The following is a 57,671-nucleotide window of genomic DNA, read 5'->3' on the forward strand; positions in this document are numbered from 1 at the left end:
CCCCTCGTACGGGACATACACGCAGGCGAAGACCGTGTAACTCCACGCGGACGGGTTGTACGGCAGGGACAGGATGGCCAGCATCGCCATCCCCGCGACATAGATGTTCACCTCGCGCTGCGGACGCACATGGACCAGCGCGAACAGCAGCACGAACAAGGGATAGCCAATGGCCACCGACCACCAGAAACTGGCATGCACTGTGCTGACCAGCGGTGTCACGAAGACCCACAGCGACCACAGCAGGTTCAGCGCATGCAGCCGCGGATTGCCGCCGCAGCGGCGAAACTGCAGTGCCATGGAATCCGGCGCCGGACGCAGAAAAGCTGGCAGCATGATCGGTTCCTCTCTCCACTCCATGGACATGCTACTTCAGCCGTGGCGGCGCAGGCGGCGCGAGGCCAGCCACAACAACCCGACAGCCACGCCCAGCAGGATCCATACGTGCGCCAGCACCGGCGCATCCGAGAGACCCACCACGCGCTGGGCGATGATGTTGAGATGATAGCTCGGCCAGACCGGCGCGATGGCGGCCAGCCACGATGGCATGGCGCTGAGCGGGAACCACAGGCCGGACAGAAAGGCCATCGGCAAGTACACCAGATTCAGCAGTCCCGGCGCGCCCTGCCCCTTGATCAGCGTGCCCACGAACATGCCCAGCGCGCAGAACGGCAGCACGCCGAACACGCCGAGCGCCAGCAGCCCCAGGATCTGCGCGCCGCTCAGCGGCACATGCGCCGCGAACACGCCCAGCAGCAGCATCAGAACCATCACCAGACCGCTGACCACCATGGCCATCGCCATCTTGCCCAGCAGATAGGCGCCGGGCGGCATCGGCAGCGCGCGCTTGAGCGTCAACAAACCGCCATCGCGCTCCAGCGCCAGCGACGCGCCGAAACCGAACAATCCCGGCCCCATCACGCCGAACACACCGTAACTGGCCAACAGATACCGAGCTGCGTCCGCATGGCCGTGGTTCATCAGCACGCCGAACATGAGGTAGAACACCGCTGGGAACAGCATCAGCGGCAGCATGAAGCCGGGGTTGCGCAGATAACGCAGGCATTCGCTGCGGATCTCGGCCAGATAGGCACCGGCCACGCGGCGCGGCGTCATGACGCCGTCCGTCTGCGGAAACGTGGATGTCGTCGACATGTTCATGCTCAGGCCACCTCGCGTTCGGTCTCGGCGTGCGCCGCCTCGGCGTCACGGGTCAGTTCAGTGAAGGCTTCGGCCAACCCGGCGCGCTGCACTTCCAGCTGTGCCAGATCGGCGTCGGCCGAGAGCAGCCGACGCACCACGTCCTCGGCATCGACCGTGGCGATCTGCAGACGCCCCTCGTGCAACTGCGCATCGCTCACCTGCGGCCATGCCCGCACCTGCTCACACGTCAGCGCGGTGACACAGCGGATGCGGCGCACATCGACCCGTGCGCGCAAGTCGTCGACCGTGCCTTCGTGGATCACGCGCCCCCGCGCCATCACGCTGACGCGATCGGCCAGCGCCTCGGCTTCCTCCAGGTAGTGCGTGGTCAGCACGACGGCGCACCCCTCGTCGACCAGGGCGCGCATGGCCGACCACAACCGCTGCCGGGCTTCGATATCCATGCCCACAGTCGGCTCGTCCAGAAACAGCAGCCGCGGCCGTCCGCACAACGCCAGCGCGAACTGCACGCGGCGCTGCTGGCCGCCGGACAGCTTGCCGTACGGGCGTTCCAGCAGATCCTCGATGCCGGCCAGCGTGGCGCTGTCGGCCAGACTTCGCGGATTCGCGTAGTAGCTGGCCGTCAAACGCAGCAATTCGCGCACACGCAGCGTCGGCGGCAGCACCGCCGACTGCAGCATCACACCGATACGCCGACGTGCCTCGATGCGCTGCGGATCCATGCCGAACAGCTCGACCCGTCCCGCATCGGGCCGGATCAGCCCCAGCAGCAATGCGATGGACGTGCTCTTGCCGGCACCGTTCGGCCCCAGCGCGGCCAGCAGCTCGCCGGGCCGGACGTCCAGATCGATGCCGCGCAGGGCCTCGACGCGGCCGTAACGTTTGCAGACGCCGCGCAACGCGGCCACGCAGGATGCGGATGTATTCATGGGATTGCCCTCCTTGGTCGCCATGATGGCGATCCGTGCCCCGGACTGGCAGTCGCCGCCATCATCCGCCGCGCATGACAGGCGTCATACCGCCTGGCGGGGGTGTCGCCGAACCCGCCTCCGTGCTATGCTCTTGGGATATTTTTCTTTATCAATAGGCACTTAGCGCCGCATAAAGCACGACGCCGCGCTGCCCACCACTGGAGGAGAGACAGGTATGGGTCCGATCGAAATGTTGCGTGAGATGCGCGATTTCGGCGGTGCACAACGCACCACGGGGCTGGACGACGCCACCATCGAGCGATTCGCCGCCAACGATCCGGCGCTGGCCGGCGCCATCGAGGACGCGCTGGCGCGTCATCGCGAACTGCGCGCCGATTTCGAGGACTTCCTGAAGCTGGACGAGAACGACCAGCTGCAGCAGGCCCAGGCCGGCTTCATCAACTTCTACCCGGACGACGCCGTCAATCCGTACGTGCCGGCCGCTGCGCGCGGTCCGTGGATCGTCACGCTGAAGGGCGCGGTGGTTCACGACAACGGCGGCTACGGCATGCTCGGCTTCGGCCACAACAACGGAGCCGTGCATGCTGCGCTGAGCAAGCCGCAGGTCATGGCCAACGTGATGACGCCGAGCATCGCGCAGATGCGCATGGCGGAAGCCCTGAACAAGGAAATCGGCCGCAGCCGCCAGGGCGGCAACCCGTACGCCAAGTTCCTGTGCCTGAACTCCGGTTCCGAAGCCGTCGGCCTGGCCGGCCGCTTCGCCGACATCAACAGCAAGGAAATGACCGCTGAGGGCGGCAAGCACGCCGGCCGCAAGATCAAGCGCCTGGCCGTGCGCGGCGCCTTTCACGGCCGCACCAGCCTGCCGGCGAAGTATTCCGACTCGACCCGCGCCACCTACCTGAAGTATCTGGCCAGCTTCGCCGTGGCCGACCAGGAGCTGATCATCGTCGAACCGTACGACGTGCAGCAGCTCAAGGACGCCTTCGCCGAGGCGGACAAGCAGGGCTGGCACATCGAGGCCATGTTCCTGGAGCCGGTGATGGGCGAAGGCGATCCGGGCCGCGCCGTGACGCCGGAGTTCTACGCCGCCGCGCGCGAACTGACCAAGACCCACGGCACGCTGCTGCTGATCGATTCCATCCAGGCCGGCCTGCGCACGCAGGGCGTGCTGTCGTTCGTCGACTATCCGGGCTTCGAGCATCTGGAAGCGCCGGACATGGAGACCTACTCCAAGGCGCTGAACGCCGGCCAGTACCCGCTGTCCGTGCTGGCCGTGAACGAGCGCACCGCCAAGCTGTACCGCAAGGGTGTGTACGGCAACACCATGACCGCCAACCCGCGCGCGCTGGACGTAGCCTGCGCCACGCTGGGCCAGCTCGACGACAGCGTCCGCCACAACATCCGCGAGCGTGGCCAGCAGTTCGTCGACCGCCTGAATCAGCTCAAGGACGAACTCGACGGCCTCATCACCAAGGTGCAGGGCACCGGCCTGCTGTTCTCGTGCGAGTTGAACCCGAGCTTCAAGTGCTACGGCGCCGATTCCACCGAGGAATACCTGCGCGAGCACGGTCTGGGCGTGATCCACGGCGGCACCAACTCGCTGCGCTTCACCCCGCACTTCAACGTGACCGAGGCCGAGATCGACCTGATCGTCGACCGCGTGCGTCACGCCCTGCTGGAAGGTCCGCGCAAGCAGAACGCCGAAGCGGCCTGATCGCAGCGCCAACGCGAAGCAAGACCTGGGGCGCGCCGGTTCGACCGGCGCGCCCTTTCCATGCATGCCGTTCGCTCCATCACGCGCACGGCTGGCACTATGCTGTGTCGAGAACACCACGACCCTACGGAACGAGACACCCATGAAGATCGTCGAAGTCGACCATCCGCTAGTCCGCCACAAACTCGGCCTGATGCGCCAGGCGGATCTCAGCACCAAGCATTTCCGCGAACTCAGCGGCGAGATCGCCTCGCTGCTGACCTACGAGGCCACCCGCGACCTGGAAACCGAGGACACCGAGGTCGAAGGCTGGGCCGGACCGGTCACCGTGCAGCGCATCAAGGGCCGCAAGATCACCGTGGTGCCGATTCTGCGCGCGGGTCTGGGCATGCTGCCGGGCGTGCTGGACATGATTCCCGCCGCAAAGGTCAGCGTGGTCGGCCTGCAGCGCGACGAGACCACGCATCAGCCGACGACCTACTACGAGAAACTCACCGGCCGCATGGACGAGCGCACGGCCATGATCGTCGACCCGATGCTGGCCACCGCCGGCACCCTGATCGCCACCGTCGACATGCTCAAGGCCGCCGGCTGCAAGCGCATCAAGGGCCTGTTCCTGGTCGCCGCGCCGGAAGGCCTGGATCGAGTCATCGCCACGCACCCGGACATCGAGATCTACACCGCGTCCATCGACGAGCGGCTCAACGAGAATCGCTATATCCTGCCGGGACTGGGCGATGCCGGCGACCGTATCTTCGGCACGCGGCAGGACACCGCCGCATCCGCCTGACCCGTCGGTCCGGGGCCTGCACGCTGAAGGACGCAGCGTCACACCGACGTAAGATCGTCGGCCTATCTTGGGGGGAAGGTAGGTCTTTTCGACATGGAAATGGGGAGGTTGAACATGAGACTCAATGGACGTTGCGCCCTGTTCGGCGCAGCTTTGGCGATGCTGTTGGCGGCGATGCCCGCCATGGCCTCGGATCTGACCATCAGCCAGTTCCGCGTGCGCGGACCGCAGGGCGGCAATGACGAATTCGTCGAACTGCACAACGGCGGCGCATCCGCCGTGGACGTGGGCGGCTACAAATTCCAGGCGTCCAACGCCTCGGGCACCGTAGGCACCCGCGCTACGCTGCCCTCCGGCACCACCATCGCGCCGGGCTGCTTCCTGCTGCTGACCAACACCGCCAGCAACGGCTACTCCGGCAGCGTCGCCGGCGACATCCACTACAAGACCGGCGTGACCGACACCGGCGGCCTGGCACTGACCGACGCCAGCGGCAACGTCATCGACCAGATCGGCCTGAGCGCCGGCTCGGCCTTCGGCGAAGGCACCCGCCTGAGCTCGCTGGGCTCGACCAACGCCGACCGCAGCTACGCGCGCAAGGCCGACGCCAACGGCGCCATCCAGGACACGGATGACAACGCGACCGACTTCGCGCTGCAGCAGCCTTCCGATCCGCACGACGCGGCCAGCACCTGCACCGCTGTGGGCTTCAGCGTCTCGGTGGCCGATGCCTCCGTGACCGAGGGCAACAGCGGCGATCGCAGCCTGCAGTTCACCCTGACCCTGAGCGAGCCCGCTCCGGCGACGGGCGCCAGCGTGCGCGTGACCACAGCCGACGACACCGCCACCGTGGCTGACCACGACTACGACGCGCTCGACCAGGTCGTCAGCTTCGCGCCGGGCGCGACCACGGCAACCGTCGACGTCACCGTGCACGGCGACACCAAGGTCGAGTCCGACGAGGACTTCTTCCTGCGCCTCAGCGATGCCTCGACCGGCCTGTCCATCGGCAACGGCCAGGCCATCGGCGCGATCCTCAACGACGACATCGCCACGGTCGAGATCTTCGACATCCAGGGCAGCGGCAGCACCTCGCCATATGTCGGCCAGAAGGTGCGCACGCTGGACAACATCGTCACCGCGATCGGTCCGAACGGCTTCTTCATCCAGACGCCCGACGCGCGCGACGATCACAACCGCCTGACCTCCAATGGCGTCTACGTCTACACCGGCAGCGCGCCGACCGTCGCCGTCGGCGATGCGGTCGACGTGCTCGCCCGCGTCTCGGAGTACTACGACCTGACCGAGCTGAGCAGCGCCACGGTCACCGTCGACAGCCACGACAACGCCCTGCCCGCCGCCGTCGTGTTCGACAAGAACACGCCGTCCAGCGACCCGGCGCACCTGTCCTGCGGCACCACCAACTTCGAGTGCTTCGAAGGCATGCGCGTGACCGTCGCCCACGGCATCGTCGACCGCGGCAACCAGAGCTACAGCGGCGACCGTTACGCCGAGTTCTTCGCCAGCGCCGGCGGCGTGCGCTCGCTGCGCAGCCAGGGCGTGCCCTACGGCGACCAGCCGTCGGACGTGAACTCCGGCGTGTGGGACGGCAACCCGGAAGTGTTCGAGGTCGATGCCGACGCGCTCGGCGCCGTACCCAACGGCACCGGCTACAACGGCGGCTCGCGCTTCACCGCGACCGGCGTGATGAGCTACGACTACGGCGACTACGAGCTGTGGCCGTCGTCGATCCAGGTCACCCACGACAACCCGATGCCGCGCCCGGTACACGACCGCGTCGGCATGGGCACGCTGCGCCTGGGCAACTTCAACCTGCTGCGCCTGTGCGACACCGTGGCCGGCAACACCACCTATACCTGCGGCGACCGTGGCGAGCCGAGCGAGGCGCAGCTGGCGATCAAGCTGCAGCGCCTGTCGCAGTACATCGGCGGCGTGCTGAAGAAGCCGGACGTGCTGTCGGTGGAGGAAGTGGAGAACATCAACGTTCTGCAGCAGCTGGCCGATCAGCTCAACAGCGACTGGGGCACGAACTACACGCCGTACCTGATCGAAGGCCATGACCCGAGTGGCATCGACGTCGGCTTCCTGGTGCGCAGCGAGCGCGTCATGGTCACCGGTATCCAGCAGCTGGGCGGTGACACCACCTGGAACGACCCGTCCAAGGGCGGCCAGACGGCTTTCCTGCAGGATCGTCCGCCGCTGCTGCTGGAAGGCCGCCTGCGCGGTCCGGGCAGCTTCGCCTTCCACGTGCTAGCGGTGCATCCGAAGTCGCGTATCGGCGTGGACAGCGGCAGCAGCGCCGACCGCAACCGCGAGAAACGCTTCCTGCAGGCCAAGGAGACCGCGCAGTTCGTGCAGGCCCTGCAGTCCGATCCGCGCTACCGCAACATGCCGCTGATCGTGATGGGCGACTTCAACGCCTACCAGTTCACCGATGGCTGGGTCGATGTAGTCGGCGCCATCGCCGGCACCTACGACGACAGCGCCAACCTGCTGGACCTGGGCGGCAACATCGTCCATCCGGCGCTGTGGAACGCGGTGCGTTCGCTGCCGAAGAACCAGCGCTACTCGTTCCTCTACACCGAACAGCTGGGTTCGATCCAGGGCTACGCCACGCGTGACGTGCCGGTGATGCAGGTGCTCGATCAGGCGCTGCTGAACACTGTCGCGCAGCGTTACTTCCAGCGCTTCGAGTACGGCCGCGGCGACCTCGACGCACCGGACGAGACCGAGTACCAGGCCTATAACGCCACCGGTCTGGAGAAAGCCGTGGGCGTATCCGATCACGACGGCTTCGTGCTCGACCTGTCGCGCCCGCACGGCCCGCATGGTCACGGCTGGTGGGGGCATCAGCACGGCCACCACCATGGTCACGACCACGACCACGGCCATCACGGCCACTGAGTCCGCAAACGGGCATCGCCCGATCCAAGGACCCGCCACTCGGCGGGTCCTTTTTTGTGCGCGGGAACCTGCGCCAGCCCCGACCTACATCAGCCTCGATGAACGAAGACTAAAAAGTTTTCGCGGGGGGATGTTCGGAGAATCTCCTCAGGCGTAGGATTTCTCTCGCCGGCAATTCCGCCGGTTTCTTTTCGGGGATTCCTCGATGTCGATCCACACCAAGATGACGGCCGTCGCCGCCGCTGCCCTGTTCTGCACCGCGTTCATGGCCCAACCGGTCCTGGCCGCCACCACGCAAGCCAAGCCGGCCGCGACCGCCACCAAGAAAGCCGTGCATCACAAGAAGGCGCACCACCATCATCACAAGATGGCCAAGCACCACGCCAAGCACGCGAAGAAGGCTGTTGCCAAGGCGACGACCGCCAAGAAGTGATCCCGGCCGCGCCTCGCGCGCGCCGGTGCGACGCCATCCACGCGTCGCATTCGACTGAACGCCCGGTTCTGCCGGGCGTTCAGCGTTTCAAGGGTAGCCAAGAGCGCGACCGTCGACACCGCACCGACTCTGCACTGGCACCACGCCGACACGGCACTGCATCACACCGGCACCGCATCGCATGGCAGCGGCACTGACCTGCGAGGAAGCTCCATCCTGCCGTCATTACCTGCGAAAGCAGGAACCCAGTGACTGCTGGATCACGCTGAAAAAGCCAGGTCACGCGATCCCGGCTTCCACTGGGATGAAGACTGCTGGAACACCCCGCTGCGCGTAACCTCCGCCACAAGGATCTGCGAACAAGCTCCATCCTTCGTCATTCCTGCGAAAACAGGAACCCAGCGACTTCGCGTGCACTGAAAAGCTAAAGGCACGCGATCCCGGCGTTCGCCGGGATGATGGCCGAAAAAAGCATCCCCGCGACGCAGAGCCTCCGCCGCTCAGCGAAAACGATCCGTCGCCTCGATCAGCTCGTGCAGAATGCCCGGCTCGAAGCTGGAATGCCCCGCATCCTGCACGATGCGCAGATCCGCCTGCGGCCACGCGCGATGCAGATCCCAGGCACTGCGGATCGGGCACACCACGTCGTAGCGCCCCTGCACGATCACCGCCGGAATGCCCGCCAGCCGATCCGCGTTGCGCAGCAACTGATCGTCATGCTCGAAAAAGCCGCCGTGCACGAAGTAGTGACACTCGATGCGCGCGAAGGCGGTGGCGAAGGCATCGCCGCCCGCCGTGTCGATGTAGTCCTGGTTCGGCTGTAGGAAACTGCCGCCCGCCTCCCACACCGACCACGCCTTGGCCGCGGCCAACTGCGTGGCGCGGTCGTCGCTGGTCAGGCGGCGGTAGTAGGCGCTCATCATGTCGCCACGCTCGGCCTCGGGAATGGCCGCCTCATAGGTTTCCCACGCATCCGGATAGATCGCGTCGGCGCCCTTCTGGTAGAACCACTCCAACTCCCAGCGCCGCAGCATGAAGATCCCGCGCAGCACCAGCTCGCTGACCTTGTCCGGATGCGTCTCCGCATACGCCAGCGCCAGCGTCGAACCCCACGACCCGCCGAACACCTGCCAGCGGTCCACGCCCAGATGCTCGCGCAGCCGCTCGATATCGGCGACCAGATGCCAAGTAGTGTTCTCGGTGAGCTCCGCATGCGGCGTCGAACGCCCGCAACCGCGCTGATCGAACAGGATGATGCGATACGCCTCCGGATCGAAGAACCGCCGACAATCCGCATTGCAGCCACCACCCGGTCCGCCGTGCAGAAACACCACCGGCTTGCCATCCGGGTTGCCGCACTGCTCGTAGTACAGCGTGTGCAGACCCGACACCGGCAGCATGCCGCTGTCGTAGGGTTCGATTTCCGGATACAGGGTGCGGCGGTCGCTGGGCATGGATGGCTCCATTGTCGGGTACGAAAGGGCCAAGGATACCGCGCTTGTCGCTTGGCTTTGAAACCTCGCATGACCCGAAGTCTTATCCAACCGTTTTGATCAGCCGAGCGATATCGACAGACTGTTGCGTCGATCGTTAAATCCAAGACCCGAAGCGGCCGTTGGCTTGGCCGGCTCACCCCGTTACACCGACATCCTGTCCTGCGTAACTCATACACCCTCCTGCTGTCGCATAACGTCGTCAGCCTAATCGCTGCGAAGGTGTCGTAGAAGCAGACAAGCCTTTGACAGAAAGTAGGATTTACCTGATTGCCGCCAGCGGATGCATATCCCATACTGGGGCGCAACGCGTCTCTACGACGCCGAATAAGCGTTAGAGTCCATAAGGGGGGTGTTTCTGTGAGTTGGGTAACCGTACTAAAGGCATCGTTTCCATACGTCAGGGATATTGCAACCGTTGCAATACCGGCATTCACGTCTCGACCCGAAAAGAGCAAGCCTGATGCTCCAGAGGCATCGGAGCCACTCGCCGTCGCTCAAACGCAAATTAAGGAGCTCCAAGGTGCTGCTGTTGCAAATGCAGAATCCATCAAAGGACTTGCGCGGCAGCTTGAAGAGATCATTCAGGGACTTGAGCATTCTGCCACTCAACTACAACGTAAAATGGCCAAACTGATAAGCCTCCTGTATGTGTCGAGTGGCGTTGCCGTTGTCGCCCTTGGTTGTGCACTTTGGGCGCTTGCGCGGTGAACTCTAACAAGTTAGCCAAGCCGACGCGGGAAAGCCCCGCGCGGCTTACTTCCGGCGTTAGCCCTATGAAAGACATGTGGTCCTTCGTCGCAATGCAGTATTACGGGTTAATACTCAACCGTACGTACCTGGTTTCTGTTGCTGCAGACAATATTCGCGGGCAAGTCTGCCGAGGCCTGACGTCCGTCGAGGGCGGCATTGGGTTAGCTAGCTCGATCACCCACTCTCTCGCAGTTCAGGGCGACCTGGATGATCCGCGCTCGTATGTCTCAGATCGCCAATTGCTCCGCGAAAACGGAGCGAACTTCATATTTAGTCTCTCCGAGATCACATCAGTGACCTACAACCCCCGCAAGAAATGGGGAATGGGCTACTACCCCCATGACGGACGAGTAATTGTTCAAACGCTTGAACGGCGTCTGGAGTTCATCATCCTGGGCAACCAATCCGGCGAGCAGATCGCACGTCGCCTGCGCGAGTGCGTCGCACAGGCTAACAGATCGTTCGAGGCGGACGGCTCCGCCGCCGCTCAACTCCAGCGTTAGACCTTGTTTGCCTTATGACCGAACCTTCAGTGTGGTCAATTGCCGGTGCAATTCTAGCTTCGCTTGGGGGCGGAGCCGTCAAAGGATAAAAGGTGTCAGGGACAATTTCTTGCAGCAGGCTGATTCTGACCCGAAGCGGTCGTTCAAAAAGTGTACTCTGAACTGGGCTTTACAACCTACAAGACCCCGCAAAAATTTGTTATACATAAAACAAAGTACAAAAACCGATGGGTTACATGCAGGCTAACCTAGTTGATAGAAGTGGCCGTAAAGGCCACACTCGGTACAACCCCGAAGAGGGGTAGATTCAAGTTTGCTCTGACAGGGGGATAGAACTGTGACCGATGAACATATCAAGGCAATCTGCGGCATCGTCATGCCCATATCTGAGATCGACGGCTGCACCGAGTCGCACTGGGCAGATGTTCTTGAGATCATTACCGAGGCCGTTGAAGACGCCAATTTCTCGGCAAATTTGGTAAGCAACGCCGATGACGTCGGAATCATCCACAAAAGAATAATTCAGAACTTATACGATAACCCTATTGTTGTATGTGATGTCAGCGGCAAAAACCCAAATGTGATGTTTGAATTAGGCCTGCGCTTAGCATTTGATAAACCAACCATAATCGTTAAAGATGATAAAACATCATACTCTTTCGATACATCTGCGATAGAACATATCGAGTACCCGAGAGACCTTCGTTTTTCTAAAATCGTTGAGTTCAAAGAAAAACTTTCCGCCAAAATTTCAGCTACACATGAAAAGGCCACACAAGATAAGAATTTCACGACATTCCTCAAGCATTTCGGAGAATTCACTGTAGCTAAATTGCAAAAAAAGGAAGTTTCAGGACAAGAATTTATACTCGAAGAGCTAAAAGGCATGCGATATGCCATACAACGGCTGGAACATAGGAAGTATCTTGACAGCCGCAAAGATTTCCTCAGAAGAACAATTCCGAGCAGGGACATTGATATCTGCTTGGGCGGTCGATCCGAGGCCGCTATTGAAAAAGCTTTTTCGTCAGCAAAACAAATTCCGGAATTATGCGACGTGGAGATATTCCACCGAAGCCCTGATCATGCACATATTTTAGCTTCGATTATTGATGGCGAGAATATCAATATCGAGCAGATTGAAGAGCGTATCGGTGGTCGTGTACGACTACGTAGACTGCGTAATCGCTCAGCAAATAAGACAAGTAATTAAAATACTGCGCACGCACCGCAGTAGAACGAAAAGGGGACGGAGGGAATTAAGCCAATGCCTGAAACCTTCTAAGGTGCCTCAGGCATCGAACAACTTCCCCGGATTGAGAATCCCGTGCGGGTCGAACACCCGCTTCACCTGTCGCATCAGCTCGATCTCGGAGGGCGTGCGGATCGTGTCCAGATAGGGTTTCTTCAGCAGCCCCACGCCATGCTCGGCGGAGATGCTGCCGCCGTGGCGTTGCAGCACCTCGCACAGCATGCCGGTGACGCGGCCGCATTCGGTGACGAAGTCCTGCATCGCCATCGCCTCGGGGCGCAGCACGCTGATGTGCAGGTTGCCGTCGCCGATGTGGCCGTACCAGACCACCTCGAAATCCGGATACTCGCGGGCGAACAGGGCCTGCATGTCGGCAAGGAAGGCCGGCACACGCGACACGCGCACGGAGACGTCGTTCTTGTACGGCGTGCGCGCGGCCAGCGATTCGGTGATGCCTTCGCGCAGGTGCCACAGTTCCGCCGCCTGCGTTTCGCTCTGCGCCATCACGCCGTCGATCAACCAGCCCTGCTCGGCGCCGTGCTCGAACGCGGCCAGGGCGGCCTCGCCCGTGGCGTCGTCCGGCGTTTCGTATTCGACCAGCACGTAGTACGGCGCTTCGCTGTCGAACGGCCGCTTGCCGCCGTGCGCCAGCACGTGCGCCAGCGCCTTGTCGGTAAAGAACTCGAACGCGGTCAGCGGCAGGCGTTCGCGGAACATGGCGAAGGCCTGCATCAGGCTGTCCATGTCGGGCACCGCCATCACCATCACCTGCGGCGCGCGCGGCGGGTCGGTCAGGCGCATCGTGGCTTCGACGATCAGGCCCAGCGTGCCTTCGGAGCCGGCGAACAGATGGCGCAGATCGTAGCCGGTGGCATTCTTGACCAATCCTCGGTTGCATTCCAGCACCTCGCCGGTGCCGGTGACGACCTTCACGCCGGCCAGCCAGTCGCGGGTCAGGCCGTAGCGGATCACCTTGATGCCACCGGCGTTGGTCGCTATGTTGCCGCCAATCTGGCTGGAGCCGCGGCTGCCGAAATCGACCGGGTAGTACAGCCCCTTCTCGCGCGCCTCCTGTTGCAGCGTCTCGGTGACTACGCCGGCTTCGACGGTCATGGTGCGGTCGATGGGATCGAAGTCGAGGATGCGGTGCATGCGCTGCATCGACACCACCACCTCGCCGTGCATCGCCACCGCGCCGCCAGAGAGGCCGGTGCGGCCGCCTGAAGGCACCAGCGCCACGTTCTGTTCGACCGCCCAGCGCACCAGCGCCTGCACCTCCTCGATGCTTTCCGGCAGCGCCACGGCCAGCGGCGCGGGCGGGTACTGGCGGGTCCAGTCGCGACCGTAGTGTTCCAGATCGGAAGGCTCGGTCAGCACGCGTTCGGGCGGGAGCAGCTGGCGCAGGGAAGCGAGGACGTCGGACATGGCGGTGACAGGCGCGGCATCGAAACCCCGAGTGTACGGCACGCGACACGCGTCACCCGCGACGAATCGTCATTTCCGCCGCCACCGGTGCTTCTGGCATAGTCGAGACTTCACCCTGCACGTAGCCGCTCACGCCATGCCCAAGACCTCGTTTCCGCGCGAAGACCTGAAGATCCTGCTGCTGGAGGGCGTCAGTCCGACCGCAGTCGAGGCCTTCCAGGCCGCCGGGTACACGCGCATCGAGTACCACGACAAGGCGCTGCCGCACGACGAACTGCTGGCGGCGATCGAGGACGCACACATGGTCGGTCTGCGCTCGCGCACGCAGCTGACCGACGAGGTCATCGGCCAAGCGCGGCGGCTGTTCGCGGTCGGCTGCTTCTGCATCGGTACCAACCAGGTGCAGCTGGACACCGCGCGCCTGCGCGGCATTCCGGTGTTCAACGCGCCCTACTCCAACACCCGCAGCGTGGCTGAACTGGTGCTGGCCGAAGCCATTCTGCTGATGCGGCGCATCCCCGAGCGCAACGCTGCCGCCCACCGCGGCGACTGGCTGAAGTCGGCCGACGGCAGCTACGAGGTGCGCGGCAAGACGCTCGGCATCGTCGGCTACGGCCACATCGGCACCCAGGTCGGCGTGCTGGCCGAGTCGCTGGGCATGCGCGTGCTGTACCACGACATCGAATCCAAGCTGATGCTGGGCAACGCGCAGTGCGCGGACAGTCTGAACGCGTTGCTGTCCGCGTCCGACGTGGTGACGCTGCACGTGCCGCAGACGCCGGAGACCGCCAACATGATCGGCGCGGCCGAGATCGCGGCGATGCGTCCGGGCAGCATGCTCATCAATGCCTCGCGCGGCAACGTGGTCGATATCGACGCGCTGGCCGCGGCCCTGCGCAGCGGTCATCTGGCCGGCGCCGCCGTGGACGTGTTCCCGCGCGAACCCAAGAGCAAGGGCGAGGAGTTCGTCTCGCCGCTGCGCGATCTCGACAACGTGCTGCTGACTCCACACGTCGGCGGCAGCACGCAGGAGGCGCAGGCCAATATCGGTCAGGAGGTCGCCGCCAAGCTGATCCGCTACAGCGACAACGGCTCGACCCTGTCAGCGGTGAACTTCCCCGAAGTGGCGCTGCCCGGGCACCCGGACAGCCGCCGTCTGCTGCACATTCACCGCAACGTCCCGGGCATGCTGTCGCGGGTCAACGAGGTGTGCTCGCGCGATGACATCAACATCGACGGCCAGTACCTGCAGACCGACGGCGAGATCGGCTACGTGGTCATCGACATCAGCGCCACCGAAGCGGCGGCCGAGAGCATCAAGGAGCAGCTGGCCGCCATCGATGGCACGCTGCGCACGCGCCTGCTGTACTGAAGCACGCGCACTGCCACCGAGCAGGAGATCTGGACATGAACGATGTCGTCAACCTGGCCGAGAAGCTGGCACAGTTCAGCGAGCACTGGTCGCCGCGCGTCGTCGCCGAGCTCAACGACTACCAGCTCAAGGTGGTGAAGCTGCAGAACAGCTTCGTCTGGCACAAGCACGACGACACCGACGAACTGTTCCTGGTGCTGCAGGGCGCGATGTCGATCCGCCTGCGGGACGGCGACGTGTCCCTGCAAGCCGGTGAACTCTACGTCGTGCCGCGTGGCGTCGAGCATCAGCCTTACGCCGAGGATGAATGCCACGTCCTGCTGATCGAGCCGCGCGGCGTGGTCAACACCGGCGACGCCAAGGACTCCCGTCTGCGCGCCGACAACGACCGCTGGATCTGAAGGCCGTTGCGCGCCGCACGGCGCAGGCCCCCTCCCCGGAATCGCATGCCATCGGCGTGCACTTCGCGCCCGGCCGGCCGCGCGCCAAACCCCGTTCGCCCTCTTTGAATTCGGGCACAAAAGAAAACCGGCGCCCTCTCGGACGCCGGTTTCTGGAATCTGTTGCCGCATTGGTCGGGGCGGCGAGATTCGAACTCGCGACCCCTACAACCCCATTGTAGTGCGCTACCAGGCTGCGCTACGCCCCGACGGGCGGCAAACAAGAGGCGCGATTCTAGCTGATCGCGACCGATTACGATAGCCGTCCGCGATCAGTGACGAAGAATATCGAGGACTTCTTCCAGCTCCATGCGCACCTGATGCACGATCTGCTGCGACATGCTGGACTCGACCTGGGCCTCGCCGCCTTCCAGTCGCGCGCGCGCGCCGGTGATGGTGAAACCCTGCTCGTACAGCAGCGAACGGATCTGACGGATCATCAGCACGTCGTGACGCTGGTAGTAGCGTCGGTTGCCGCGCCGCTTGACCGGCTTCAGGGCCGGAAACTCCTGCTCCCAGTAGCGCAGCACGTGCGGCTTGACGGCGCACAGCTCGCTCACCTCGCCAATCGTGAAGTAGCGCTTGGCGGGGATGACAGGAAGTTCTGCGTTACTGCCTGGGTCCAGCATAGCCTTCGACTCGCACCTTGAGCTTCTGGCCCGGACGGAACGTCACCACGCGACGGGCAGAGATGGGAATTTCCTCGCCGGTCTTCGGGTTGCGCCCGGGGCGCTGATTCTTCTGGCGCAGGTCGAAATTGCCGAAACCCGACAGTTTGACCTGCTCCCCCTTTTCGAGCGCTTCGCGAACAGCCTCGAAGAACGCATCCACGAATTCCTTCGCTTCGCGTTTGTTCAAGCCAACGTCCAGAAACAGTCGCTCGGCCATGTCTGCCTTGGTCAGCGCCATTTCAACCTCGCAGTCGCGCCATGCAATCACGTTCCAGTGCAGCCAACGCATCGGCTACACACTGGTCCGCGTCCTCGTCTGTAAGAGTGCGTGAAGCGTCCTGTAAAATCAAGCCCATAGCGAGACTTTTGCGTCCATCACCCAAACCTTTGCCGCTATAACGGTCAAACACCAGCAATTGCGCCAATCGTGCGCCCAACGCGCCGCGAACGCAGGCATCGACGGCGCCCCAGGACACGGTTTCCGGCAGCTCGACCGCAAGGTCGCGGCGCACCGACGGATAGCGCGAAACCGGCTGTGCGTGCGGCAGCGTTCGCGGCAGCACGGTCTCCAGCTGCAGCTGCGCGACCAGCACGTCGGTCTCCAGGTCCAGCGCCGCCGCCAGGCGCGGATGCAGCACGCCGACGTAACCGGCGACTTCGCCGTCACGCAGCACGCGGGCACCGCGGCCCGGATGCAGCCAGTGCGGCAGCGCCTCGGCATCGAACGACCAGGCCCTCGGCGCGGCGCACAGCGCCAGCACGGACTCCACGTCGCCCTTGATGTCGTGGAAATCGACGTCGCGTGCCGCTTGCCCCCACTGCTCGGCATGCGCCGATCCGCAGGCGACCATGGCCAGTTCCATGGTCTGCACCGGCGCATCAGCCCCGGCGCGGAAGGTGTTGCCCAGCTCGAACAGGCGCACCCGCGCCTGCTGCCGCGCGCGATTGCGGCGCAGCGCCTCGATCAGCCCGGGAAGCAGCGAGGGGCGCATTACCGCCAGATCCGCCGACAGCGGATTGGCGAGCGCCACCGTATCGGTGCCCAGTCCCCAGTCCTGCAGCAGCTCGGCGTTGACGAAGGCCATGCACAGGGCCTCCTGATAATCGCGCGAGGCCAGCTGACGCCCCAGGTCGAGCGGCTTCAGGCGCTCTTCGGGATCGGCCTTCAGCGCCAGCTCGCCGCTGGGCGCGTGGGTCGGGATGTGCTCGTAACCGTGGATGCGGATGACTTCCTCGATCAGGTCCTCTTCGCGCTCGATATCGAAGCGGTGGCTGGGCGGCAGTGCGCGCCATCCGTCCTCGGTGTCCTCCACCGTGCACTGCAACGCCTCGAGGATGCGGCGCACGGCGGCGTCCTCGATCTGCAAGCCCAGCACGCGCGTCAGCCGCGCGCGACGCAGCGCGACGGCCTCGCGTTTGGGCAGGTCCTCCAGCCGCTCGGCGCCGAGCCGCGGACCGGCGCGACCGCCCGCCAGTTCGCACAGCAGCGCGCTGGCGCGCTCCAGGGCCTGCAGCGGCAACTCGGGATCGACGCCGCGCTCGAAGCGGTGCGAGGCATCGGTATGCAGACCCAGCTTGCGCGCGCGACCGCTGATCGCCGTGGGCGCGAAATGCGCGCTTTCCAGGAAAACGTTGCGGGTGGCGTCCGTAACACTGGATGCCTGCCCGCCCATGATGCCGGCCACGGCCAGCGGCGCGGATGCATCGGCGATCATCAGAAATTCGGGCGTCAGCGCGACCTCGTTGCCGTCCAGCAGCGTGAGTTTCTCGCCTTCGGCAGCACGGCGCACGGTGATCGCGCCCTGCAGCCGGTCGTTGTCGAAGGCGTGCAGCGGCTGACCGGTTTCCAGCATGACGTAGTTGGTGACGTCGACCACCACACTGATCGGTCGCAGACCCGCACGACGCAGGCGCTCGGCCATCCACAGCGGCGTCGGTGCAGACGGATCGATGCCCTCGACGATGCGACCCAGGTAGCGCGGACAGTCGGCGCCGGCGTCGAGACGCACATCGCGCGAAGCCTCGCTGTCCACCGCCACCGCCGGCGGCGGCTCGATCTTCAGTGCGCTGTCGAACTGCGCGGCGACATCGCGCGCCAGCCCCCACATGCCCAGGCAGTCGGAACGGTTCGGCGTCAGGCCGATCTCGATGGCCGCGTCCGGCAGCCCCAGCGCTTCGGTAAGCGGCGCACCAGCGCGCACCTCGGCCGGCAGCTCCATCAGCCCGGAGGCGTCGCTGTCCACGCCCAGTTCCTTCGCCGAGCACAGCATGCCGAACGATTCCACGCCGCGCAGTTTGGCTTTCTTGATCTGGATGCCGCCCGGCAGCGTCGCGCCGACCGTGGCCAGCGGCGCCTTCAGACCGACGCGGGCATTGGGCGCGCCGCAGACGATCTGCAACGGCGCATCCAGCCCCGCTTCCACCGAACAGACCTGCAGGCGGTCGGCGTCCGGATGCGGTGCGGCGGCGACGATCTCGCCCACCACCACGCCATCCAGCGATGCGCCCAGCAACTCGACGTCCTCGACTTCGAGGCCGGCCATGGTCAGCCGTCGCAGCAGCGCCTCCCGGTCCGCCGGGATGTCCACCAGTTCACGCAGCCATTTCTCGGAAAATTTCATGTGTAGCGCCGGAATTCTGTATCAGGGTCGGACGTGCGCGCGGGGTGGCGCGCCGTGGTTGCGCGCGGGGCATCCCCGCGCGGCCGTTCACGCAAACTGCCGCAGAAAACGCAGGTCGTTCTCGAAGAAGGCACGCAGATCGGTCACGCCGTAGCGCAGCATGGCGAAACGCTCGACGCCAATGCCGAACGCAAAGCCCGTGTAGCGTTCCGGATCGATGCCGCAATTGCGCAGCACGTTCGGATGCACCATGCCGCAGCCGAGCACCTCCATCCAGCGCTCGCTGCCGTCGCCCGTCTCCCAGCGGATGTCCAGCTCGGCCGACGGCTCGGTGAACGGGAAGAAGCTGGGCCGGAAGCGCATCTCGAAGTCGCGTTCGAAGAAGGCGCGCACGAAGGTCACCAGCGTGCCCTTCAGATCGGCGAAACTGGAGGTCTCGTCGACCAGCAGGCCCTCGATCTGGTGGAACATCGGCGAGTGCGTCTGATCCGAATCGCTGCGGTAGACCTTGCCCGGCGCGATGATGCGCACCGGCGGCTGGCGGTCCTTGAGCGCGCGGACCTGCACCGGCGAGGTGTGCGTGCGCAGCAGGCGACCGTCGGGAAAATAGAAGGTGTCGTGCATGGTCCGCGCCGGATGGTTCGGCGGGAAATTGAGCGCTTCGAAGTTGTGCCAGTCGTCCTCGATTTCGGGGCCGTCGGCACGTTGGTAGCCGAGGCGCTCGAAGATGTCGGCAATGCGTTCCAGCGCGCGCGTGACCGGATGCAGACCGGCGCGCCCGCCATCACGACCGGGCAGCGTGACGTCGATGCGCTCGGAAGCCAGCCGCTGTTCCAGCGCGGCTTCCTGCAGGGCGTCACGACGCGCGTCCAGCGCCTGCGCGACACGCCCCTTGGCCTGGTTGATCGCCGCGCCCGCCGCCTTGCGCTCTTCCGGCGCCAGCTTGCCCAGCGTCTTCAGCTGCGCGGTGATGCTGCCGGACTTGCCCAGCAAGGCAACGCGCAGCGCCTGCAGCGCGTCCAGCGTGTCGGTTCGTTCGATGTCCGCGAGGGCGTCGCGGACCTGGGATTCGATATCGCTCATCGATCTGGGACCTGTCGGGGTTCCTGGCGAGCGGGCCGTCCGCCCCCTCCAAACGCATGCGGGGAAGGACTCGCGCCCTTCCCCGCATGAGGATACTGCTTCGATCGCCGCGCGTGGCGGCAATGCACTGGCTCAGGCGACGCGACCGCCCTTGAGCTCTTCCTGCAGCGCTTTCAGCTCGTCAAACTTGCCCGCGGCGGCCAGCTCGGCCTGCTGCGGCCAAGTGCCCGGATCGTGCGAGGCGTAGCGGCTGCCGGCCTCGTGCAGGATCTCGCTGAGCTTCTCGACGCTGGTCTCGGCCAGCTTGGCGAAGCTGTCCACGCCCTGGCCGGCCAGAACCTCACCGATCTTCGGGCCGATGCCCTCGATCTTGGTCAGGTCGTCGCCCTTGGCGGAGCTCTTCTTCGGCGCAGCGGCCTTCTTCGCGGCGGGCTTGGCAGCCGATTTCGGCGCAGCCTTGCCGTCCAGCGCGGCCTTGGCCTGCGCGGCAATGGCGCCAAAGGCCTTGATGTCGTGCACGGCGATGTCGGCCAGGACCTTGCGGTCGACCTCGATGCCGGCCTTGTTCAGGCCGTTGATCAGGCGGCTGTAGGACAGATCGAACATGCGCGCGGCGGCGTTGATACGCACGATCCACAGCGAACGGAACTGGCGCTTCTTCTGCTTGCGGCCGATGTAGGCGTACTGGCCGGCCTTGATGACGGCCTGATTGGCTACGCGATAAACCTTGCGGCGGGCGTTGTAATAGCCCTTCGCGCGACCGATAACTTTCTTGTGACGACGACGGGCGATAACGCCCCGCTTGACTCGTGCCATGGTGGTCTACTCCTGATCCTTACGCGTAGGGCAGCATGCGGGCGACGGACTTGCTGTCGCAGTCGCGCACGTGGTTGGGAGCGCGGAGGCCGCGCTTACGCTTGGTCGACTTCTTGGTCAGGATGTGCGACTTGAAGGCATGGCCGGCCTTGAACTTGCCGGTCGCGGTCTTGCGGAACCGCTTGGCCGCGGCCCGATTGGTCTTGATCTTGGGCATGATGATTCCCTTGAGTTGTTTCTTCGACTGACCCCGGCGGCCACTGGGTGGCGCTTTCCGTCCTGCCCGGATCGGCTTGTCATGGCCCGTCCAAATCGGGCCGAATCACGAATAATACTATGAACCCCGCGCGGGAGGGAAGTCTCGCGCGGTACCGCTTCCGTGGCGCGCCACGGAAGCGGAAGGTCCGTCATCGCTGCGGCGCGGAACGCCTCAGGCGTTGTTCTTCGGCGGCGCCAGCATCATCACCATCAAGCGGCCTTCCTGACGCGGGAACTGCTCGACCACGCCCAGCTCGCCGACGTCCTGCTGCACGCGCGAAGCCAGTTCGCGACCGAGCTCCTGGTGCGCCATTTCCCGTCCGCGGAAACGAATGGTGACCTTGACCTTGTCGCCATCCTCGAGAAAACGGAGGATGTTGCGCAACTTGATCTGGTAGTCGCCCACGTCCGTATTGGGACGGAACTTGACTTCCTTGATCTCGATCTTCTTGGTCTTCTTGCGGGCCGCGTTGGCCTTCTTCTGCTGCTCGAACTTGTGCTTGCCGAAGTCCATGATGCGGCAGACCGGCGGGTCGGCATTGGGCTGAATCTCGACCAGATCGAGACCGGCCTCCTCGGCCAGATTCAACGCCTCGTCGCGGGACACGATGCCGACCTGCTCGCCGTCTGCGTCGATAACGCGGACGTTGGGCACACGGATCTCGTGATTGCGACGATTACGCTTGTTGTCGGGGATGGCGATACCTCGTCCTCCAAATGATGCCTAAGAATGACCGGAGCCGATCAACGTCGGCTCTCGGCCTCCAGCCGCGCAGCGAAATCCGCCAGCGGCATGCTGCCCAGGTCCTCGCCCGAGCGGCTACGCACGGAGACGGCGCCGGCTTCCTTCTCGCGGTCGCCCACGACCAGGAGGTACGGCACCTTCGACAGCGTATGTTCGCGGATTTTATAGCCGACTTTTTCGTTGCGCAAATCCGCTTCCACGCGGAAACCTTTCTCGACAAGGACTTGCGCCACCTCGGCAGCGAAATCCGCCTGTGCATCGGTGATGTTCATCACCACCGCCTGCACCGGCGCCAGCCAGGCCGGGAACTGGCCTGCATGGTGCTCGATCAGGATGCCGATGAAGCGCTCCATCGAACCGACAATGGCGCGATGCAGCATCACCGGATGCCTGCGCTGACTGTGCTCGTCGACGTATTCGGCGCCCAGACGTTCGGGCATGGAGAAGTCGACTTGCATGGTGCCGACCTGCCAACCGCGGCCGATCGAATCACGCATATGGTACTCGATCTTCGGGCCGTAGAACGCGCCCTCGCCCGGCAGCTCGTCCCATTCGACGCCGGCGGCGCGCAGGGCGCTGCGCAGCGCCTCTTCCGAAGCGTCCCACACTTCGTCCGAGCCGATGCGGTCGTCCGGGCGCAGCGCGATCTTCATTTCGATGCGCTCGAAACCGAAGTCGGCGTAGACCTTCATCGCCTGGGCGTGGAAGGCGGTCACTTCGGCCTCGACCTGCTCGGGCGTGCAGAACACGTGGCCGTCGTCCTGGGTGAAGGCGCGCACGCGCATCAGGCCGTGCAGCGCGCCGGACGGCTCGTTGCGATGGCAGCCACCGAATTCGCCGTAGCGGATCGGCAGATCGCGGTAGCTGTGCAGGCCGGCGTTGTAGATCTGCACGTGGCCCGGACAGTTCATCGGCTTGACCGCGTAGGTGCGCTTCTCCGACTCGGTGAAGAACATGTTGTCCTGGTAGTTGTCCCAGTGGCCGGATTTTTTCCACAGCGACACGTCCAGGATCTGCGGGCCGCGCACCTCCTTGTAGCCGGAGTCGCGGTAAACCTTGCGCATGTACTGCTCGACCTGCTGCCACAGCGCCCAACCCTTGGGGTGCCAGAACACCATGCCCGGACCTTCCTCCTGCTGGTGGAACAGATCCATGGCCTTGCCGATCTTGCGGTGATCGCGCTTCTCGGCCTCTTCCAGCTGGTGCAGGTAGGCCTTGAGCTGCTTGTCGTTGATCCAGGCGGTGCCGTAGATGCGCGTCAGCATCGCGTTGTCGGAATCGCCGCGCCAGTAGGCGCCGGCCACCTTCATCAGCTTGAAGGAGCGCAGCTTGCCGGTGTCGGGCACGTGCGGGCCGCGGCACAGATCGGTGAACTCGCCCTGCGTGTACAGCGACAGTTCCTCGTCGGCGGGGATCGACTCGATGATCTCGGCCTTGTACTCCTCGCCCATGTCGCGGAAGAACGTCACGGCGTCGTCGCGCGACTTCACGCTGCGCGTCACCGGCAGCTTCTCGCCGACGATCTTTTTCATCTCCGCCTCGATCTTCTCCAGATCTTCCGGCGTGAAAGGCCGTTCGTAGGCGAAGTCGTAGTAGAAACCGTTGTCGATCACCGGACCGATGGTCACCTGCGCGCCCGGATACAGGCGCTGCACGGCCTGGGCCAGCAGATGCGCGGTGGAGTGGCGCAGGATCTCCAGCGCCTCGGGACTCTTGTCGGTGACGATTTCCAGTCCGGCGTCGTGATCGATGGTGTAGCTGGCGTCCACCAGCTGACCATCGACCTTGCCTGCGAGGGTCGCCTTGGCCAGGCCGGCGCCGATGGAGGCGGCCACGTCCTGCACGGAGACGGGATGTTCGAACGGCTTCTTGCTGCCGTCGGGAAGCGTGATCTGGATCATGACGAAAACTTTCTTGCGAACAATAAAAAAGGGCGCGCAGCGCCCCATGGTGGAAGCCCGGCGCGAGAAATCAGTGTCGGAAGTTCGTAGTGTCCATGTCGCACACTCGACCGGCAGTTACCTGCGGGCCACCTTGTTCGTGTTTCGGGTCATGTGAAAGCTAGCCCGGCGCCCACACGGTGTCAACGACACGCATGGCGCCGGCGCTCGCGATGGCCGGGAAAACAGGCCGCCCGAAGACGACATGCCACGCCCGGCCGAGCATTCCGGGGAGCGGTCCCGCGCTCGCCACCTGCGTGACGGACGCGAGGCCCGACTCTCCGGTCCCGGCGTTCCTAGAAGTAGAAGCCGAAGTTGATGTTGAAGCGATGCTCCACCTTGCCGTCGCCGGCCATGCTTCCGCCGATGAACGGCTGGTTGCGCGCGGTGACGAAGTCGAAGTAGGTGTACAGATCGCCCGCCGACACGCCCACGCCCAGGATGTTCATGAAGGTGCTGGGCAACTGACCGGACTTGTTGGTGATCAACGAGTAGTCGTTGTAGAAATCCAGACCATGGACCGGTCCCCACTGCACCGGCTGGTGGTACTTCACGTTGAAGGTGTAGGAATCGGCCTTGGCGGCGATGGTGTCGTAGAACGCATAGGCGCCCACGGCCAGACGGTCGGCGCCGCCGTCGACATTGTAGTCGTAGCGAGAGGCCTGCGCCTGCACGTTCAAGCGCTTGTAGTCGGCGTTCATGTGCAGCGCGTAGGCCGAATAGTTGCCGATGCTGGACGACGGCCCCTCGAGTCCGCCATGCAGACCGGAAGCGCCCAACTCGATCTTGAGATCGTCGTTGGGCTTGAACGTGTAGGCCACGCGCGCGGCGGCGGTGTTGATGCTGGCCGCCGGATGCTGCGGATCGGCGTAGATGCCCTCGCCCGGCGAACGCACGCCGACCACGTTGTACGAATAGCTGTTGGAGCGGTTGCTGACGTAGCCGTCGATGCCGCCCATGCCGTCGTTCTTGAAGAAGGCCAACTGCACGTTCCACGGATCGCCCGAGTACACGTACTCGACGCCCATGTGGTAGGTGTCCTCCAGCCCCAGGTAGTAATTCGAGCTGAAGAAGTAGTTGTGCGAGTTGTACGGCTGGTTGCCGAACGGAATGCGCGTCAGGCCCACCTGCAACTGCTGGTTCTTGCTGAAGTCGTAGCCCAGCCACGCGTACTTCACGGCGCTCATGTACTGGAACCAGCGCCATTCGGCCTGCAGCTCGATGTCATCGACCCGGCCGCGGAAATTCAGGCGGAAGATGTCGAAATCGGCGTCGCCGGTACGGTGGACGTTGTTCTTGTTGTAGTCCTCGTAGCTGTACTGGAAGCGCATGGCGCCGCCGACGGTGATGCCGTTCTTCTGCTTCTTCTCGACCTTGGCGACTTTCGCCTTGGTCTTCTTGTTGTCCTTGGCCAGCGTGTCCAGCTTCTTGCGCGTGTCCGACGATTGCTGCTGCGACGCCGTCTGCTGCGCGCGCATGTCGTCGAGCTGCTTCTGCAGCATGTCGATCTGCTTCTGCATGATCTCGATGCGTGCGGCCATGTCGGCCTTCTTCTGCTGGTCGCTCTTGGCGGTCTTGCCCTGGCCGGAGGTTCCGGAGGCAGCCGCGCACGGCGCCGCCAGCGCCGCGGCGATGCCGAGGGCAAGCGCGCAGGCGCGTGTGGATGCGTTCATGACGATCCCCTTCGATTTTTCAATTGGAGTCATGCCGGGCGGCGCTGCTCCACCGCCCGGCGCTCGGATGCGATTACTGCTGCGCGGCGGCCTTACCGGTCCACGCGTCGACCTTGTCGCTGTTCGCTGCCACCCACTTCTTGGCGGCGGAAGCCGGATCGCTGCCCGGCTCGCGCGCGGCGGCCATCACCTGCTGCATGTCGCCGGCCGTCCAGTGGAAGGCGTCGAGCACGGCATAGGCGCCCGGATCGGCCTGCTTGAAGCCCTTGCGCACCAGGGTGTCGATATTCTCGGAATCGCCATAGATGTTCTTCGGATCGGCCAGATACTTCAGCTTCCAGCGCGCCCACATCCAGTGAGGGGTCCAGCCGGTGACCACGATCCACTTCTTGTTGTCGATGGCGCTCTTCAGCGCGGCGGTCATGGTCGCGCCGCTGCCGGACACCAGCTTCAACGGCAGGCCGTACTGCTTGATGACCTTCTCGGTCAGATCCATCTCGCCTGCGCCCGGATCGATGCCGACGATGCGATCGTCGAACTTGTCGGCATTGGCCTTGAGCTGCTCGATGCTGTCGATGTTCACGTAATCGGGCACGACCAGGCCCAGTTTGGTGCCCTGCATGTTCGGACCCAGATTGTCCAGGCGGTCCTTGGTCTTGGCGTAGTAGTTGGCCTGCGTGGTCGGCAGCCAGGCGCAAACAGTGGCGTCGGCATCGCCGTTGGCGATGGCCGAGTACATGGCCGCGCCGCTGACCGACACGGCGTCGACCGTGTAGCCCTTCTTCTCCAGCGCGGCCTTGACCACGTTGGTCGCCGCCGTGCAGCTGGACCACTCGACGTAGGCCAGCTTGACGTGACCGCCGGAGGCGGCCGGCTTGGCCGTCATCGCCGTCGAGGCCGAGGACGCGCCGGCATCTTTGCCGGACTGCCCGCCGTTGTTGGAACACGCGGCGAGCGCGAGGGCGGAAACCGCCAGGACACAGGTATTGCGTAGAGACATGGTGCGAATCATGGAATCGCTCCTTCTGATGGAGAAAGGGAAATCAGTGCGCGCTGGCGACCTTCGAGTCGCGGCCGATACGCTGGGTGATGCGGTCGAGGATCATGGCCAGGATCACGATGGCGATGCCGGACTCGAAGCCCTTGCCGGGCTCGAGACGCTGGATGGCCTCCCAGACTTCGCCGCCGAGTCCGCCGGCGCCGATCATCGCGGCGATGACGACCATCGACAGCGCCAGCATGATGGTCTGGTTGATGCCCGCCATGATGGTCGGCACGGCCATCGGCAGCTGCACCTTGAACAGCTTCTGCTTGCGCGAGGAACCGAAGGCATCGGCCGCCTCGATCAGGTCGCCCGGCACCTGGCGGATGCCCAGCGCGGTCAGACGGATGGTCGGCGGCGTGGAGAAGATCACCGTGGCCACGCTGGCCGAGACCGCGCCCAGTCCGAAGAACGGAATCGCGGGGATCAGGTAGACGAAGGCCGGCATGGTCTGCATGAAATCGAGCACCGGCATGACGATTCTCGACGTGCGCTTGTTCAACGCGGCGGCAATGCCCAGCGGCAGGCCGATGGCGACCGCGATCAGGGTCGAGATCAGCACCAGGGTGAAGGTCTCCACCGTGGGCTGCCACAGGCGCAGATTCCACAGGAACAGCAGGCCCAACGCCGTGAAGATGCCGACACGCCGCCCGGCCACGCGCCACCCCACCGCGGCGACGATGATGATCAGCAGCCACGGCGGCACGAACAGCAGGCCGGCGACGATGGCGTCGATCACCGCCGAAATGGCGTGACTGAGCGCCTGCGTCAGCCAGGAGAAATTGTGTGTCAACCAGTCGAGCGCGACGTCGATGCCGTGCGCGAGAGGAAACTTGGGAACCGAGGGGATCATGCCGCGTCACTCCTTTCCGCTTCCGAGTCGGAGGTGTCGTTGTTCTCGGCCAGCGCCGTGAGCACGCCGGCGCGCGTGACCACGCCCAGCACCTTGTTGTTTTCGTCGACCACGGGCAGCAGCCAGCGCCAGTCCGCGAGAATGCCGATCACGTTCATCAGCGACTCCGAAGGCGTCACCGACGGGGTTTCCTCGACCAGCGACTCGATGTGTTCCACACCGTCCTTGACCGCCTTGCTGGCCACCTCGGCGCTGATCGAACCGACCAGCGTGTAATCGCGGTTCACCACCAGCAGGCTGGCGTAGTTCTCGTCGGCCATCTTGCGCAGCACGGTGCGCGGACCATCATTCGGGAACGCGACCACGCGCGCACGCTGCAGCACGGACTGCGCAGTCAGCACGCGTGACATGTCCACGTTCTCGACGAAGCGCTCGACGTAGGCGTTGGCCGGATTGTTGAGAATCTCTTCCGGCGTGCCGATCTGCACCACGCGGCCGTCCTTCATCAGCACGATGCGGTCGCCGACCTGCAGGGCCTCGTCCAGATCGTGGGTGATGAACACGATGGTCTTCTTCACGCGCTGCTGCAGCTGCATCATCTCGTGCTGCATGTCGCGACGGATCAGCGGATCGAGCGCGCTGAACGCCTCGTCCATCAGCAGGATGTCGGGCTCCACGGCGAGCGCACGCGCCAGGCCGACGCGCTGCTGCATGCCGCCGCTCAGCTGTCCCGGATAGGAATCGGCCCAGCCGTCCAGGCCGACCAGTTCCAGCGCCTCGTTGGCGCGGCGTCGACGCTCGTCCGCGTCAAGGCCCTGCACTTCCAGACCGTAGGCCGCGTTGTCCACCACCGTGCGGTGCGGAAACAGCGCGAAGTGCTGGAACACCATGCTGATCTTGGTCTGACGCAGCTTCAGCAGCGCCTGGCGATCGAGGCGCGTGATGTCGTCGCCGTCGATGAAGATGTGTCCGCGTGTCGGCTCGTTGAGGCGATTGAGACAGCGGATCAGCGTCGACTTGCCGCTGCCGCTCAACCCCATCACCACCAGGAATTCGCCTTCTTCCACCTCGAACGAGACATCGGCGATGCCGACGGCCTGTCCGGTTTCTCGAATGTCGGCGTTGCTCTTGCCTTCGTCGAGCATGCGCAACCCCTGCTCGGGATGCGGCCCGAAGATCTTGGTGAGCTTCTCGACCTTGATTTTGGCCATCGTCTGCTGCCCCTTCCGCTAGACGGAACGCGCCCTGTCGGTGCACCGCCCGGGGACCGCAAAAAACGACCACAACAGACGCCGCACAACAGGCCGGCTCGTAGATTGATATGCATACCACCGTAGTACCTCTGGCATGTCTGCTCAACCTGAACAAGCCTGCGATGGCAGGTATCCGCGCGGCCGAAAACCTCGAAAACACTGCGACAGCAGGGTCTTGTCGTCGCCGACCCGCAACTCATAAAGCGTTAAGATGCACGCCTGCGAACAACACATCTGGACCTTCAACGATGCGGATTCTGGTGACCGGCACGGCGGGTTTCATCGGCGCGGCGCTGACCGAAGCCCTGCTCGCGCGCGGCGACGACGTGCTCGGAATCGACAACCACAACGACTACTACGATCCGGCACTGAAGCAGGCTCGCGTGGACCGCTTCGGCGAACATCCACGCTATCTGCATCGCCGCATCGACCTGGCCGACATGACGGCGCTGCAAGACGCCTTCGACGGTTTCCGTCCGCAGCGCGTCGTGAACATGGCCGCCCAGGCCGGCGTGCGCTACTCGCTGGAAAATCCGCACGCCTATGTGCAGAGCAACGTGGTCGGCTTCGTCAACCTGCTCGAAGCCTGCCGTCATGGTGGCGTCGAGCACCTGGTCTACGCCTCGTCCAGCTCGGTCTACGGCGACAACCGCGACATGCCGTTCTCCACGCGTCACGCCGTCGATCACCCGGTCAGTCTGTACGCCGCGACCAAGCGCGCCGATGAACTGATGGCGCACACGTACAGCCATCTGTACCGACTGCCGACCACCGGTCTGCGCTTCTTCACTGTCTACGGCCCGTGGGGCCGTCCGGACATGTCGCCGATGCTGTTCGCCGACCGCATTCTGCGCGGCGAGACGCTCGACGTGTTCAACCACGGCCACCACAGCCGCGACTTCACCTACATCGACGACATCGTCGAGGGTGTGATCCGCTGCCTGGATCATCCCGCGCAGCCGGACCCCGACTACGACCCCGCGCACCCGGTCGCCGACCGCTCCAGCGCACCCTGGCGGCTGTACAACATTGGCAACGGCAAGCCGGTGCAGTTGATGCGCTTCATCGAACTGCTGGAACAGCACCTGGGCCGCGAAGCGAAGAAGAACCTGCTCCCGATGCAGCCCGGCGACGTGGCCGACACCTGGGCCGACGTCGCAGCGCTGCACCGCGATGTCGGCTATGCACCGTCGACGCCGATCGAAGTCGGCGTAGAACGTTTCGTGGAGTGGTATCGCAGCTACTACCCGAACGCCTGACACCCCACGCCTGCGCATACGCTTCGAAAATCCACGCGCGACCCAGATCCATCTACCGTGAGGGCGATGACGCGTTCAGTCCGAAGACGCCGTCAAACGTGCCGCCAGACCGCTGAAGCGGCGCGTGCTGCGGGCCACGGTGCGGCGCAGCGTGTCCGGCGTCGCCACCAGCGTGACCTGACGACGCGCGCGGGTCACGGCGGTGTAGAGCAGCTCGCGGCCGAGTACGCGCGCATCGTGCGGCGGCAGCACGATGTCGACCGCCTCGAATTCCGAGCCCTGGCTCTTGTGGATGGTCATGGCGTAGGCGCTTTCGCATTCGGGCAGCGCCGCCAGGGCCAGCTTGCGCACGCCGCCCTCGGCGTCCGGGAACCAGGCTCGCAGCACGCCTTCGGCATCGGACAGCACCACGCCGATGTCGCCGTTGAACAACGACACGCCGTAGGCGTTGCGGGTCACCAGCAGCAGACGGCCCGGATACCACAACGCATCCGGCTCCGCCCCTGCACGCTGCCGCAGGGTCCGCTCGAAGGCCTCGTTCAGCGTGTGGCTGCCCCAGGCTCCATCGCGCAACGCAGTCAGTACTCGATGCCGGGTGGACATCGCCAACGCTTCGCGGGGATCGTCGCAGTGCGCCAGCGCTGCGAAGCGTTCGACGTGCCGCCCGACCAGCGCCGTCGGCGGGTGCTGTGCAGCCCCCTCGTCCAGGTGCACATCCACGTAGGTCGCTTCCGTCAGCCCGCGACATAGCGCATCGCCTTCGCCGGCGCGGATCATCGCGGCCACCTGCCCCAGTCCGCTGTCGCCGTCGAAACGATGCGAACGATGCAACTCGACCACCGCATCGGCAAACCGCCCAGCATCCGCATGCGAGTTCACCCACACGCCCGTCACCGCATGCACCAGCGCCGCACGTGCGGGCGACACCGCGCCCTCGCCGGCAGCGGCACACACGGCCGCGAGCACGTTGCCGGCCTCGACCGAAGCCAGCTGGTCGCGGTCGCCGAGCAGCACCAGGCGCGCGCCCTCCGGCAGCGCGTCCAGCAGCCTTGCCATCAACGGCAGATCGACCATCGACACTTCGTCGACGACGACCAGATCGGTATCCAGCGGGTACCCGGCGTGATGGCGAAAGTGCATGCTGCCGCGACGCACGCCGAGCAGACGGTGCAGGGTCGACGCCGTGGTCGGCAACGCTTGCCGCACGTCCTCGTCCACCTTCAGCGCATCGATGCGCTCGCGCAGCGACTCGCTGAGCCGGGCAGCGGCTTTGCCCGTGGGCGCGGCCAGATGAATGCGCGGCGCGGCCTGTCCCGAAGCCCGCCGCTGCCCGATCCAGGCCGCCAGTAGCCAGAGCACCGTGGTGGTCTTGCCGGTGCCCGGCCCGCCGGTGATGACGGTCAGCGGGGAGATCAGACCGGTCAGGGCCGCCAGCGCCTGCCGGTCCGGCTCGGCGCCCCCCAACGCAAAGAAAGGGTCGAGCGCCACGCGCAGAGCGTCCGCATCCACAGCCGGCGCCGGTGCCGAAAGCAGGCGGCGCAGCACCTGCGCCACCCGGCCTTCGTGATGGAAATAGCGTCCCAGCCAGACGCGTTCCTCGTCGTACAGCAGCGGCTCGACGGCCGCATCCGACGCCGGCGCTGCCCAGCGGCTCGTCTGCAGCGCCTGCTGCAGGTGCTCGACCGCCGGAAGTTCCGGCAGCGCATCATCGTCACCGCAGGCTTCGCCGAGTACGGCCGGCAGTTGCGACAGCGGCAGACAACTGTGCCCCTGCGAGACCGCCAGCGAAGCCGCCGCGGCCAGCAACCCCAGCTCCATCGGCACATCCGCCTCCAGATCGAGCAGGCAGCGGCCGAGTTCGACATCGAGCGGACGCAGCACGCCGCGCGCCTGCAGTCGATCAAGCAGATCGCCACGCGGATTCATGACCGGCCTCCGGGCGCACGCAACAGCGCATCCATGGCGAAAACCAGTTCGGGCGGCGGACGATCCGCATGGATGCCGTTGCCTTCCGGACCCACGCCCATCCCGCGCAGGAACAGGTAGCGCACGCCGCCGAAATCGCGCGCATAGTCGTAGTCGTCGCCGCGCACCTGGCGAAGCCAGCGATGCAGGGCCACGGTGTAGATGAGGTATTGCAGATCATAGTCGCTGTCATGCACGGCCACGCGAAGCGGCTCGGGCGCGTAGTCGGCGACGCGGTCGCCGAGATGATTGGTCTTGTAGTCGGCGATCCACCAGCGGTCCGCATGCACGAAGACCAGATCGATGATGCCGTTCATCAGACCGCGCAGGCGTCCGCCGACATGGGCGAAGCGCTCGCGCTGCAACTGGTAGCCATGGACATGCAGCACGTCCAGCAACTGCTGCGGGTCGGCCCCTTCCATGCCGAAATCGAACACCATTTCGGCACGCCGCATGCTCTCCGGGAGCGCGGCCAGACACAGGTCGTCGACCACCGGCGTGCGCAGTGTGCGGCGCAGAAGGTCCTCGACCGAACGCTGCGCCGCCGCACCGCTGAATCCCTGCGCCGCCAGCGCGCGCATCACGATTTCGCGCTGCGTATCGGGCACCGCACCGGCATCGTCGGCCCAGGCTGCGAAGTCGATGTGTTCGAGCGCGTCGTGTACTGCACTGCCGAAACGGCTTCCGTGCAGGCCGCCGGCCATCGCCGGCACGCGCGCATCGGCGTCTGTCGCCGATGCGGCGGACGCGTCGGTGTCGAAGTGCGGCGAGTGCCCACCCTCGGCCAGTCGCGAAAAGCTGTGATGACGCCAATCGCGATCCAGTTCGCGCTGGAAACGGCGCGCCTGTAGCTGTGGCGTCTGTGCCGGCGGCGCGACGCCGATGTGCACAGGCTCCGGCAAAGGCGCTTCCGCCACGCTCGCACCGCCGCGTGCCAGCAACGCCTCCACACCATCCGCAAGCACCCAGCCGAGCACGCTTCCCGCCGGCGTTCTGCCCGACGCTGGCACGCTGAGCCAGCACGCGTGCCGGGCGCGCGTCACGCCGACGTAGAGCTTGCGCACGCCCTCGGCAAGCTCTTCCCGCTGCGCAGCGGCCATCGCTTCGTCATCGTCCGGGTCACGATCGCCGGATCCGCTGGCGATGAATCGGCGCACCAGATCATCGCCGTCGTGATAGCGCGCGAACCCGCCCTTCTCCGGCTTGCGCGCCTGCATCAACGCGGCGAACGGCAGCAACACCAGATCGAATTCCAGTCCCTTGCTGGCGTGCACGGTCATGATCTGCACACGCTCGGCATCGCTTTCCAGACGCAGCTGTTCGTTCTCGTTGCCAGCGTCGGCCAGGCCCATGCGCCGCGCCAGCCAGTCTCGCTGCGCACGCGCGCTGGACAGACGACGCGCCTCGGCCTGCAACGCATCGCCCAACTGCATCAGATTGCTGAGACAGCGCTCGCCGTCGGGTTCGGCCAGCAGCCGGCGCGCGTGCCGTTCGCCGAGACGCTCCAGCATCGCCAGCACGCCGCGCTCCAGCCAGCGTGCGCGCAGGTCGTCAAGTTCGTCGCGCCAGTCGGCATCGTGATCCTGCATGGTCCGCAGATCGCCGAGGCGACGTCCGAGCAGGCGTGTGCACAGCGCGCCGCGCGCCAGTCCGGCATGACGCGGCGCCAGCAGGGCATCGAGGATGCGGCACAGCTCGACGGCCTCCTGCGTGGCGTAGACGCTCTCGCGCCGCTGGCACACGGCGGGTACACCGCAGGCCGCCAATGCATCCTGGACGCGCATGGCCTGCCGGTTCGAGTCGACCAGTACCGCAATGCTGCCGGGCGCGACCGATGCCTCGCGCAACTGCGCCGTCTCGGGCGTCAGCAAACGCGCCACCTCGCCGGCGCAAGCGAGGGCGAGACTTTCTTCAAGCGCTTCGCGTCCACCGGGCGGCGCCTCGTCGGGCAGTCGCCAGAGCGTCATCGGCGCGACCTGCTCGCCGTTCCGACGCAAGGCGCCATCCGCTTCCTTGCCGCCCGATTGCACCGATTCGAAGGCAATGCCGTCTTCGACGAAGACATCCTCGCGCCCGCTGAACAGGGCTTCGCAGGCGGTCAGCAATCCGGCAGCGGAACGGTAGTTGTGATCCAGCGTCCAGTGCGCCGCGGCCAGGCGCTTGGCGCGCAAATAGGCATGCACGTCGCCGCCACGGAAGCCGTAAATGGCCTGTTTGGGGTCGCCGATGCAGAACAGCACGCCCTGCTCGGCGTAGAGCCGACGGAAGATCTCGAACTGACGCGCATCGGTGTCCTGGAATTCATCGACCAGGGCGACCGGATACTGCGCATGCAGCGCCTGGCGCAGACGTTCGCCGCGCGCGCCGTCGTCGAGACCGCGATGCACCCATTCGATCTGGTCGGCGTAGGACAGGCGTGACAGATCGCGCTTGCGCGCGGCCAGCCCCTCACGCGCTTCGCGCAGCAATGCATGCAGCACGACCGGCGTCCGGGCGCGGACCTGGTCCGCGTAGGCGGACTCGGCACGCAGCCAGTTGTCGATGGCCGTGAACGCCGCATGCCCCGCGAACGGCGGCTTGTTCTTCTTGACCGCTGCGGCCAGTTTCTCGCCGGCGAATTTCTGCAGCAGGTTCGGCGCCGGCCATCCGCCCTCGGCCAATTGCCGGTGCAGGTCGCGCAGACCCTCCACGCTATCGGACTTGTACCGCCCGCCGTGCAGATGACCCGCCTCGAACGCCGCCCGGAACACGGCCACGGCCTCTTCACCCGCCTCGCGCCAGATCCGGTGCAACGCCTCGCGCGCCGCGTCGACGTCTTCGGGCTGGCAAGGCGCCATCGCGTCGGCATCCGGCGACGGGAGCGGCTCGATGCGGCCATGGAAGTCGATGAGGGGCTTCAGCGTCGCGGCCAGCGCCTCCGGCGTCGAGCCGAGCGTCAGCAACGCGTGCCGGTCGACGATGTCCTCGGCGCTGCCCCAGCGCAGCCACGCGTCGGCGGCGAAGGACGCCAGCAGATCGTCGTCGGAGGGTTCGAGCGTGCGGGTTTCGCTGACGCCTTCGATCAGCGCTGCATGCTCACCCAGCACGCGCTGGCAGAATCCGTGAATGGTGAAGATCGCCGCCTCGTCCATGCGCGTCACGGCCTGCTGCAGGCGATGCGCCAGATCGGACGGTGCTTCCTCGCCGCACTCCAGCGTGCGGCGAAGCAGCGCCAGCGCCCAGCGCTTCTCGCCGTCCAGCGTGTCCGGAAGTGCGACGTCAGAATCGATCCAGGGCTGCGCCGCGACCCGCGCGCACACGGCCAGGCGCTGCCGAAGGCGCTGACGCAGTTCCTCGGTCGCGGCCTTGGTGAACGTCATTACCAGAATCTGCCGCGTTTCCAGATTTCGCTCGACCACCAGCCGCGCATACAGCCCGGCGATGGTGTAGGTCTTGCCCGTGCCGGCGCTGGCCTCGATCTGCTGCACATCGGCCAACGGCACGCGCAGCGCCATGTCGGTGTCGGCCAGGTTCTGCAACACCTCGTTCATGGCGCACCTCCGTTCCGCAGCGCTTGGCACAACGGCAGATGGACATGCGCGGCAAGGGCCTCGAAACGCCCCTGCATCGCCGCGCCATCGAACAGCTCGCGACCGCGGAAGGCCAACGCGAACCAGGCATCGCCGGCCTCGGCGTAGGTGTTGTACCCCCCTGCCCAGCTGCCTTGCGCGGCTTTGCATGCCGCCGCCTCATCCTCGCCGGCTGCGCGCTTCTCCGCCCAGGCGAAGGCTGTGCGCAAAGGAAGCGGCAACGCCTCGCGCCGGCCTTCGCGATGCACGTCCAGCAACACGCGCAGATGCGCACACGCTTCCGCGGCCGTGGGCATGGCCGGGCGCCACGGCAATCGCCAGGATGCCTTTCCGCTGTCGCGCCCCCAGGCCAGGCAATCCGGCGCGATTTCCAGTGCGCGCGCAGCCAGGGCGCCCAACCACCAGTGCATCCAGCCGCCTGCGCTGTGCGAAGCGCCAACCCATGCGCCGTATCCGCCTTCGTGGAGTTCCTCGAGCACGCCGGTCAGCACCCTCCCCTCGCCCAGATCCAGGCGGAAACGATGCGGCGCCTGCGGTGGATGCGCCTGCCGCCATGCCTGCCATTGCCGCAATCCCGGTCCCAGCGCCTGCAGGGTGTCGCGCAGGGCCGTCTCGCCCCAGGCCAGCGGCGGCAACAGCGCCTGCGCGCGCAGTGCCTCCAGGGTCTGTCCGGCCGCATCATCGACGTTCACGGCCAGCACTGTGTCAAGGCGATGTCGCTGCAGCGGTTCGAGCGTCAGCGGCTCACGTTCGTCGACCTCCTCGTCCGGCGCGGACAACGTGATGCCCGCCTCGATCCGCAGGAACGCCGCGGCGGGATTGCGGAAGAACTGCCGCAACGCAGCCAGCTCGACCGCTTCCGTTTCATTCTCCGCCGGCCATGCGTCGTCGGCGAACACGACCGGCTCGACGCGGCGCGGCGCGGGACGCGCCGCCTCCAGCCATTCGTCGCGATAAGTGAACACGTTCGCATCGTGCATGGGCACATCATCCGGAACGAACAGGCGCGATGAGAACGCCTGCATCGGATGCTGCGTGACCAATTGCTTGCGCGCAGCGGCAGGATCGCGGAAATACCCCTCGCAGACATGGTCGAGCAACTCGCTCAACACCACGGACGGCTCGATCGCCGTGCCCTTGCGCAGATCGATACCGGTGTAGCTGAGATACAGCTGCCGCTCGGCGGCCATCAGCGTCTGCAGGAAAAGATAGCGATCGTCCTCGCGCACCGAGCGGTCGCCCGGCATGCGACGACCGACCAGCATGCGGTTCAACGCGTCAGCGGGATCGCGGCGCGGAAACGCGTCGGCGTCCATGCCCAGCACGCAGATCAGCTTGAACGGCACATTGCGCAACGGCACCAGACCGCAGACGCTGACGCCGCCGGCCAGGAAGCGCTGCTGCGGCGCCTGCTCGCGCAGCTGTTCCTGCGCGAAAGCGCGCACCGTGCGCCAATCCAGAGGCTGGTCGAACGCAGCCTCCGCACTGTGCTCGGCCAGCGCACGCAGGGCGGCTCGAGCGGCTTCCAGCGCACGTTCCTCGTCGCGGCCTTCCGGCTGTGGCACCAGGCGATCCAGCGCCTCGTTGATCAGGGTCTGCCACGCGCCGGGCGGTTGCGGACGCCGTTGCGCATGACGCAGAGTCCGCAAAATGCGCTGGACCGAAAACAAGGCGCCGAGCGCGGCGGTGTCCGCGCCCTCGATGTCGGTCAGCGGTGCAATCCCGTGCAACAACGCACCGGATGTCGCCTCGCCGCTCATGTAGCCCAGCAGCAGACGCCGTCGGCCGAAGCGCCAGCTGTATTCCTCGAACGCGGGCAGACCATGTGCCAGCCGATCCTCGGCGTCCTCACCCCAGCGGACGCCGGCGTCGCGCACCCATGCGCGCACCGTCTCCAGCACGTCCTCGTCGAGGCCGAAGCCGCGCAGCACGGCCGGCACCGCCAGCACCTCCAGCACTTCGCTGGCCGTCAGCCGCGAGGCGGGCAGATCGAGCAGCCGCAGGAACAGCGCCGCCAGCGCATGCGTCTCGGCCAGCGGGCGGTCGGCCACGGTCCACGGAATACGTCGCGGGTCGTCCACGCCCAACGCGCCGAACACCGCCTCGATGCACGGCGCGTACCGGGCGAGATCCGGCACCATCACCGCGATGTCGCGCGGCTGCAGTTCCGGGTCCTGCTTCAGGCGGTCCAGCAACTGATCGTGCAGCACCTGCACTTCACGCAGCGGCGAATGGCAGACATGCACCTGCAACGAACGATCCGCCGGATCGTGCACATCGCGGCGCATATCCGGATCGGGCGCGGACAGCGTGATCACGTCCGCCTGCACGCGCTGAAGTAGGGTATCGCGCGGCGGATCGTCGTCCTCGGGAAACGTCTCGACGTCCGGCTGCACGTGCTCGTAGGAAAACAGCTGAGCGACGAAATCGCGCCCGACACCGCCCAGCGAGACCAGCAGGCGATTGGGCGGATCGTCGAACAGGCTCTGACCCGCCTCCAGCCGGGTCTCGCATTCCCGGCGATTCGGCAGGTCGCCCCAGTATTCCCGGCATGGCGTGGGCAGGAAGAAATGCAGCGCGCAATGGCGTCCCAGCACACCCAGCACGCGCAGCACGTCCGGCGACACGTTGATGATGCCGAAGGCGAACACGCTCGACGGAAGCTGCGCGGGCCGAGGCGCATCCGCTTCGGCGTGACGCCGCAGGAACTGCCCCAGCAGATGACTGCGGGAAGTCGCATCGCCGCGGGTCAGTTGCCGCCACAGCTCCGCCTGCGGATCGTCCGCGTCCTCGCCCCGGGCCCAGCCTTCGAGCAATTCGCGCCGATACCCCTGATAGCGTTCGTACAGCTGCGCCAGATGGCCGGACAACTCGAAGCTGCGCAGATCGTCCGCGTCCTCGCCCAACCACGCACGCACGGCGGCTGGCGCGGCCGGATCGCGCAGATGCGCCAGGATGCGCCAGCGCAGGACTTCCCGATCGAAGCCCGACACCGACGGCAGCTCCGCGTGTTCGGCCCGCAGCAACCGCCATACCAGCTGGGCCGGCGCGATGAATTCCAGGTTGGCGGCGATGCCGTACCGCTCGGCCAACCGCTGCACCAGCCAGCGCCGCAGACCGGGCTGCGGCACCAGCACCGTCTGCGGTTGCAGCAAGTGTGCCGGGTCGCGTCGCGCCAGCAGATCGGCCAAGGTATCGGCCAATGCATCGAGATGAGTGTCGTAGTGCAAATGGAACATGCTGGGCGTCGATCCTGACGGCTCGCGGCAATGGGTCAAGCGTATCCCATCATCCTGCCCGATCGATGTCTCGCGAGATGCGACAAGCATTGTCGCAACGTCTGGCATCGACTGTTCCGCCGACCACACGGTATCGGCCGCGTGGACGATGCCTGCCGCGCCGAAAAGAGCGCACAATGCCCATTCAACGACTTGCGCGCAGCGTCCGCGCCGTTTGCGTCTGTCCCAGCCCGGCGCCCTGTTCGCAGCATTCTACTTCGCGACTGGAGACCGCCATGATCCACGAAAGCATTCTCGACACCATCGGACGCACCCCCGTCGTGCGTCTGCATCGCATGGCGCCCGAGGGCCGCGAGCTGTTCGTGAAGATCGAATCCTTCAATCCCGGCGGGTCGGTCAAAGACCGTCTCGCCAAAGCCATCATTCTCGACGCCGAGCGACGCGGCACGCTGCAGCCCCGCCAGACCGTGATCGAAGCCACCAGCGGCAACACTGGCGTGGCGCTGGCCATGGTCTGTGCGGCGCGCGGTTATCCGTTCGTGGCCGTGATGGCCGATTCCTTCTCGATCGAGCGCCGCAAGCTGATGCGTGCCTACGGTGCGCGCGTCGTACTCACCCCCGCCGCCGAACGCGGCACCGGCATGGTGAAGCGGGCCGAGGAACTGGCGAAGAAACACGACTGGTTCCTGGCCCGCCAGTTCGAGAACGAAGCCAACCCGTCCTACCACCGCAACACCACGGCCACGGAAATCCTGCGCGACTTTGCCGACCACCGGCTCGACGTCTTCGTCAGCGGCTGGGGCACCGGCGGCACGCTGACCGGCGTGGGCGAGATGCTCAAGGTCGCGCGACCCGAAGTGCGCATTGTCAGCACCGAACCGGCCGTCGCCGCCCTACTCGCCGGCAAGGAATGGAATTCGCACAAGATCCAGGGCTGGACGCCGGACTTCATACCCGAAGTGCTCAATCGCAACGTACCCGACGACAACATCCCGGTCACCGACGACGAAGCCCTCGAAACAGCACGGCGTCTGTCGCGCGAGGAAGGGATCTTCGTCGGCATCTCCGCCGGCGGCACCGTGGCCGCAGCGCTGAAGGCCGCGAAAAAGACCCCGCCAGGCGCCGCGATCCTGGCCATGCTGCCGGACACCGGCGAACGCTATCTCAGCACACCGCTGTTCGAGGGCATCCCGGACGGTTCGGACGATGCGTGGCTGCCCACCCGAGATTGACGACACCGCATCGATTCACGACGCGCGCACAGCGCGGTGGCTCCGATGGAACAACGCAGCCACCGCGCCGATCAGCACGCCGCCGGCCAGCGCCAGCATCCAGTCGTCGGCATGCAGCAACTGCAACTGCAGCGCTGCCGCAAGCGTCGGAATCGTCAGCAGCACGATCGCCGAAGCCAGCGCCGCCAGCGGCACAATGCGCGCCGCCCTTGTGCGTCCGCGACCCAACGCCAGCGTCACGGCCGCACTGGCGACGACCAGCACCAGTAACGCCATGCTGCGAGCGTGCACGGCGCTGCCGGAGGATTCCAGACTGTAGGCGTAGCCGACGCCGACCAGCGCAGTCAGCGCCAGACCACCGCCGATCACCACCGCCCATTCGCGGGCATCGAAGAAACGCAACCGCGTCGTCCTGCGCACGCGCTGCAGCCGCGCGCGGGTGGGCAGCTGCTGGAAGGCCAGCAACGCCGTCGGATGGATGATCAGTTCCAGCCACACCACGTGGATCGGCAGATACAGCAGCGGCAGACCCAGCCAGGGCACGAAGGCGGCCGTCAGCACCAGCGGCATGTGGATCATCAGCAGGTAGGCGAAGCTCAGCTTCAGATTGCCGAACAGCTGACGGCCTTCGGCAATGGCCTCGACGAGGGTGCCGAAGTTGTCGTCGAGCAGCACCACCGGCGCCACTTCGGAAGCTGTGCGCGTGCCGCGTCGGCCCATGGCGATGCCGATGTCGGCCGCCTGCAGTGCGGGCACGTCGTTGACGCCGTCGCCAGTCACCGCCACGATCTCGCCCTCCGCCTGCAGGGCGCGCACGATCTCCAGCTTGTGCATCGGCAGGCAGCGCGCGACGGCGTCGAGATCCGCCAGCGCGGCGACGCCGTCCCGACGCAGATCGCGCACCAGGTCCTCGCCCAGGCGCACTGTTGGCGCCGCACCGCCGAGACCCGCCTCGACGGCGATCGCGCGCGCCGTGAGCGGATGATCGCCGGTGATCATGAGCACGCGGATACCCGCCTGCCGGGTCTCGGCGACGGCTTCCGCGACACCTTCACGCAGCGGATCGGCGAATCCCAGCAGTCCGGCGAACGCATACTCGCGATCCGGCTCCCCGCCAGGCCAGGCCGGCAAGGCGCGTCGCGCGCAAGCGATGACCTTGTAGCCACGCGCCGCCCACTCGCCGGCGCGCGCGCTCCAGACTTCGCGCTCCTCCGATGACAGCGTGCACATTGCGAGTACCGTCTCGGGCGCCCCCTTCGCCACGGCCTCGAACTGTCCATCCTCCAGCACGAACACCGCCACCTCGCGACGCGCTTTCTCCGTGAACGGGAACGTCGCCGCGCGTTCGCCGCCCGCCCCGCCGGCACGTTCGAGAATGGCCGTGTCCATGGGATCGGCACTGTCCTCGCGGCTGGCGCGCGCGGCTACGCGCAGCAGAGCCGGCTCGTCGACATCCGACGCCGGCTGCAGCGTGCGCAGTTGCAGACGGCCTTCGGTCAGGGTGCCGGTCTTGTCGGTGCAGATCGCACTGACGCGGCCGATGTTCTCCACCGCCACGGCACGCTGCACCAGGGCGCCGTGGCGCGCCAATCGCCACACGCCGACGCCGAGAAAGGCGGTCAGAACCACCGGAAACTCCTCAGGCAACGCGGCGACCGCCAGCGTCAACGCGCTCACCACCGCATCGAGCAGGCCATGCCCCTGATACCAGCGCGCCAACGCCAGCGCCACGCACATCAGCACGGCCACGGCGACCAGCGCGGTCACCAGCGACGACAACGCCTGCTGCAACGGCGTGCGCTGCCGCGGACCGGTCTGCGCCAGGCGCACGATGCCTCCGTACAGGGTCCGTGCACCGGTATCGACCACGCGCAGCTGCAGCGAACCGGTCAGCAGACGCGTACCGGCCGCGCCCCAGTGCCGATCCTCGATCTCGGCGTCCTCGGGCATCGCACCCGTCCAGGGATGCTTGCGGCACGGCAGCGACTCGCCAGTGAGCGCGGATTCATCGAGCTGCAGATGCCCTCCATCGACGATCACGCCGTCGGCAGGCAGGTATTCGGACGCCTCCACCCGCACCAGATCGCCCGGCACGAGATCGACCGTGTCCACCTCGACCAGATGGCCATCACGCCATACCCGGCTACGCATGGCGAGCCGGCTGGCCAAACCTTCCACGCTGGCGCGGCTGCGCCGGTGCAGATACGCGTCCATCCCCAGAATCGGCAGCAGCGCCAGCCCCAGCACCACCGCCTCGGTGTGGTCACCGAGCAGGGCGAACAGCAGCGAAATGCCGAGCAGGAACCACGGCATCGGATCGCGCGCGCTCTCGCGCAGCACCTCGCGCCAGCCGGCGCGGCGCGACGCAAACATATCGTTGCGCCCAAAACGCGCGCGTCGCGCCTCCACTTCAGCGCGATCCAGACCGCGCGACGGGTCGGACGGCGAACTCCAGCGTTCAGGGGGAACGTGGTGCTTCATGGGACGACCTCAGCGTCGGTCGCCATCGGCAAGCCTGCATGCCGCTCGGTCTACCTCGGAACAGACTCGTACATCGAAAACGGATGCCATGCGCGCGCCTCCCCGGTTGGCGATGCCGATCACCCCGGCAGTTCGAAGCGTAACGCAGATACGCTCCGGGATACTCCACGGCGGACCCGTGGCCTGCACTCGACCAGAGACTCCCGGCACTCACGCCGCGCAGGTGTTCCATCAAACCGTGCGTGCCTCCGACCGCCATGCACACGTCGACCGGGAACCGAAAGAGGCCGGGCCGAGCACGACTCACCAACCAGCGGATGCCTTCTCAGTGCGTCGTCGAAAAACGGTCCGAGCACGACGCGACAGACACCGACGCGACCGCTTCATCCGCCACGATGCGTCCCCGCTCCATGCGCACCCGCCGATCGACCAGATACGAGAGGCCCTCGAGCCGGTGCGTGATAAGCAGCACCGTGCGTCCCTCGGCCAGCGTCGCCAGCGCCCCCATCAACGACTGCGCGGTGGCGGCGTCGAGTCCTTCGGTCGGCTCGTCCAGAAGCAGGATCGGGCGATCTGCGAGCAGCGCACGCGCGATGGCCACGCGACGCGCCTCGCCGCCCGAGAGATGCGCGCCACCTTCGCCCAGCCAGGTGTCGTACCCATCCGGCAGTGCCGCGACACACTCGCTCAGCTGCGCCGCGTGCACAGCGGCCTCGATCTGCGCGCGGGTGGCGTCGGGGCGCGCTACTCGCAGATTCTCGATCAGGGTGGCGTCGAACAGGTGCGTGCGCTGTTCGACCACGGCGATGGCGGCGCGTACATCGTCCGTCGCGTAATCGGTGATAGAGCGTCCGCCCCACATCATTCGCCCGCCCTCGAAAGGCTGGAAACGCAGCAGCGCCGCCGCGAGGCTGCTCTTGCCCGCACCCGAAGCGCCGGTCACCGCCACGCGGCTGCCGAACGGAAGCTCCAGATCCACGCCGTCCAGCGCCCACGGCGCGTCCTCGGCATAGCGAAGCCGTACGCCGCGCAGGGAAATATCCGGCTGCGACGGCGGTTCGGCCGGCGCCGCCGGGTCCTCGACCGCCGGCTCGGCATCGACCAGATCGAACACCCGCGCCGCCGCGGCCCGGGTCGCACCCCAGCGCGTGAAGGCTTCGGGCAGCACGGCCAGCACCTCGAACGCCGCCAGCCCCAGCAGCACCAGCATGACCACATCCGGTCCGGCCAGCCTGTCGGCGCGTGCCGCGGCCGCCCCCAGCAGAAGGGTTCCCGCCGCCACCGCCTGTGCCAGCAGCGGTATCAGCGACTGACCCCGCTCCTGCAGGGCATCCAAACGCGCCAGCCGCATCTGCTGCGCATCGGTCAGCGCATGAATGCGCGCCTCGCGCACTGCATCGGCACCATACAGCCGCAGCTCGGCCGCGCCGCGCACCAGATCGCCGACCTCCGCGCGCAGCGCCGCTTCGTCGCGCACCATCGCCTCAGACGGCGCGCGGCTGCGCACGATCAGCCAACGCGGCAGCAGCACGGCCGCCGCCGTCGCCGCAACCGCCGTCAGCACGGCCACCGGCCAGGCGTAGGCCGCCTGCACCGCCAGCACCAACGGCAACGCCAGCAGCGCAACGACGATGGGGATGCCGATCCCCAGGTAGGCGTGTTCAAGCCGGTCCACATCGGCACGCAACCGCGAGAACAGGTCCGCCGAGCCAAGAAAACCGGTCCGCGCCGGCGCCAGCGGCAGCAGACGATCGAACAGCCACAACCGCAGGCGCGACAGCACGCGCAGGGTCGCCTCGTGATTGACCAGCCGCTCGACATAGCGGCCGCCGGTGCGCAACAGCGCCATGGCACGGATCAGCGCGGCCGGTGTGTAGTAATTCAGCACCGCGCCAGTGGCGCCGGCCAGCGCCATGCTGGCGATGAAGTGCCCCGCAATCGCCATCAGGGCGATGCCGGCCAACGTGCTGATCAGGGACACCAGCACGCCCAGCATCATCCAGCGTCGTTGGCTGCCCAGCACGCGCCAGAAGCGACGCAACGGTCCGGTCACCGACGCGCTCATGCGGCCTCCTCGTTCTGCAGCAGACGGAAGAACGCGCCGCGATCGGCGATCAGCTGCGCTGGCGCGCCCGCCTCGATCACGCGCCCGGCCGCCATCACCACGACCTGATCCGCCGCCCGCGCCGCATCCAGACGATGCGCCACCTGCACTACCGTGCGTCCGCGCCGAAGCGTGGCAATCGCCTCCTGCACTGCCCGTGCGGAGGCTTCGTCCAAATGCTGAGTCGGTTCATCGAGCAATAACAGCGGCGCATCGCGCAGCCAGGCCCGCGCCAGCGCGACGCGCTGCGCCTGACCGCCGGACAGCCCGTAGCCGTTCTCGCCCAGCGGGGTTTCCCAGCCGTGCGGAAGCTCGCGCAGCACCGCGTCGAGCCCTGCCGCGCGCGCGGCGCGTTCCAGCGCCACGTCGTCTGCATCGGGACGCGCCATGCGCACGTTGTCGCGCAGCGTGCCGACGAACAGATGCGGCCGCTGCGGCAGCCAGGCGATGCGCGCACGCCAGGTGTCCGCATCGAGCGCGTCCAGCGCATGCCCTTCGACCTGCACCGTGCCCCGCGACGGTTCGTGGAATCCCATCAGCAACCGAAGCAGACTGCTCTTACCCGAGCCACTGGCGCCCACCACCACCGTGGTTCGGCCAGCGGGGATATCCATCGTGATGCCGTCCAGCCCGGCACGACCCGGCGCATATTCGAAGCGCACGTCCTCGATCTCGATGCGCGGCGGATGTGCGGGAGCGACGACCTTCGACGAAGCGGCAGACGCTGTCCCGGCGGCCGGCGGCGTGGACTCCAGCAACGCAGCCAGATCGCCCGCGGCCGAGACCGCATCCATGCGCGCATGCCGCAGCGCACCCAAGGCACGCAGCGGCAGAAAGAATTCCGGCGCCAACAGCAGCACGAACATGCCGTGGGTGAAGGCCACGTCACCCCACATCAGACGGAAACCGACCAGCACCGCGACCACGGCGATGCTCACCATGGCGAAGAATTCCAGCACCAGCGACGACAGGAACGCCACACGCAGCACCGACATCGTCTCGCGGCGGTAGGCCTCGCTGCGTTCCGCCAGCAGCACGCGTCGCCGGGCGCCCGCGCCGAACAGGCGCAGCGTGACCAACCCCTGCAGGGTGTCGAAGAACTGATTGCCCAGACGCAACAGCGTGACCCAGCGGCGCTGACTGGCCCGCTCCGCCACGCCGCCCAGCAGCACCATGAACAACGGCACCAGCGGCGCCGTCACCAGCATCACCAGCCCCGCGACCCAATCCGCCGGAAACGCCGCGACCAGGACGATCAACGGCAACAGCACGGCGGCGGCCTTCTGCGGCAGGTAGCGCGCGTAGTACGGCGCCAGCGCATCCACGCCGTCGACGGTTCGCGTAATGAGATCGGCACTCGACTGTCGCGCCAGCCACGCCGGTCCGCGCGCACGGAACTGTTCGAGCACCCGCATGCGCACGTCCGCCACCACGCGACGACCCGCCTCGAATCCGAACCGGCGCGCCTGCACCGAACACGCGGCACGCACCAGGGCCAGCAACACGAATGCGGCAGCGGCCGGAAGCACGTCGCGCACATGGGCCTTCTGCAGGAGGATCGCGTTCAACGCCCAGGCCAGCAATCCCGCCTGCACGCACAACAGCACCGTACCGGCGGCCCCCAGGCCCATCGCGGACAGCAGCCAGCGTCGGACGGTCCCTTGCTGCTGCGCCAGCCAGTCGGTCGCCCCCGGCGCGGCATCCGCCTTCACGGATGCCACGCCCGAAGCCTTCGCCCGCACCGCGGGCGGTTCATCCGTGTCAGCGTGCGTCATCCGCGGCCGACTGCGATGCGTGTTCGTCCTGTGCATCCAGCATCGCACCGCCCGCGGCCGCGCACAGCACGATGGTGGCCGTGCCCAGCAACCAGGCGAAGTACCAGGGACCCAGCTCGCCCAGCACAATGGCCAGGAAAATCGCCACCATCGCCAGCGCCAGGAGCAGCAAGAAAAAGATCGTTCGTTTCATCCTCGCGTCTCCTTCAGTACGCGTGTTCGTCGGCGGCGACATGCTCGGGCTTCACCTTCCCGCGCATCACATAGAACGCCCAGCTGGTGTACCAGACCACCAGTGGCACGAACACCACGGTGAATCCGACCATCCAGGTCAGCGTCAGTTGGCTCGACGTCGCGTTCCACAAAGTCAGGCTCTGCGACGGCTCGCTGCTCGACGGCATCATGAACGGGAACATCGCCGCGCCGACCGTGCCGATCACGCCGATCCAGCCCAGCGCGCCCGACCACCAGCCGAGATGCGAACGTCCCGCACGCGCGGCCAGCGCCGCGCCGATCACGCCGGCGAAACCGACCAGCGGCACCAGCCACAGCGCCGGATGCGCGCTGTAATTGCCGAACCACGCGCCCGAGGCCTGCGTCACCGTCTGCTGCATCGGCGTCTGCGCCAGGTTGCCCGACGGACCGCTGACCAGCTGGAAACCGTCGATCGCGTGCACCCACACGCCGCCCAGGGCGAACAGCACCACAGCCACCGCGGCCGCGACCATGACCAGCTTGCGTGCACGCTGGAACATCGCATCCTCGGCGCCGTTCATCACCGTCAGCGCGCCCATCATCGACGACAGCGCCACCGACAGCACGCCGCACAGGATCGCGAACGGGTTGAACAGGGCCAGGAAGCTGCCGGTGTAGTACGAGGTCAGGTTCCAGCTGAAGTGGAACGGCACACCCTGCAGGATGTTGCCGATGGCCGCGCCGAACACCAGCATCGGCAGGAAGCCGCTGATGAACAGCGACCAGTCCCACACATTACGCCAGCGTGCCGACGGCATCTTGCTGCGGTACTCGAAGCCCAGCGGGCGCACGATCATGCTCCACAGCAGCAACAGCATGACCACGTAGAAGCCCGAGAAGGCCGTGGCGTAGATCAGCGGGAACGCCGCGAACACCGCGCCGCCACCGAGGATGAACCACACCTGGTTGCCGTCCCAGTGCGGGCCGATGATGTTCAGCGCCACGCGGCGCTCCAGGTCGGTGCGGCCGACATAGCGCAGGATCGTGCCCACGCCCATGTCCATGCCGACCATCACCGCCAGGCCCATCAGCAGCACGCCGAGCAGCAGCCACCAGACCACTTTAAGAATCAGATAAATTTCCATGGATCAGGCCTCCGCATTCGCCGTGGTCAGGGCCGGTGACGGCTTGTGATCGCCGTGGTCGTCCGGTCCCCTGCGTATCGCGCGCACCATCAGGAACATCTCCACCGCGATGAAGGCGCTGTAGATCAGCACGAAACCAGCCAGCGAGAACACCATGTAGGTGACACTGTGGGTCGAGGCCGACATCCACGTCGGCAGTACGCCGTACACCGTCCACGGCTGCCGGCCCAGCTCGGCGACCAGCCAGCCCGCCTCGTTGGCGATGAACGGCACCGGGATCATCCACGGCGCGATCTTCAGGAACCAGCGCCGTCGCTCCACGTTGTTACGCAGCGTGAAGACCACCGCGAGGATGAAGAACGCCAGCATCGCAAAGCCGAACGCAACCATCGTGCGGAACGCCCAGAATACCGGCGCCACAGGAGGAATCGTCGCCTTCGCCGCGGCGTCGACATCGGCGTCCGTCACCTTGCTCAGATCGTGCTGGTAGCCCTGCACAAGGAAACCGTAGCCGAGGTCGTCCTGATGCTGGCGGAACGTCGCCAGCGCGGTCTGGTCCTCAGGATTCTTCGATAACGTCTGCAGGGCCTGCACCGCCGGAATGCCGTTGCGGATGCGCTGCTTGGCCATGGCCTCGAGCTGATCCACGCCCGGCACGCTACCGTCCACCGAGTGCGTGACCAGCAGCGAAAGCGCGTAGGGAATCTGCAGTTCGCCGTGGTTGGTCTGGTCCTTCTGCGACGGGAACGCGACCACGTTGAACGGCATCGGCCCCTGCTCGGTCTTCCACAGGGCTTCCATCGCAGCCAGCTTGGTCGGCTGCGCCTGACCGCCGACAAAGCCCAGCGCGTCACCCAGTGTGATGACGCCGAGCGTGGCCAGGATGCCGAAGATCGCCGCCACGCGGAACGAGCGACGTGCCAGTTCCGTATGACGCTTGCGCAGCATGTAGAACGCGCTGACGCCGCACACGAAGATCGCCGCAGTGACGTAGCCGGCGATGGACGTGTGCACGAACTTCGCCTGCGCATCGTGACTGAAGATCAGGTCGGTGAAGCTGCTCAGCTCCATGCGCATCGTGTGCGGATTGAACGAGGCACCCTGCGGCGTCTGCATGAAGCTGTTGGCGATCAGGATCCACAACGCCGACAGATTCGAACCCACCGCCACCAGGTAGGTCACGGCCAGATGCTGACCGCGCTTGAGGCGGTCCCAGCCGAACACCATGATGCCGACGAAGGTCGACTCCATGAAGAACGCCATCAGGCCCTCGATGGCCAGCGGCGCGCCAAAGATGTCACCGACGAAGCTCGAGTAGAACGACCAGTTGGTGCCGAACTCGAACTCCATAGTGAGGCCGGTGGCCACGCCGATGGCGAAGTTAATGAGGAAGAGTTTGCCCCAGAACTGGGCCATGTCCTTGTAGATCTTGCGCCCGGTGGTGACGTAGATCGTCTCCATCGCAGCCAGCAGGAAGGACAGTCCCAGTGTCAACGGCACAAACAGGAAGTGGTACAGCGCGGTAGCGGCGAACTGCCATCGCGAGAGTTCGACAACGGTCGAGTCGATCATCATGGATTCCCTGGTAGCCAACCTGTGCACCGGCGGGGAAGCCCCCGGACCGGCGACAACACGAACACCCTACTATCTTGGATGTCGCGTTGCAGCGTACTCCAAGGATGCACGGCAAACTCGCGGCAGAATGTCGCGAATTCTGCCTACCTGCGCGGGAGTTGACTCAGATCAATTGCGGGAAGAGATGGAGGCGGCGCGACCGCCCGGAACCTCGCTCCGGACGGTCGCGCCTTGCAACGACCACGAGACGGCTAGGCTGCCACGTGGGTACGCATGGCGTCGCGCTGCAATTCGCTCCAATGCGGCGGTGCGGGCCAATTCGGCTCGAACTCGCCACTGAGCGCAGCCTGCAGATCGCGGCGATCCAGGTGCGGCGCGAACTGCTCGACAAGATCCAGCGTGTAACTGCGCAACACGCGGTCGCGGCGCAGCACCAGCCAGGTGGTGCAGTCGGGCAGGAGATGCGCGGCATCGAGCATCTGCAGCTCACGGTTGTCCTCGGGACGAATCGCCATCTCGGCCAGGACGCCGACGCCGAGGCCGGCGCGCACGTAGGTCTTGATGAGATCGGCATCGCTCGAGGTGCACGCGAACAGGGGACGCATGCCGGCCGATTGGAACGCCTGCTGCAGCGAGGACTCCGGTCGCAGCGAGGAGTCGTAGCTGACCAGCGGCTGCCCGGCCAGATCGCCCAGGCGCAACGGCCGGCTCAGGCGCGCCAGCGCATGGCCGCGCGGCACGACGACCGATCGCCGCCAGCGGTACAGCGGCACGGCCAGTCCGCCCAGCGGCGCCGGGCCACTGCTGCTGATGATGGCCAGATCGGCCTGTCCGCCGGCGAACAGGCCATGGATCTGCGCGTCGCCATGCGGACGCAGATGCAGGCCCACGCGCGGATGCTTGCGGCCGAAGGCGGCAATCGCGGATGGCAGCACGAAACGTGCCTGAGTGTGGGTGGTGAGCACGGTCAGATCGCCGTGCGCGTCGCCGCGCAGGTTGGCCGCGAGTGCGCGGATGCTGCGGGCTTCGTCGAGGATGGCGCGGGCGCGGGCGATGACTTGCTGCCCGGCGGGCGTGACCGACTTGAGGCTCTTGCCCTTGCGCGCGAAAAGCTGGAAACCGAGTTCGCCTTCAAGCTGCTTGAGTTGCTTGCTGACGCCAGGTTGCGTGGCGTGGATGCGCTCGGCGGCCAGAGTGATGTTTAGGCCGGAATCGGCGATGGAAACGATATAACGGAGCTGTGTCAGGGTCATGAGGGTTGTTCCGAAGGTGGGCGTTGGCGGTGGTGGCGGGGACCTGCATACATGCGCCAGCAATAATTGGTATTGATCGTGCAAATGTTCATGGTTAGACGTTTCATGGTGTTTCCCTCGTGAAAACCGGCACCGCGCCGGTTATGAGTCTTGAACATATCAGCAGACAGCATATCGGTCCACCGCCCTCATTTGGACGTCTATCACTCCAAATCACGCACAGCGAACAACATACCGAAAAGGCATACCGGAACAGCCAGCCTTCATTTCACGCGCCGCCAAGCTCCGCGTAGGGTCGAGGATCGACGCCACCCCGGCGTCTCCGTCGCCCCCGCAAACACGGAGTTACGCATGAGTCTTCCCCTCGGCGAAACCGCCCCCGATTTCACCGCCGATTCCACCGAAGGTCCGCTGCAGTTCCATGCATGGAGCGGCGACCAGTGGGTCGTGTTCTTCTCGCACCCGAAAGACTTCACCCCGGTGTGCACCACCGAACTGGGTGCCTTCGCACGTCGCAAGGACGAGTTCGCACAGCGCAACACGCGGCTGTTGGGCCTGTCCGTGGACTCGGTGGACGACCACGCACGCTGGGCGCAGGACATCGCCGATGTCGGCGGCACCCCGCTCAATTACCCGCTTCTGGCCGACCCCGAGCGGGCCGTCGCCAAGCTGTACGGCATGTTGCACCCCAAGGCCGACGCCAAGGTCACCGTGCGTTCGGTATTCATCATCGACCCGCAGAAGAAGGTGCGACTGACGCTGACTTACCCGCCCAGCGCCGGCCGCAACATCGACGAGATCCTGCGCGTGCTGGATTCGCTGCAGCTGACCGACGGCAAGCAGCTGACCACACCCGTGGACTGGCGAGCGGGCGAGGACGTGATCATCGCGCCCTCGGTTTCCGACGAAGCGGCCCGCGCGCGCTATCCCGACGGCTGGCGCGCGCTCAAGCCCTATCTGCGCCTGATTCCTGCCGAGCAGGCCTGAACCAACGCACCACGGCCCGTCCGGATTCGCTTGCGAACCGGACGGGCGAACCCATATCCGACACCATGAATACAAACGCGCTCTTCCGCCCATCCGCACCTGTTTCACTTCCACGCAACGACCTGTCCACCGTCATCGGACAGACCCCGCTGATTCGGCTGCACGCCGCCAGCGAAGCCACCGGCTGCGACATCCTGGGCAAGGCCGAGTTCATGAACCCCGGCGGCTCGATCAAGGACCGCACGGCGCTGGGTCTGCTCGACGATGCCGAGCGCCGCGGCCGGATCCGTCCCGGCGGCACCCTGATCGAGGGCACCGCCGGCAACACGGGCATCGGCCTGGCCCTGGTCGGCAACAGCCGCGGCTACCGCACCATCATCGTCATGCCGCAGACGCAGAGCGCGGAGAAAATCGCCGCCCTGCGCATGACCGGCGCCGAAGTGCGTCTGGTGCCCGCCGTACCGTACAAGGATCCTGGTCACTACGCCCACCGCGCCCGCGCGCTGGCCGAAGAGATGAACGCCGCCGATCCCGGCAGCGCCTGGTTCGCCGACCAATTCGACAACACCGCCAACCGCGACTTCCACGAAGCCACCACCGGCCCCGAGATCTGGGAACAGACCGGCGGCGCCGTGGACGGCTTCGTCTGCGCCACCGGCACCGGCGGCACCCTGGCCGGCGTCGGCCGCGCGCTGAAGGTGCGCAAGCCGGGCGTGCGCATCGCCCTGGCCGATCCGGCTGGTTCGGCGCTGGCGAACTACGTCAACCACGGCGAACTGAAGTCCGAGGGCAGTTCCATCAGCGAGGGCATCGGCTCCAGCCGCGTGACCGCCAACTTCGACGGCGCGCCGATCGACCTGGCCTGGAACATCCCCGACAACGAATCCGTACCGCTGCTGCACGCTCTGCTCACCGAGGAAGGGCTGTGCCTGGGCGGATCGAGCGGCGTCAACATCGCCGGCGCCATCCGCCTGGCGCGCGAACTCGGTCCCGGCCACACCATCGTCACCATGCTGTGCGATTCCGGCACGCGCTACCCACGGAAACTCTTCAACCCCTCCCTGCTGCGCGAAAAAAACATTCCGGTGCCCGGCTGGCTGGACCGGGCTTTTCCCGCCAACTGAATCGCCACCCTGCACCGCCCGGTCAACCGGAGCGGCGGCGCATGCGTTCCGGTTCTTCGAAGGCCTGCCGCGCAGGTCCGCGAGGAAACACGCATGAAGAGCACCCTGATCACCGCCCTGGCCGCCCTGTGCCTGTTCGCCGCCGGCAGCGGCGTCGCCACCGCACAGACCGCCCGCGAACACGCCCAGCACCGCCTGCAGCATCGCGCCGAGCGCGTGGACCGACGTACCGACCATCGCGCGCTGCGCGTCGAACGGCACAGCTCACGCCACGCGCTGCGGATCGAACACCGTGGCGACCGTCGTGCCATCCGACTCATGCGGCGCGCGGCGCGCAGCTGACACGCAGGACTGTCCCCATGCGCACGGCGCGAATCATCGGATCGCGCCGTGTGTTTTCAGGACCTGCACCCGCAAACCGCTACACTATGCGCCATGAGCGCAACCGAACTGACCTTGACCCGCCCCGACGACTGGCACCTGCACGTGCGCGACGGCGCCCTGCTGGCCGCCGTGCTGCCGGACACCGCGCGCCGCTTCGCCCGCGCCATCATCATGCCGAACCTGAAACCGCCGGTGGCCACGGTGGCGCAGGCCCGGGCCTATCGCGAGCGCATCCTGGCTGCTCTGCCCGAGGGCGCGGACTTTCAGCCGCTGATGACGCTGTACCTGACCGAAGCCACCACCCCGGACGACATCGCCGAGGCGCGCGAGAGCGGCTTCGTGCACGCGGTGAAGTACTACCCGGCTGGCGCCACCACCAACGCAGCCAGCGGCGTCACCGACCTCAGCCGTGTCTACCCGGTGCTCGAAGCCATGCAGCGACATGGTCTGCCGCTGCTGATGCACGGGGAAGTCACCGACTCCGCCGTGGACATGTTCGACCGCGAGCCGGTCTTCGTCGAACGACATCTGACGCCGCTGCGCAATGATTTCCCGGACCTGCGCATGGTGCTTGAGCACATCACCACGCGCGAGGCCGCGCAGTTCGTGCAGGACGCCCCCGCGCACGTGGGCGCGACCATGACGCCGCAGCACCTGCTGATGAACCGCAACGCGATCTTCGTCGGCGGCCTGCGTCCACACCACTACTGCCTTCCGGTGCTGAAACGCGAGACGCACCGACAGGCGCTGATGGCGGCAGCTACCAGCGGCGACCCGAGCTTCTTCCTCGGCACGGACAGCGCGCCGCATCCGCGCCACGCCAAGGAAAGCGCCTGCGGCTGCGCCGGTATCTATTCCGCCCACGCCGGCATCGAGTTCTATGCCGAGGCCTTCGAAGCCGCCGACGCACTGGACAGGCTGGAAGGCTTTGCCAGCTTCCACGGCGCCGATTTCTACGGCTTGCCGCGCAATACCGACACCATCACCCTCAAGCGCGAAAGCTGGACGGTTCCCGAGGAAGTCGATTTCGGCGGCGTGCCGGGGGTACCCCTTCGCGCCGGTGATACCGTGGCCTGGCGACTGACGGACTGAGACACCGTCGACAGACGGCCCGCTTTCGCCATGCGTTACCCTGATCTCCGCACGTCTTGCGTGTTTCTATCGCGCAAACAGCATGCGATGATGCCTCAGGCGTTCCAAGGGGCCCACCATGTCGGCCGGCAAGCAAGCTCCTGACTCGAATCCGGAGTCAAAGGTCAGCGGATTGCTGGACCTGCAGCGTGAGTTATTGACCGTGGTCGCCCGACACGGCGCCCTCGAACCACGCCTGGACCAGCTCTGCCGACTCTTCGAGCAAGCCGTGGACGGCATGGTCGCCACCATCATGCAGCTCGACGCAGGCACGGACCGGCTGCGTTTCGTGAGTGGGCCGAGCGCGCCGAAGGACCTGCTTCGCCAACTCGACGACACCCAGCCAGGCGATGGCTACGGTTCGTGCGCACACACGGCCTGGACGGACCGGGCAACCTACGTCTGTGATGCCACGAAGGACCCTCACTGGACCGCAGTCCGCGACGTGGCGGCGGCGTCCGGCGTGCGTTCCTGCTGGTCGGCTCCGGTGCACGATCGCGAGCAGAACATCATCGGGACCTTCGCCCTCACTTCGCTGCGGGCACACCTGCCCGATGACTACCAGCGGCGCCTTCTGGAACTGGGCGCGATCAGCGCCGGACTCCTGTTCGACCAGGAGAGCGAGGCTCGCGCCAAGGCCGATAGCGACCGAACCGTGCACCGACTCGCGCTGGTCGCCGACCACTCGCCGAACGGCATCTTGTTCACCGACACCGCGGGTACCATCGAATGGGTCAACGCCAGCGCGCTGAAACTGCTCGAATGTGCAAAGGACGACATCGTCGGTGAGAACCTCCGCGCCGTGCTGATGCAGGAGATGTCCGTCTTCGACAGCGATGCGGTGCTGCAGACCATCCGACGCGGCGAAGCATTCGCCGGTACATTGCAGCTGCGCCGCCCCTCCGGAAAGCGCTGGGCGGCACAGATCACCTGCACGCCGAGGCGGAACGCAGAAGACTCGCAGCTCGAAGGCGCCGTGGTGATGCTGATCGACGTCAGTCCCTTGCAGCGCCTGTCCGAATTCAATGTGCTGCTAGCCAATGTGGACATGCGGCTATCGCGGCGCAACGAACCCGAGAAACTGCTGCAGGACATCTGCGAACTCGCGGTTGCGCATGCCGGTCTCAGTCTGGCGTGGATCGGTCGGCCCGACCCGGACACCGGCTGGTTCGAACCGATGGCGGCGGCCGGCCCCGGCCGCCCTTACCTCGACGTCGTTCGAATTTCCAGCAACATGGACCTTCCCGAAGGACGGGGTCCTTGCGGCCTGAGCTGGAACGACGGCCAGACCCGCTTCGACTGCTCCTTCACGGACGACGAGCTCAAGCCGTGGGCGAAGGCCGCGCGTCAGCAGGGTTTCGCTGCCATTGCGGTATTGCCAATCCATCGCGCGGGCCAGCTGTGGGCCCTGCTATGCGTGTACCACACCGAACTGCACTCGTTCGATTCGGCGCTGCAGCAATTGCTGAAGACGATGTCGCGGAACATCTCCTCCGGCCTGGATCGCATCGACCTCATGCGCCGCGAAAGCGAGAGCCAGGCCCTGAACCAATCCATGCTCGAGAGCACTACCGTGGGCGTGGTGCTGACGCGCAACAATGTGGTCTTCCGCGCCAATCGCCGTGCGGCGGACATCCTCGGCGTCGCCGGACCAAAGGCCCTGGAAGGCATCCGCGCCTCGGCCTTCTACGGCGACCCAGATGCCGGCCGATGGCTTGCCAGACAGACCTATGAAGCGTTCGCGGACAACCGAAGGGCCATCTTCGAAATTCCGGCACGGCGGATGGACGGCCGCCGAATCTGGCTGCGGCTGGAAGGCGCTCCCTTCGATCACGACGACTACGACGAGATCTGGAGCCTGATCGACCAGACCGAGCAGCACCAGGCGATCGAACAGCAGACCCTGCTCGCCAATGCCATGTCCTCGGTGCAGGAAGGCGTGATCATCACGGACGCCCAGCAGCGGATCGTGTACGTCAATGAGGGCTTCCACGCACTGACCGGTTACACCTTCAAGCAAATGCATGGCCGCACATGCAAGTTGCTACAGGGACCCGACAGTAACCCGGAGACCGTTCAACGCATCCATGCCGCCCTGCAGGACGAAGGCGCATTCGTCGGCGAAATTCTCAATTACCGCAAGGACGGCAGTACGTTCTGGAACCTGCTGACGATCAACCCGATTCTCGATGCGCAGGGCCGACTCAGTCATTACGTCGGCGTGCAACGCGACATCACCGACCTGCGCCAGCTGAACGCGCGCATGGAACATCTGGCCTTTCACGACGAACTCACCGGACTGCCCAATCGCCGAGCGCTGGATCGCTATCTGGCAGACGCTCTGCCCCGCAGTGTCGCCGACGATCAGGTCCTCGCCGTGGCCATGATCGACCTGGACGACTTCAAGATCATCAACGACACCCATGGCCACGTCGGCGGCGACCGGCTGCTCAAGGGTGTCGCTCAGCGGATCCAACCCCTTCTGAGCAAACACGACTTCTTCGCCCGTCTGGGCGGGGACGAGTTCGTGGTGGTTTTCCACGAACGCTCCCAGCGCCGCGCGGAGAAACATCTGCGCAAGCGCTTCGACGCCATCGGCCGGCGATTCCGCGCGCCACTCGACGTCGGACTGGATCGTCCCATCCACGTCGGCCTGAGCATGGGCATCGCGCTGAGTCCGCAGCATGCCAGCGAGGGCGGCATGCTGTTGCGGCTGGCCGACGAGGCGCTGTTCAAGGTCAAGCGGAACAAGCTGGAGCGGGCCAACTGGTGGTCCATTCACGGCGAAGTGGACGAGGAAGAGCTGGCCGTCTCGATTGCGCCCTACGGCGACAGCGCCTCCGAAACACTGGACGTGGCGCGCCCGCATCTGGCCGATGCACTGTCCGACATCGTCGATGAGTTCTATGCACTGGTGCACACCGACCCCCACGCTTCGCGCCTACTGAACGGCCTGGCCCCTAAAGAGATCGAGCACCTCAAGCAGCGTCAGATCCTGCACGTCCAGTTGCTGACGTCCGGAAGCACCACGCGCAAGAGCCTGATCGAGGCCAGCAGGCGCGCCGGACGCATCCACGCGCTGATCGGCATCGATAGCGTGCTGCTGATGCGCTGGATGGCCATCTACCACGAGAGTCTGGTACGACAGTGCAACATGCTGCCAATCAGCAAGCGCAGCCGCTATCACCTGGCGCAACTGCTCGACCACCGCCTGCAAGACGATCTGCAGGCACAACTGGAAGCACAGACCTTCGTGCAGGATCGCTACGCAGCGATCATCGACCAGTTCATGCCCGATCGCGGTTCCAGCTGGAACGACGCCATCAGCCTGGAAATGCGCCTGCTAGCCCGGCTGCCGGGCATGGCCTGCGTCATGGTCCTGCGCCAGAGCGGCCCGGAAACCTACAACATCGAGTCCAGCGCCGGCACTGCCGCACATGCCGTCGCCGGTGCACTGCGTGCCGAATACGGTGTGCGTCACAGCGCGAACCTCGCGCCTCCCGACGATAGCCTGCTGTCCAAGAGCTGGCATACGGCCGAAATCCATACCTGCCCCCATCTCGCGGAAGTGCCGGACAACACTCCGGCACTTCCCCGTGCGCTGTTGCAGGACGAGATCCGCGCCGCCGCCTGCATTCCGGTGATCGACGAGCAGCGCCTGCCGGTCGCGCTGCTGCTGCTACTGGGGCATTACCCGAATCAGTTCGAAAGCAAGTACATGCAGCACTTCATGCGCAATCTGCAGTTGCGTGGCAACGAGATCTGGCAGCGCAGCATGCGCCCGCCGCCGCCGGTGCCCTACGAGCAGGCCGTGGCCTTCCGCCGCCGCCTTTTCAAGGACGGCCTGCGCATGCTGCTGCAGCCAGTGGTCGATTTTCGCAGCGGATGCGTGACCAAGGTCGAAGCCCTCGCCCGTCTCACGCTCGAAAGCGGCGAACAGCTGGGACCCGACGTCTTCCTGCCCCTGCTGCGGAACGCTGAGCTGGACACACTGTTCCAGCGCGGGCTGGACATGGCGCTGAGCGATCTGGTCAAACTGGAACGCCAGGGACTGCGCATCGACCTGGCCTTGAACATCTCGCCGCATACGCTGGCCGAA

43 protein-coding genes, 1 tRNA gene and 1 pseudogene (2 of these 45 running past the window's edge) are annotated in these 57,671 nt (G+C 65.9%); 16 read left to right on the plus strand and 29 right to left on the minus strand.

The genetic code is table 11. The features are described from left to right. The 3 genes in view from HF690_RS03550 to HF690_RS03560 are tightly spaced (at most 36 nt apart) and all read right to left on the minus strand, a layout consistent with a single transcriptional unit that may run on beyond the window. Nucleotides 1-336 carry the 5' portion of a sensor histidine kinase gene (locus HF690_RS03550; RefSeq protein WP_240151537.1) on the minus strand. 858 nt of this gene lie to the left of the window's left edge, so only the first 336 of its 1,194 coding nucleotides appear in the window; its start codon is at nt 334-336; the stop codon falls past the left edge of the window. Nucleotides 337-372: 36 nt separating this feature from the next. Continuing rightward, nucleotides 373-1,155, minus strand: coding sequence for an ABC transporter permease (locus HF690_RS03555; RefSeq protein ID WP_425495901.1), 783 nt, complete (start codon nt 1,153-1,155; stop codon nt 373-375). 8 nt (nt 1,156-1,163) lie between these two features. Continuing rightward, entirely contained in the window at nt 1,164-2,093 is a 930-nt protein-coding gene (locus HF690_RS03560; protein ID WP_168608445.1) for an ABC transporter ATP-binding protein, read from the minus strand. 217 nt (nt 2,094-2,310) lie between these two features. On the opposite strand from HF690_RS03560, the gene HF690_RS03565 reads away from it, so the two are divergent. The 4 genes from HF690_RS03565 to HF690_RS03580 all read left to right on the plus strand — a co-directional run bounded on the left by HF690_RS03565 (nt 2,311) and on the right by HF690_RS03580 (nt 7,961). After that, on the plus strand, nt 2,311-3,813 hold the full coding sequence (locus tag HF690_RS03565; protein WP_168608446.1) for an aminotransferase class III-fold pyridoxal phosphate-dependent enzyme: 1,503 nt from the start codon (nt 2,311-2,313) through the stop codon (nt 3,811-3,813). Nucleotides 3,814-3,955: 142 nt separating this feature from the next. Beyond that, the gene (gene upp / locus HF690_RS03570; RefSeq protein WP_113065367.1) at nt 3,956-4,603 is read left to right on the plus strand and encodes a uracil phosphoribosyltransferase; all 648 of its coding nucleotides are present in this window, start codon (nt 3,956-3,958) and stop codon (nt 4,601-4,603) included. 114 nt (nt 4,604-4,717) lie between these two features. Further along, complete coding sequence (locus HF690_RS03575; RefSeq protein WP_168608447.1) at nt 4,718-7,528, plus strand: lamin tail domain-containing protein; 2,811 nt, start codon at nt 4,718-4,720, stop codon at nt 7,526-7,528. A gap of 205 nt (nt 7,529-7,733) precedes the next feature. Further along, on the plus strand, nt 7,734-7,961 hold the full coding sequence (locus HF690_RS03580; RefSeq protein ID WP_113065369.1) for a hypothetical protein: 228 nt from the start codon (nt 7,734-7,736) through the stop codon (nt 7,959-7,961). Nucleotides 7,962-8,461: 500 nt separating this feature from the next. Here HF690_RS03580 and pip read toward each other — a convergent pair whose 3' ends face one another. Then, nucleotides 8,462-9,415 (minus strand): prolyl aminopeptidase, encoded by a 954-nt coding sequence (pip, locus tag HF690_RS03585; protein ID WP_168608448.1) that lies wholly within the window; start codon nt 9,413-9,415, stop codon nt 8,462-8,464. A 399-nt stretch (nt 9,416-9,814) separates the two neighbouring features. Between pip and HF690_RS03590 the strand changes: the two genes are divergently transcribed. The 3 genes from HF690_RS03590 to HF690_RS14990 all read left to right on the plus strand — a co-directional run bounded on the left by HF690_RS03590 (nt 9,815) and on the right by HF690_RS14990 (nt 11,923). Continuing rightward, complete coding sequence (locus tag HF690_RS03590; RefSeq protein WP_168608449.1) at nt 9,815-10,165, plus strand: hypothetical protein; 351 nt, start codon at nt 9,815-9,817, stop codon at nt 10,163-10,165. Between the two features lie 65 nt (nt 10,166-10,230). Further along, nucleotides 10,231-10,710 carry a hypothetical protein gene (locus tag HF690_RS03595; RefSeq protein WP_168608450.1) on the plus strand — a complete coding sequence of 160 codons (480 nt, stop codon included), beginning with the start codon at nt 10,231-10,233 and terminating at the stop codon, nt 10,708-10,710. A gap of 337 nt (nt 10,711-11,047) precedes the next feature. Beyond that, nucleotides 11,048-11,923 carry a hypothetical protein gene (locus tag HF690_RS14990; RefSeq protein ID WP_205300790.1) on the plus strand — a complete coding sequence of 292 codons (876 nt, stop codon included), beginning with the start codon at nt 11,048-11,050 and terminating at the stop codon, nt 11,921-11,923. A gap of 78 nt (nt 11,924-12,001) precedes the next feature. Here the strand turns inward: HF690_RS14990 and HF690_RS03605 are convergent, their stop codons facing one another. Further along, nucleotides 12,002-13,387 carry an FAD-binding oxidoreductase gene (locus tag HF690_RS03605; RefSeq protein WP_168608451.1) on the minus strand — a complete coding sequence of 462 codons (1,386 nt, stop codon included), beginning with the start codon at nt 13,385-13,387 and terminating at the stop codon, nt 12,002-12,004. Between the two features lie 136 nt (nt 13,388-13,523). On the opposite strand from HF690_RS03605, the gene serA reads away from it, so the two are divergent. Further along, nucleotides 13,524-14,759 carry a phosphoglycerate dehydrogenase gene (serA, locus tag HF690_RS03610; protein WP_168608452.1) on the plus strand — a complete coding sequence of 412 codons (1,236 nt, stop codon included), beginning with the start codon at nt 13,524-13,526 and terminating at the stop codon, nt 14,757-14,759. Between the two features lie 35 nt (nt 14,760-14,794). Further along, nucleotides 14,795-15,160, plus strand: a complete 366-nt coding sequence (locus tag HF690_RS03615) for a cupin domain-containing protein (protein WP_168608453.1) — start codon at nt 14,795-14,797, stop codon at nt 15,158-15,160. 171 nt (nt 15,161-15,331) lie between these two features. On the opposite strand, the gene HF690_RS03620 is transcribed toward HF690_RS03615, so the two are convergent. The 14 genes and pseudogenes from HF690_RS03620 to HF690_RS03680 all read right to left on the minus strand — a co-directional run bounded on the left by HF690_RS03620 (nt 15,332) and on the right by HF690_RS03680 (nt 28,112). Further along, nucleotides 15,332-15,408: transfer RNA gene (locus HF690_RS03620), tRNA-Pro, on the minus strand. 63 nt (nt 15,409-15,471) lie between these two features. Continuing rightward, nucleotides 15,472-15,828 carry a MerR family transcriptional regulator gene (locus tag HF690_RS03625; RefSeq protein ID WP_113065986.1) on the minus strand — a complete coding sequence of 119 codons (357 nt, stop codon included), beginning with the start codon at nt 15,826-15,828 and terminating at the stop codon, nt 15,472-15,474. After that, nucleotides 15,809-16,108, minus strand: a complete 300-nt coding sequence (ihfA, locus tag HF690_RS03630) for an integration host factor subunit alpha (RefSeq protein WP_113065987.1) — start codon at nt 16,106-16,108, stop codon at nt 15,809-15,811. The genes HF690_RS03625 and ihfA overlap by 20 nt, the downstream gene beginning before the upstream one ends. 1 nt (nt 16,109) lies before the next feature. Then, on the minus strand, nt 16,110-18,491 hold the full coding sequence (gene pheT, locus HF690_RS03635) for a phenylalanine--tRNA ligase subunit beta (protein WP_168608454.1): 2,382 nt from the start codon (nt 18,489-18,491) through the stop codon (nt 16,110-16,112). Between the two features lie 87 nt (nt 18,492-18,578). Further along, complete coding sequence (gene pheS, locus HF690_RS03640) at nt 18,579-19,574, minus strand: phenylalanine--tRNA ligase subunit alpha (RefSeq protein WP_168608455.1); 996 nt, start codon at nt 19,572-19,574, stop codon at nt 18,579-18,581. 132 nt (nt 19,575-19,706) lie between these two features. Next, nucleotides 19,707-20,066 carry a helix-hairpin-helix domain-containing protein gene (locus HF690_RS15180; RefSeq protein WP_338042870.1) on the minus strand — a complete coding sequence of 120 codons (360 nt, stop codon included), beginning with the start codon at nt 20,064-20,066 and terminating at the stop codon, nt 19,707-19,709. Beyond that, nucleotides 20,040-20,390 (minus strand): annotated as a pseudogene (gene rplT / locus HF690_RS15050) (50S ribosomal protein L20); the annotation flags it as partial. The pseudogene rplT and the gene HF690_RS15180, both read right to left, overlap by 27 nt. A gap of 19 nt (nt 20,391-20,409) precedes the next feature. Further along, nucleotides 20,410-20,607 (minus strand): 50S ribosomal protein L35, encoded by a 198-nt coding sequence (gene rpmI / locus HF690_RS03650; protein WP_043099924.1) that lies wholly within the window; start codon nt 20,605-20,607, stop codon nt 20,410-20,412. A 213-nt stretch (nt 20,608-20,820) separates the two neighbouring features. Further along, nucleotides 20,821-21,351, minus strand: coding sequence for a translation initiation factor IF-3 (infC, locus tag HF690_RS03655; RefSeq protein WP_113065991.1), 531 nt, complete (start codon nt 21,349-21,351; stop codon nt 20,821-20,823). A 41-nt stretch (nt 21,352-21,392) separates the two neighbouring features. After that, a complete protein-coding gene (gene thrS, locus HF690_RS03660) occupies nt 21,393-23,294 on the minus strand; it encodes a threonine--tRNA ligase (protein WP_168608456.1) in 1,902 nt (633 codons plus the stop codon). 335 nt (nt 23,295-23,629) lie between these two features. After that, nucleotides 23,630-25,006, minus strand: a complete 1,377-nt coding sequence (locus HF690_RS03665; RefSeq protein ID WP_113065993.1) for a porin family protein — start codon at nt 25,004-25,006, stop codon at nt 23,630-23,632. 73 nt (nt 25,007-25,079) lie between these two features. Then, complete coding sequence (locus HF690_RS03670; RefSeq protein ID WP_168608457.1) at nt 25,080-26,018, minus strand: glycine betaine ABC transporter substrate-binding protein; 939 nt, start codon at nt 26,016-26,018, stop codon at nt 25,080-25,082. Between the two features lie 31 nt (nt 26,019-26,049). After that, on the minus strand, nt 26,050-26,901 hold the full coding sequence (locus HF690_RS03675; protein ID WP_113065995.1) for an ABC transporter permease: 852 nt from the start codon (nt 26,899-26,901) through the stop codon (nt 26,050-26,052). After that, entirely contained in the window at nt 26,898-28,112 is a 1,215-nt protein-coding gene (locus HF690_RS03680; protein WP_168608458.1) for a quaternary amine ABC transporter ATP-binding protein, read from the minus strand. The genes HF690_RS03675 and HF690_RS03680 overlap by 4 nt, the downstream gene beginning before the upstream one ends. 290 nt (nt 28,113-28,402) lie before the next feature. Between HF690_RS03680 and HF690_RS03685 the strand changes: the two genes are divergently transcribed. After that, nucleotides 28,403-29,413 carry an NAD-dependent epimerase gene (locus HF690_RS03685; protein WP_168608459.1) on the plus strand — a complete coding sequence of 337 codons (1,011 nt, stop codon included), beginning with the start codon at nt 28,403-28,405 and terminating at the stop codon, nt 29,411-29,413. 75 nt (nt 29,414-29,488) lie between these two features. Here the strand turns inward: HF690_RS03685 and recD are convergent, their stop codons facing one another. Genes recD through recC form a run of 3 tightly spaced genes read right to left on the minus strand, consistent with a single transcriptional unit; the run spans nt 29,489 to nt 38,186 of the window. After that, nucleotides 29,489-31,339, minus strand: coding sequence for an exodeoxyribonuclease V subunit alpha (recD, locus tag HF690_RS03690; RefSeq protein ID WP_168608460.1), 1,851 nt, complete (start codon nt 31,337-31,339; stop codon nt 29,489-29,491). Beyond that, on the minus strand, nt 31,336-34,908 hold the full coding sequence (gene recB, locus HF690_RS03695; protein ID WP_168608461.1) for an exodeoxyribonuclease V subunit beta: 3,573 nt from the start codon (nt 34,906-34,908) through the stop codon (nt 31,336-31,338). The genes recD and recB overlap by 4 nt, the downstream gene beginning before the upstream one ends. Next, nucleotides 34,905-38,186, minus strand: coding sequence for an exodeoxyribonuclease V subunit gamma (recC, locus tag HF690_RS03700; protein WP_168608462.1), 3,282 nt, complete (start codon nt 38,184-38,186; stop codon nt 34,905-34,907). Before recC ends, recB begins: the two co-directional genes overlap by 4 nt. A gap of 275 nt (nt 38,187-38,461) precedes the next feature. Here recC and cysK point away from each other — a divergent pair, with 275 nt between their 5' ends. Then, on the plus strand, nt 38,462-39,418 hold the full coding sequence (gene cysK, locus HF690_RS03705; RefSeq protein ID WP_168608463.1) for a cysteine synthase A: 957 nt from the start codon (nt 38,462-38,464) through the stop codon (nt 39,416-39,418). A gap of 15 nt (nt 39,419-39,433) precedes the next feature. On the opposite strand, the gene HF690_RS03710 is transcribed toward cysK, so the two are convergent. The 7 genes from HF690_RS03710 to HF690_RS03740 all read right to left on the minus strand — a co-directional run bounded on the left by HF690_RS03710 (nt 39,434) and on the right by HF690_RS03740 (nt 49,946). Beyond that, entirely contained in the window at nt 39,434-41,899 is a 2,466-nt protein-coding gene (locus HF690_RS03710) for a cation-translocating P-type ATPase (RefSeq protein ID WP_168608464.1), read from the minus strand. A 325-nt stretch (nt 41,900-42,224) separates the two neighbouring features. Beyond that, nucleotides 42,225-43,964, minus strand: a complete 1,740-nt coding sequence (cydC, locus tag HF690_RS03715; protein WP_168608465.1) for a thiol reductant ABC exporter subunit CydC — start codon at nt 43,962-43,964, stop codon at nt 42,225-42,227. Further along, nucleotides 43,961-45,724, minus strand: a complete 1,764-nt coding sequence (cydD, locus tag HF690_RS03720) for a thiol reductant ABC exporter subunit CydD (protein WP_168608466.1) — start codon at nt 45,722-45,724, stop codon at nt 43,961-43,963. The genes cydC and cydD overlap by 4 nt, the downstream gene beginning before the upstream one ends. A gap of 40 nt (nt 45,725-45,764) precedes the next feature. Next, complete coding sequence (locus HF690_RS03725) at nt 45,765-45,971, minus strand: hypothetical protein (RefSeq protein ID WP_113066005.1); 207 nt, start codon at nt 45,969-45,971, stop codon at nt 45,765-45,767. A 13-nt stretch (nt 45,972-45,984) separates the two neighbouring features. Further along, nucleotides 45,985-47,118, minus strand: a complete 1,134-nt coding sequence (cydB, locus tag HF690_RS03730; RefSeq protein WP_168608467.1) for a cytochrome d ubiquinol oxidase subunit II — start codon at nt 47,116-47,118, stop codon at nt 45,985-45,987. Nucleotides 47,119-47,121: 3 nt separating this feature from the next. Continuing rightward, complete coding sequence (locus HF690_RS03735; protein ID WP_113066046.1) at nt 47,122-48,690, minus strand: cytochrome ubiquinol oxidase subunit I; 1,569 nt, start codon at nt 48,688-48,690, stop codon at nt 47,122-47,124. A 254-nt stretch (nt 48,691-48,944) separates the two neighbouring features. Further along, nucleotides 48,945-49,946, minus strand: a complete 1,002-nt coding sequence (locus HF690_RS03740) for a LysR substrate-binding domain-containing protein (RefSeq protein WP_113066007.1) — start codon at nt 49,944-49,946, stop codon at nt 48,945-48,947. 351 nt (nt 49,947-50,297) lie between these two features. Between HF690_RS03740 and HF690_RS03745 the strand changes: the two genes are divergently transcribed. The 5 genes from HF690_RS03745 to HF690_RS03765 form a co-directional block, all read left to right on the plus strand. After that, entirely contained in the window at nt 50,298-50,933 is a 636-nt protein-coding gene (locus HF690_RS03745) for a peroxiredoxin (protein ID WP_113066008.1), read from the plus strand. A 65-nt stretch (nt 50,934-50,998) separates the two neighbouring features. Then, on the plus strand, nt 50,999-52,057 hold the full coding sequence (locus HF690_RS03750) for a cysteine synthase A (RefSeq protein ID WP_168608468.1): 1,059 nt from the start codon (nt 50,999-51,001) through the stop codon (nt 52,055-52,057). A gap of 93 nt (nt 52,058-52,150) precedes the next feature. After that, nucleotides 52,151-52,399, plus strand: a complete 249-nt coding sequence (locus HF690_RS03755) for a hypothetical protein (protein ID WP_168608469.1) — start codon at nt 52,151-52,153, stop codon at nt 52,397-52,399. Between the two features lie 93 nt (nt 52,400-52,492). Further along, nucleotides 52,493-53,533: a dihydroorotase gene (gene pyrC, locus HF690_RS03760; RefSeq protein WP_168608470.1), complete on the plus strand. Its 1,041-nt coding sequence runs from the start codon at nt 52,493-52,495 to the stop codon at nt 53,531-53,533. Nucleotides 53,534-53,651: 118 nt separating this feature from the next. Further along, nucleotides 53,652-57,671, plus strand: the 5' portion of a protein-coding gene (locus HF690_RS03765) for an EAL domain-containing protein (RefSeq protein ID WP_168608471.1). 750 nt of this gene lie beyond the right edge of the window; only the first 4,020 of its 4,770 coding nucleotides appear in the window; it begins with the start codon at nt 53,652-53,654; its stop codon lies beyond the right edge, outside the window.

The organism is Oleiagrimonas citrea (assembly GCF_012395255.1).
GTDB lineage: Bacteria > Pseudomonadota > Gammaproteobacteria > Xanthomonadales > Rhodanobacteraceae > Oleiagrimonas > Oleiagrimonas citrea.

Coding starts and splice junctions, on each gene's coding strand:
- HF690_RS03555 (WP_425495901.1), bottom strand. CDS start 1,155: ATGTCGACGACATCCACGTTTCCGCAGACGGACGGCGTCATGACGCCG.
- HF690_RS03560 (WP_168608445.1), bottom strand. CDS start 2,093: ATGAATACATCCGCATCCTGCGTGGCCGCGTTGCGCGGCGTCTGCAAA.
- HF690_RS03565 (WP_168608446.1), top strand. CDS start 2,311: ATGGGTCCGATCGAAATGTTGCGTGAGATGCGCGATTTCGGCGGTGCA.
- upp (WP_113065367.1), top strand. CDS start 3,956: ATGAAGATCGTCGAAGTCGACCATCCGCTAGTCCGCCACAAACTCGGC.
- HF690_RS03575 (WP_168608447.1), top strand. CDS start 4,718: ATGAGACTCAATGGACGTTGCGCCCTGTTCGGCGCAGCTTTGGCGATG.
- HF690_RS03580 (WP_113065369.1), top strand. CDS start 7,734: ATGTCGATCCACACCAAGATGACGGCCGTCGCCGCCGCTGCCCTGTTC.
- pip (WP_168608448.1), bottom strand. CDS start 9,415: ATGCCCAGCGACCGCCGCACCCTGTATCCGGAAATCGAACCCTACGAC.
- HF690_RS03595 (WP_168608450.1), top strand. CDS start 10,231: ATGAAAGACATGTGGTCCTTCGTCGCAATGCAGTATTACGGGTTAATA.
- HF690_RS03605 (WP_168608451.1), bottom strand. CDS start 13,387: ATGTCCGACGTCCTCGCTTCCCTGCGCCAGCTGCTCCCGCCCGAACGC.
- serA (WP_168608452.1), top strand. CDS start 13,524: ATGCCCAAGACCTCGTTTCCGCGCGAAGACCTGAAGATCCTGCTGCTG.
- HF690_RS03615 (WP_168608453.1), top strand. CDS start 14,795: ATGAACGATGTCGTCAACCTGGCCGAGAAGCTGGCACAGTTCAGCGAG.
- HF690_RS03625 (WP_113065986.1), bottom strand. CDS start 15,828: ATGCTGGACCCAGGCAGTAACGCAGAACTTCCTGTCATCCCCGCCAAG.
- ihfA (WP_113065987.1), bottom strand. CDS start 16,108: ATGGCGCTGACCAAGGCAGACATGGCCGAGCGACTGTTTCTGGACGTT.
- pheT (WP_168608454.1), bottom strand. CDS start 18,491: ATGAAATTTTCCGAGAAATGGCTGCGTGAACTGGTGGACATCCCGGCG.
- pheS (WP_168608455.1), bottom strand. CDS start 19,574: ATGAGCGATATCGAATCCCAGGTCCGCGACGCCCTCGCGGACATCGAA.
- rpmI (WP_043099924.1), bottom strand. CDS start 20,607: ATGCCCAAGATCAAGACCAATCGGGCCGCGGCCAAGCGGTTCCGCAAG.
- thrS (WP_168608456.1), bottom strand. CDS start 23,294: ATGATCCAGATCACGCTTCCCGACGGCAGCAAGAAGCCGTTCGAACAT.
- HF690_RS03665 (WP_113065993.1), bottom strand. CDS start 25,006: ATGAACGCATCCACACGCGCCTGCGCGCTTGCCCTCGGCATCGCCGCG.
- HF690_RS03670 (WP_168608457.1), bottom strand. CDS start 26,018: ATGATTCGCACCATGTCTCTACGCAATACCTGTGTCCTGGCGGTTTCC.
- HF690_RS03675 (WP_113065995.1), bottom strand. CDS start 26,901: ATGATCCCCTCGGTTCCCAAGTTTCCTCTCGCGCACGGCATCGACGTC.
- HF690_RS03680 (WP_168608458.1), bottom strand. CDS start 28,112: ATGGCCAAAATCAAGGTCGAGAAGCTCACCAAGATCTTCGGGCCGCAT.
- HF690_RS03685 (WP_168608459.1), top strand. CDS start 28,403: ATGCGGATTCTGGTGACCGGCACGGCGGGTTTCATCGGCGCGGCGCTG.
- recD (WP_168608460.1), bottom strand. CDS start 31,339: ATGAATCCGCGTGGCGATCTGCTTGATCGACTGCAGGCGCGCGGCGTG.
- recB (WP_168608461.1), bottom strand. CDS start 34,908: ATGAACGAGGTGTTGCAGAACCTGGCCGACACCGACATGGCGCTGCGC.
- recC (WP_168608462.1), bottom strand. CDS start 38,186: ATGTTCCATTTGCACTACGACACTCATCTCGATGCATTGGCCGATACC.
- cysK (WP_168608463.1), top strand. CDS start 38,462: ATGATCCACGAAAGCATTCTCGACACCATCGGACGCACCCCCGTCGTG.
- HF690_RS03710 (WP_168608464.1), bottom strand. CDS start 41,899: ATGAAGCACCACGTTCCCCCTGAACGCTGGAGTTCGCCGTCCGACCCG.
- cydC (WP_168608465.1), bottom strand. CDS start 43,964: ATGAGCGCGTCGGTGACCGGACCGTTGCGTCGCTTCTGGCGCGTGCTG.
- HF690_RS03725 (WP_113066005.1), bottom strand. CDS start 45,971: ATGAAACGAACGATCTTTTTCTTGCTGCTCCTGGCGCTGGCGATGGTG.
- cydB (WP_168608467.1), bottom strand. CDS start 47,118: ATGGAAATTTATCTGATTCTTAAAGTGGTCTGGTGGCTGCTGCTCGGC.
- HF690_RS03735 (WP_113066046.1), bottom strand. CDS start 48,690: ATGATCGACTCGACCGTTGTCGAACTCTCGCGATGGCAGTTCGCCGCT.
- HF690_RS03740 (WP_113066007.1), bottom strand. CDS start 49,946: ATGACCCTGACACAGCTCCGTTATATCGTTTCCATCGCCGATTCCGGC.
- HF690_RS03745 (WP_113066008.1), top strand. CDS start 50,298: ATGAGTCTTCCCCTCGGCGAAACCGCCCCCGATTTCACCGCCGATTCC.
- HF690_RS03750 (WP_168608468.1), top strand. CDS start 50,999: ATGAATACAAACGCGCTCTTCCGCCCATCCGCACCTGTTTCACTTCCA.
- HF690_RS03755 (WP_168608469.1), top strand. CDS start 52,151: ATGAAGAGCACCCTGATCACCGCCCTGGCCGCCCTGTGCCTGTTCGCC.
- pyrC (WP_168608470.1), top strand. CDS start 52,493: ATGAGCGCAACCGAACTGACCTTGACCCGCCCCGACGACTGGCACCTG.